Source organism: Dactylosporangium sp. NPDC048998, from assembly GCF_043197855.1.
Classification (GTDB): Bacteria; Actinomycetota; Actinomycetes; order Mycobacteriales; family Micromonosporaceae; genus Dactylosporangium.
This window is the reverse complement of sequence record NZ_JBICTV010000028.1, coordinates 1-55,726: the sequence shown is the minus strand read 5'-3', so window position 1 is coordinate 55,726 and position 55,726 is coordinate 1. Positions and strand designations below refer to the sequence as shown.

Sequence of the window (55,726 nt, the reverse complement as noted above, 5' to 3'; positions counted from 1 at the left end):
CCGCGGATCAGGTGCGAGAGGCTGCCGATCATTCCGGCGGTGCGGTCGTGCAGGTAGCGGTCCAACTCGGGCAGACTGCCGGGGCGGTGCCGGCGTAGCCGTAGCGCGGCTTCCAGCGACGCGACGAGCCCTTGCCACTCGTCGGCGTAGGGGAACGCGGTGGTGCGGATCAGCGAGAACCGGCCGGCGATCTGCCGGCCGCGGGTCCCGGTAAACAGTCCTTGCCGTTCGACGTCGATGCCCGCGTAGATGAAGGTGGCTGAGATCCGTTCGGAGAAGTATTTGAGGGTGTCGGAGACTTCGGCGCCGTTGCGGGTGGCCAGTTGCAGGTTATGTATTTCGTCGATGCATACCACGCTGACGTGGGTGTCCAGGGCAACACCGCAGACGGCCTCGATGACGTCGGTGATGTTCGCCCGGGTGGTCAAGGGCAGGCCGAGGAACCGGGCGAACTCGACGGCGACCATCCGCGGAGTGGCGGCCGGTGGAACGGTGACGTAGATGACCGGGATCCGGTCGTGCAGTCCGGGGTGGCGGCGGCGGTCGATCGCTTCGTGGGCCTTGCCGAACTGGGTGATCGCGGTGGTCTTGCCGGTGCCGGCCGGGCCGGACAGGATCAGGCCGCGGCGGGCGCTGATCGCGTGCCGGTTGAGCAGGGTCAGCCGGCGGCCGGCGTGGATCACCTGTTGCAGGGCGGATGTGGCAACCACGGCCATGCGGGTGTGGTAGTCGAGGCGGTCCTCGTCGTGGCGGGCCTGGTCCGCCTCGGACAGGGCCGACCACCGCTGTTGGCTGATCGCCGGAGGCAGGGCGACCGGTGCGGTAGTGAACTGCCGCCAGCCCTGCAGAGTGGTCAGGTGATGTGGCCCGCCCCGAGCGTGAGGACCGTGCTCGGCGGTGGCCGCCGCTGGGGTCACCACGGCTTATCGGCCTCGGCGAACGGGTCGAACAGCGGCAGCGGGATCACCTTCGCCAGGCGTGTCTCCTGCCGTGCTGTCGCGGTCTGCTGGTCCTCGCCGGGTTCGTCGGCGGGAACGGACGCGGCCGGCATCGCCGCGGCGGCGGCCCGGGTGCGGGCGGCGACCCGTTTGTCGCGCCGGGCGGTCTTCTTGGCGGTAGCCGCATGTGCCGCCGGTCCCTGGTGCGCGCGCTGCAACAAGGCTTTGACCGCGTCGGCGATTTCGGCCTCGGTGGCCTCCGGGAGGCCCTTGCGGACGTGATCCCAGGCCAGTTCCCCGAACGGGGTCGGCACCCGGTCCAGGTGTTTCCAGAGCGCACGGATCCAGCCGCCGGCCGGATCCCGGACCCAGACCCGGGACACGTCGTATGGGTCGTAGTGGATCTGCCATCGTTCCTTCTTCGCGGTCACCCCGGACGGTTGCCCGCGCAGCGGGTTGAGGGCTTCGGCGTCGTAGGTGCGGTGGTTGATCCGGATGCCGTAGGCGTTGATCGCCTGCCAGCGGGCCGGTAGCAGTTCGATGTAGTCGGTGCCGGACAACGCGACCGGCACGTAGCCGGCCGCCTCGATCAGCGCGGCGTACTTCTCGTTCGGGGTGAACGCCCGGCCTGGGCTGGCCGGATCCCGCAGCCCGTCATGCGGGCGGTTCTGCCACTTCGCGACGATCCACTCATCGAGTAACTCCTGCAGCTCAAGCATCGACCACAACGGACCATCCTGCACCTTGCGGCCCCGGCGTTCGGTGTTCGCGCCCGTGTAGCCGGCGACGAACTGCGCGAACCCGGTGGCGACCGATCCCAGCATCCGCTCGATGTGCGGTTTGTCGGTGGGGGTTGCCTCATGTCCTGGTTGGAAGTTGATCCCCAGGAACCGGCAGGACGCCCGGAAGTTGTGCGACACGAATACCTTGCCGTGGTCACACACGATCGTCTCGGGGACGATCACGGGCCGGGCCGCCGCGTGCTCAAGGCGCTCATCGATGCTCAACAGCCGCTGGTGCGGCAACACCGAGCGCGACATCCGCAGCGCGTCCACCCAGCCCGGGCGCATCGGTTCCGGGGTCACTGTGCGGGCCAACAACACCGACGCGTCGACCGCCTTGGTCGTCGGCCGTAGCACCGCGGCGGTGACAGTGCGGGTCGCGACGTCGATCATCCCGGTCAGCTCCAGCCGGCCGACCACCCCGTCATCCAGCAGGACCAGCACGTCCAGCGGCGTCGAGTCGATCTGCATCAGCTCACCCGGCGCGGACGCCGTCACTTGCCCGAACGGTCCGTCCGGCCGGTTGGCCAACGACCGGCGGGTCGTTGCCGATCCAGTCACGTGTTTGCCCGCCGCGAGCTTGTCGAACAGCCGGTAGAGCGTGCGCTGCGACGGCACGGGCACCGCATCACCCCGGGCCGCCAGCAACTGCTCGGTGCGCCACAACACGAACCCGGCCGTGCGCGAAGACGCGTCCGTGGTCTCGGCGATCGCCGCGCGCATCGCTTCGACCACCGCCTCGTCCACCCTGCCGAACCTCGGCGTGCGGCGCGCCACCCGCTGGTCGACCAGACCGAACAACCCCTGTTCCTGATAGCGCAGCCGATGCCGACGGACCGTGCTGAGCGTCACCGCGACACCGGCCGCGTTCAGCTCGGCAACCTTCGACCGCTCCCGACCGGCCAGCGACCGCTCTGCCGGGTCATACTCCGGCCGCGACTGCCCGCCCTCGTCGTCACAACGACGGCCGTGCAGCACCTCCAGGATGTGCTGCTCCCACCAGCGCGCCTGCTCGACCGCAGCGGCCGGGACACCCTCCAACGTTCCGGTCGCCGGCACCGCCAACGGTGCTCCCGCACCGATCACCGTGAAACCCGGCGATGCCTGCAGCACCGCCAGCGGCACCGTGCTCACCGTGCCATCGACATCAGCCAGCCGGACCGCCGGCCCCGCGACCCCGACCACCGTCAACAGCGTGCCGTCGACCCGGACCCGATCACCAGGGCCCAGCCGCCCCCGCCCACTCACCGCCAAGCCCCGGCAGGGCCAACACTGACCAGGCTGCCCGCGTGCAACAACTCGCCGGCCAACTCGACCTGCAGCATCTGCCGCCACAACAGGTGGAACAACACCGGCAACACCGCCAGCCGGTCACCCACCTGCGCAGCCGCCTCGAACAGTGGCCGCGGACGCTGACACACCTGACCCAGCCGCTGCGCCACATCGACGTCCTGACCGCACCGCGGATGCCGATAACGCGACAACCAGCGCACGTTGCTCGCCAACACCACCGGTGGAACCCCGAGCCGCCGAAACTCCCACTCCACCTGCGCGCACGCCCTGGCAGTCGCAGCAAACGCCTGCTCGTCGGCCTCCTCGATCCGCTCATCCGGCCGCACGTCGATCACCACGCCGGTCCCGTCCACCTGCCGCACGAAATAGTCCGGCGCATGCCGGCGCGCCCGCGTCCCGTCTGACCAGTGCAGCCAGAACGGCTGCGACGCCATCCCTACCACCCGCCGGTCGAAGTCCAGCAGCATCACATTGTCGCGCTCAAGCCAGGACTCGTACCCCACATGCCGGCCAGTTGTAGCCGACCACCACCACCCAGCGAACTCCCGTCGCCCTTTCGACCAGCGGAAACGCCGTACCGGCTCGACATCCTCGAATGCCATCGCCTGGCAGCCCCGTAACGGCTCACGCCGTCGGCCAGCATCCCCGGCGAACTCCACCACCAACTCCTGGCGGCCAGGTTCCGCCGCCACAGGCCGGGCCAACGCCACCGTCCACTCCAGACTCGATCATCAGGGCGGACCAACTGTAGTGGCAGAAACCTCATCCGAACCAGATGTAGTGGCAAAGAGTTCAACTTCGCTGGCAACGGACACTTGTCGTTGGCGCCGCCGATGCTTCCATCACGTGGGGTGGGTCCGAAACTCGCGAACATCGAAACACCCGATCGAGGTGGGACCCGACCTCGCAAACAAAGCCCAGGCCAGCGCCCGCCACAAGGCCCGAATGATGTCTGTGTCGACAAGGCAGCGGGGAACCTCGCGGCAGCGCACCGAGCGGAAAGCATGGAAGGATGCCGCGATGACGCTGAAGATCGCCACCACTCAACCCGCCGGAACGGCCGACGCTTGCGAGAACGGCCGCATCGTCCGCGAGTTGATGCGTGAAGCCGCCGCAGCGGACGTCCGACTCATCCAGTTCCCCGAGGGATTCCTGTCCGGGTATGCCAAGGAACAGATCGCCAACTGGGACGACGTCGACTGGGACGCCGTCCGCGACGAACTCAACGCCGTAACAGACCTGGCCGCCGAACTCAGGATGTGGGTCGTGCTGGGTTCGGCGCATCCGCTCACGCTGCCGAATCGCCCGCACAACAGCCTCTATGTGATCTCCGACCAGGGCGAGGTCGTCACCCGCTACGACAAGCGCTTCTGCTCCAACACCGAGATCACCCGCTTCTACAGCCCCGGCTTCGAGCCGATCGTCTTCGACGTCGACGGCTACCGATTCGGCTTGGCCATCTGCATCGAGGTCAACTTCCCGCAACTGTTCGCCGAGTACGACCGCCTCGGCGTGGACTGTCTGCTGCTGTCCGCTTGGCCGGTCGACAAGATCTTTTTCCGTAAAGCCCAGGCGCACGCCGCGATCCAGAACTACTGGCTCAGTCTGTCGGTTCCTGCGCAAAGCGCCGATCTGATGCCTTCGGCGATCATCGGTCCCGACGGAAGCGAGTTGACCGCCGTCGCCGCCCCGGCGCATCTGGCCACCGTCGTCCTCGATCGCGATGCGCCCGAGTTCCACATCGCGCTCGACCTTGCCCGCCCATGGCGTGCCGAGGCCAACCGGGGCGAGATCTACCGCAACCGCCGGGTCGAAGACCCACGCAGCAGCGACCGAACACTCGTTTAAACAGCATCGGCCAACTTCGCCGAGCAGACAGGCGCCGTCGTCCGTCGTGGGCGCCATGGCGCCCACGAGATGGTCACTGGAAGAGCCCGTTGCCCGGAAAGCAGGCACGGCGGGTTCGGGCCGGGGGCCCGCTGGAAAAGGACCTGATCACAGGCACCTCGTCAGCGGCCTGCCGGTGCCGCACCTGGTCTCTCGGCGAGCGGCGGGCGGATGCCTGTCTGCCCACGCGCGTCCGTCAGATCACGGAGCCGGAGGCGAGCAGGGCGGCGGTGGGCAGTGCGAGGTCGCCGTCGGGGTCGCGGTAGGCGGTGCTGTGCTGTTCGTACTGATACCGGATGCGCTCAATTGTGCTCGGATCCTGACGTTGTAGGAGCGCTCCCGTTGTGCCGATGCCGTTGGCCGGTCCGTTCCACCATGCCTCGGGGTCGGTCCGGTGGATCCAGGTGATCGTGTCACAGCGCACGTCGTCGAGCCCGGTGCGATGCAGCAGTTCGGACAGTCCGTCGCGGGTTCTGGAGAAGTCCTTGGCGGGTGCGAGCCTGGGCAAATCGGGTGGGCGCTCGACGCCGGCGGCGTCGAAGATCCGGCCCCAGAGCTGCTGGGCCGGTGGTGGCGGGTACGGCCAGATCGTCACGGCGATGCGGCCGCCGGGGCGCACGACGCGCTGCAGTTCGACAAGGGTGGCTGCGGGATCGCCGACGTGGTTGATGACGAAGTTGGCCACGGCTGCGTCGAAGGAGTCGTTGGTGAAGGGCAGGTCGGGCAGGATCGCGTGGCGGACGTCGGCGTCAGGAGCGTGTCGGCGTGCCAGCGCGAGCATGCTGGGCTCGGCGTCGATGGCCGTGACCTGTGCGGCGCGCGAGCATGCCAGGGCAGCGACGGTGCCGGTGCCGGTGCCGGCGTCGAGCAGCCGGGTGCATGCCTTGACGTCGGCGGCGTCCAACAGGACCTCGGCGGGTTGGGCGCACAAGGAAGCCAAGCTGTCCTGGTATGCCGCCGCCCGGCCCGCCCACTGCGACCGCTCATGATCGTCGAAAGCTGTCGTCGTCACCGGATCGGGCTCCTTTGATGGGCGGTCTTGATCGACAAGGTGGCTGAATCGGCGTGTGCGAGCGGTGACGCCGGGCGGCCGCACACCTGCGCCCGCACGGGGGCATAGCGTTCAGCTGATCAAGTGCTCCTGGTGCCTGGAAGTATGCACGTCGCGGAGGAAAGCCGGAGGGCGATGGCAGGCGCAATCCGAGGGAAATCCACTGAGCGCGAATACTACCGGGCGTGCGTGATGTGCTCAGCTCTGCTACCTGGACCGAGTAGACCGGCCGGTCGAAGACGTTGTGCCCATCGTCAAGGCGCTCAGCGTCTCGGCACCTAGCCGGCGGCACGAGCGCGCACCCGATCCAGCGGTGCTGCGGACCGGACCTCGACGAGTCGGGCAGTCAGGCCGGCCGCCTGGCCGACGTGATCGTGGCGGCACTGACGTACTGAGGACATCCCGTCCGGTCGGACGAGGGCTGCGACGGCACGGACAGGTCGCGGGCCAGCGGCCCGCCGTTGCCCTTAACCGTCCAGGTCGGTCGGGCCGCCTGTGATCACGCCCTCCAGCGGGGCGTCCGTCGCCTCCGCCGACTCGCGCTGGGTACGGACGTCGGCCAGCCGGGCGGTCAGGGCGTTTTCGATGGCCTGGTAGGCGTCGCTGCCCAGGACCAAGCGGCGGGGTGCCGGGTCCTGGTCGACGCTGGCGATCATCGCGGTGGCCATCAGGGCCGGGTCGCCTATGCCTTCGGTCGTGCGTTCGGTGAGGATGCGGCGGATTCCTGCGGCGGGTGTGCCGTCGTAGGCCTTGATGCGGTCGGCCAGCACTGAACCGCCGTAGCGGAAGTTGGTACGGGCGCCGCCCGGTTCGACGATGGTGACGCCGATGCCGAACGGGGCCACCTCGCCCGCCAACGCATCCGCGAAACCTTCCACGCCCCACTTCGTGGCGTGGTAGAGGGACCCGCCCGGCCATGCCGCCTGGCCGCCGACCGAGGAGAGTTGCAGGATCCGGCCGCCGCCCTGCCGGCGCAGGTGCGGCAGCGCGGCCCGGATCAGCCGAATCGAGCCGGTCAGGTTGGTCGCGACCTGGTGCACTACCTGCTCGTCGGTCAACTCCTCGGCCGCGCCCATCAGGCCGTACCCGGCATTGCTGACCACGACGTCGATCCGGCCCAGGGCGGCCCAGGCCTCGTCGACCACCGCGGTGATCTCGGCCGGGTCGGTGACGTCGAGGTGGGCCGCGCGGAAGGCGTCCAGCCAGCGGGCCGACAGATCGTCGACGCTGCCGAGAGCGCGGAAGGTGCCGACGACTCGGTCGCCGCGGGACAGGATCTGCTCGCTGAGGTGCCGGCCGAAACCGCTATTGGCGCCGGTGATAAGCCAAGTCCGTGAAGTCATGCCGGTAGCGTGCGCCGAATCCTGGCAAATCAACCATTCCCCTGGTGAGACGGGTGCTGCCAGGGCTACCCAGAGGGGACCCGAACCGGCTTATGGTCGGGAGCGTGAACCTGATCGGGGAGTACCTGCGGGCCCGGCGCGAGCTGATCCGGCCCGAGGATGTCGGGCTGCTCGACAACGGCCATCGGCGGGTGCCGGGGCTGCGACGGGACGAACTGGCCATGCTCGCCGGGATCAGCACCGAGTACTACACGCGGCTCGAGCAAGGCCGCGACCGGCGTCCCTCACCTCAGGTGCTCGATGCGATCGCCCGCGCGCTCAGCCTCGACGAGGACGCCACCGCGCACCTGCACGCGCTCGGCGCTGCGGAGGCGCCTCGGCGGCGGCGCCCCGAGCGGATCCGACCAGGCGTGCAACCTCTGCTCGACGCCTGGCACAACACCCCGGCTTACGTGCAGGGTCCGCTCCAGGACGTCCTGGCGGCCAACCGTCTCGCCGTGGCGTTGTCGCCAATCTTCACCCCGGGTAGCAACATTCTTCGCTCGGTGCTGCTCGACCCTGCCGTGCAGGAGTTTCTGCCCGGCTGGCAGAACCGGGTCAGCAGTCTGGTCGCCGCCTTGCGGGTGATGGTCGGCCCGGACGTCGACGACCCGCGCCTGACCGACCTGGTCGGCGAACTGTCGGTGAAGAGCGACCTGTTTCGCCGACTCTGGTCGCGCCACGACGCCAAGCCGCATCCGGGCGGCGGCCTACACCGCATGCGCCACCCGATCGTCGGCGACCTCGAACTGCACTATGAGAAGTTCGCCGTCACCGGCGCCACCGGGCAACTGCTCGTCGTCTACCACGCCGAACCGGGCTCGCCGAGCGCCGATGCCCTCACACTGCTGGGCTCGCTGCCGGAGGAATCCGCTCCTCGCCCTCCCGGCACGGCGGATCGAACCGCGCCTCGAACTCACGCCGGTCCCGCTCGCTGACCGTCAGGCGCGTCGGTGTGCGTTCCGTGGTCTGTGTCGGGTTTGACCTGTGGTTTCGGGCTGGGTCCGATCGGACCGGTGGTGGCCGGAGTCGGGCGGTGGCTTCGGCGGCTTTGTGCTGGGTGGCGGTGACCGCGGGCCTTCGATCACCCGCCTGCCTGTGCCGCCACGGCGTCGGCCATCGTGGTCCACGCGTGTTCGGGCAAGAGGTGCCCGACGCGGGGGTAGACGACCGCCCGCGCGCCGGGGATGCGGCGGGCCAGTGCGGTTCCCGCGGACGGTCGGATGAGCGGGTCGTCGGCGCCGTTGATGATCAGGGTCGGTGCGGTGATCTCGCCCAGTCGGCGGGCCACGTCGCCGAGGTTGTGTCCGGCGGCGGTCTGCCGCTGGGTCGTGCCGGGGTCCCGTGGGGATCGTGCGTGGCTGATCTCGGCCGCGGATCGGGCCCACTGCTCGTCGAACGGATGGTTCGGCGATGACAGCAGGCGGATCATGTCGACCAGGGTGCGGATCGCCCCCTCGTCGGTGTCGGGGTGCTTGATCCGGGCGAAGCGGGGGAACACGCCGAACTGCACGTAGCGCAGCACGTTGATCTTCCCCAGGGGTCCGCCCGCGAACGTGGTCACCGTGCGCACCCGCTGCGGGTGCAGGACCGCGGCGGCAAGTGCGAGTCCGCTGCCCATCGAGGCGCCGCACAGGTGGGCGTTGTCCCAGCCGAGGGCATCCATGACGGCCAGGCCGTCGTCGACCATGTCAGATCCGGTGTACACCGGCCGGGCACTGCCGCGAAACAGCACCCTGAACGGGTTCTCCTGCTTGGGCGAGGAGAAGTGCGTGGACAACCCGGCATCCCGGTTGTCGAAGCGGGCGACGTGGAAGCCCCGTTCGGCCAGCGCCTGGCAGAATCCGTCCGGCCAGTACACCATCTGGAAGTCCAGGCCCATGATGAGCAGCAGCGGTTCACCGGCGGGTGGGCCGAAGGTCTCGTACGCGATCTGGACCTCGCCGTTGTGCGTCATCTGCACGGTCACCGTGGCCTCCCGCGATATGTTTGTAATGCAAGTGCATTGTAAACGGTGAAGGATGGTTCTACCCATGCCCCGCAAGGTCGACCACGACCAGCGCCGCCGGCACATCGTCGAGGCGCTGCTGCGTATCGCCGGCACACAAGGCCTCGATGCCGTCTCCCTGCGCGAAGTAGCGCACGAGGCCGGCGTGTCGATGGGCGCCGTTCAGCACTACTTCGCCACCAAGGACGAGATGCTGCTGTTCGCGCTGGAGCACTGGCTGAGCCTGGGCGTGCACGAACGCTTCACCGAACGGGTCCGTAGGCGGCTCGCCTGCGAGGCCACCGGTGAGCCCGCGGCGGTACTGCGGGCCGTGGCCGCCGAGTACCTCCCCCACGACGAACCCAGCCGATCCGACGTCCTGGTGGCGATCGCCTTCCTATCCCGGGCGGCCGTCGAACCCGCACTCGCCGCCGCCCTCAAGCCCGCCTTCGACGGCTTCGTTGACACGCTGTGCACATTGCTCCGGAACGTCGAGGGGTCAACCGACGCACCAGCCGAAGCAAGGCGGCTCGCCGCACTGCTCGACGGATTGCGACTGCCGGTGCTGATCGGTGCGCTGTCACACGAGGACGCGCTTGCCGTTGTGGAGCGCCACCTTAGCCAGCTTCCGACCGGTCACCCTCAGGCTTGACCGGCGATGCGGATGCGCGCTCATCTCGGCAAGCCGCGCACCCGCTGACGTGCTCGAGAAACCGAGCCACGTTGCGCGTCGCACCCGCATTTCTGGATCTTGATATTTGCCGTAGATGCTCTAGCCTACTTCCCGGTGCGTCCGCCGCGCTGCGGGTACCGGCCCTGAGGAGTGCCGCATGACCAGTCCCTTCCCGGCGCAGGCGTTGGATCAGCCGCTCCCCGGGCACCCGGCGTACCCGGGCAATCCAGGATGGCCCGGATCCCCGGCCGCCTTCCCGCCACCACCCCCGAGGCGGCGGACCGCGCTGATCATCGCCGTCGTCGGGGCGGCGCTCGGCCTGGTGGTTCTGGCCGGTGCGGCGACGGCGGTGTACTTCGCCACCCGCGGCGGTACGGCCCCGGCGGCCGCCGAGCGGGCCACGCCGACTGCAACGGCCGACGGCGGGCCGAAGCACCTACGGTTCACCGCATCGGACACCGTCGGCGGCTGGCGCAAGGCGGACGACGCCGGCCAGACCGACATGCTGGCCAAAGGTCTGTCCGACAAGGGCCTCAAGGAGACGTTCGGCGCCATCTACCGCGACCAGGCCGGGCACACCGCCCTCCTCGCGGGCGGCAGCAGTACCGAGTACGGCAATGGCCGGGAGTACTCCCAAGCCGCCAGCCTGGCCATGGGCCTGGCCATGCAACTGGCCAACACCACCACCACGCCCACACAGAAGCCAGCCGACCCGGGCATCATCGGCGGCGTCGCCGCCTGCTCCCCGGTCGGGGACCCCGCCGCCCCGACGACCGCGTGCGTCTGGAACGCCGACGACCTCGTCCTCGCGCTCGTGTTCGACGATCTCGGCCTCGACGACGCCAGCGGCCAGATCCACACGATGCTGCCCGACCTCGTCGTCTACGCCTGACGACACGGCAGGGTTGACATCCTCCCCTCCCTAGAGGGAGGGGATTGCCTGGGTCGCCCCAGGGGTTTCCTGCTTCACCGCCGGTCGCCGCGTCCGGGAGGACTCCCGTTGAGGTCTTACACCAGCTCCACAGGCCGACACCGCCAGCCCGGCGGCCAAAATGTTGCGCGCCGCGTTCACATCCCGATCGTGGACGGTGCCACACCGGCACATCCACGACCGCACGTGCAGCGGCAGCTGCTCGGCCAGCGCGCCGCAGGCCGAGCACAGTTTGGAGGACGGGAACCAGCGGTCGACCGCGATCACCTCACGGCCGTACCAGATGGCCTTGTACTCCAGCATGGTCCGGAACTGCCGCCACGCCGCGTCCGAGATGGCACGGGCCAGGGTGTGGTTGCGGACCATGTTGCGGACGGTCAGGTCCTCGATCACGATCGTTTGATTTTCACGAACGAGCCGAGTGCTCAGCTTGTGCAGATGGTCGCGACGCCGGTCGGCGATCCGGGCATGGACGCGGGCGACCTTGACCCGGGCCTTCGCCCGATTCGCGGAACCCTTCTCCTTGCGGGCCAGGTTCCGCTGCGCGCGGGCCAGCCGTGCCCGGTCGGCGCGCTCGTGCCGCAGGTTGGGGATCTTCTCCCCGGTGGAGAGGGTGAGCAGGCTGTCCAGCCCGGCATCGACCCCGACCGCAGCAGCCGCTGCCGGGGCGTCGGGGATCACGTCCTGGCAGAGCAGGGACACGAACCAGCGCCCGGCCGCGTCCTGCGACACGGTCACCGTCGACGGCGCCGCCCCCTCCGGCAGCGGCCGGGACCACACGATGTCCAGCGGCCCGGCCATCTTCGCCAACGTGAGCCTGCCGTCACGGAACCGGAACGCGCTGGTCGTGTACTCCGCCGACCGCCGAGACTTCTTCTTCGACTTGAAGCTCGGGTACCGGGCGCGGCCGGCGAAAAAGTTCGCAAACCCAGCCTGCAGGTGCCGCAACGCCTGCTGCAACGGCACGGACGAGACGTCGTTGAGGAACGCCAGCTCCTCGGTCTGCTTCCACGCGGTCAGCATCGCCGAGGTCGCGTTGTAGCCGACCCGCTCCCGCCGCAGCGTCCACGCCTCGGTGCGCGCCGCGAGGGCCAGGTTGTAGACCTTCCGGACACACCCGAACGTCCGCGCCAGCTCAGCGGCCTGCGCGCCGGTCGGGTAGCAGCGGTACTTGAACGCCCGCTTCACCGTCCTGGACATGCCACACATCTTGGCCGTTCTATTTGTGAGCCTTGCGGTGACACGCCGGTGGACGCCGATCCGCCCTGGCGGCGAATCGGCTATCTCTGCCCTGCTCCGCAGGGGTTCCGTTTCCTCCCCGACCTGAAGGCCGGGGTATCCACGGAAGGAATCCGATGAACACCCGCCGTTGCTCATCACGCGAGATGCGGCGCTGAGCCCCGACGCTGTCACCACGTGACCGGGAACTCCTCCATCCCGGCGTTGAACCGCTCGTTGCGCCACGCGATGTCCGTGACCGGTACTGCGGGCGCCAGCTCGGGGAATCTGCGCAGCAGGCTCCCGATCGCCACCTCGATCTGCATCCGCCCGAGCGCTCCGCCGAGGCAGAAGTGCGCGCCGTGTCCCTGTGACAGGTGCGGGTTGGGCGTGCGGCCGATGTCGAACACGTCGGGATCGGCGAAATGGCGCGGATCCCGGTTCGCCGCCGCGGGCAGCGCCATCACGGAGTCCCCGGCGCTGATCCGGACACCGGCCAGCTCGACGTCCTCGATCGCCGTCTGCACCCGGAACATGTTGCTGTGCACCGAGTAGCGCAGCATCTCCTCGACCGCGGTCGGCAGCCGCGTCGGGTCCGCGCGAAGTGCTGCCAGCTGGTCAGGGTGCTCGAACAGGGTGCGGAGCCCGGCGGCGATCGAGTTGATCTCCCTTCCGCCGCGCAGCACCGTGACGGCGAGGTCGGCGATCTCCGGGTCGGTGAGCCCGGTCTCGGCCTGGGTCGCGAGCCACGTCGAGACGAGGTCACCGCCGGGGGCGGCGCGTCTCGCGCTCACCAGATCGGCGAAGTACCCGTCCAGTGCCGCCTGTGCGTCCCGGCCGGCACGGGAGTCGAACGCCGTCACGGACAGGATCGCCGACGCCCATGCGGCGAAGCGGGTCTCGTCCGCGGCGGGCACGCCGAGCATCTCGCAGATCACCAGCACGGGCAGGGGCTTCACCAGCGCCGTCATCAGGTCGGCCGCCCTCCCCTGCGCGGCCATCGTGTCGAGCAGCCGGTCGGTGATCTCCTGCACCCGCGGGCGGTGGCCCTCCACGGCCCGTGGACCGAACGCGCGCGAGGCCGCCCTGCGCAGCGACGCGTGGTCCGGTCCGTCGCTGCGCAGCGTGCGTGGTCCACGATCGCCGTGTGGGCATGCGGCGGCGGTCCCGGACGGTCCGTTGCCGTAGCGGGCGAACCGCGGGTCGGCCAGCACCGTGCACACCGGCTCGTAGCCGAGCACCAGCCAGCAGGGCCTGCCGTCGGGGAGCCGCACGCGGCTGACCGGCTCGGTCACCACCATGCGGAGCACCTCGTCCGGCAGCCTCCCCCGGAACGGCTCAAAGGGATAGTCCCGAAGGCGCTCGTCGGCCGTCACCGTGCTCCTCCTCCCCCGCCACCCACCGGGGGCGCCGCGCCGACCCGGTCACGCCGGGCGGCGCGGCGTCCGGAGCGCAGGACCCTCGCCACCATCGCCGGGGCGGTCAGCGCGGCCGGGTCCATGATCAGGTGCTGGACCGAGGTGAACACCCGCCGGACGTCCGGGTTCACCATGGATGCGAGCTGTACCCGCCGGGCGTAGGCGTTGAGCAGTGCGACCCCGCGTGGCCGGGCGCCCTCGGTCTGCGGGTAGGCGAAGTCGCCACCGGAGGCGAACCGCCACGGCGTCGCCACGATCCGAGCCGCCCGCCGGTGGTACTCGAGACTCAGCGCCGCCGTCACCGCGGAGTGGCGCTCCAGCAGGCCGCCCAGCTCGACCGCCTCGACGGCCGCGCAGGTCATCCCCTGGCCGTAGATCGGGTTGAAGCTGCACACGGCGTCACCGAGCGCGAGATAACCCGCCGGGACTCCGCGCAGCTCCTCGAAATGGCGGCGCCTGCTGACGGGGAGCGTGCACAGGGTGAGGTCGCTGAGGACCTCGCCGTCCGCCACGATGCCCGCGAGGCCCGGATGCGGCAGGGATGCGGCGTGCGCGGCGAACGCCGCCTCGTCGCGCGGGAAGGCGTTGTGCCAGCCGCCCAGCGACACGACCCACCGATCGCCCTCGATGGGCAGGGCCAGCCCGGCGCGCAGCTCGGTGGGCGGATCAGGCAGGGCGAACGCGGCCTGCGCGTCGCCGAGGTCGGTGGGCTTGCGACGGTACAGCCGGGTCGCATAGCCGACGCCGATCTTCATCTCGGTGACGCGTGGCTCCGGGTGGCCCAGATCCCGCAGCCACTGCTGGGATCGGCCGCCGCGGCCGCTGCAGTCGACCACCACGTCGGCGTCCAGCACCGTGTCGTCGTCGAGCCGGACGCCGGTGATCCGCTCACCGTCGCCGACGAGGGCGGACACGGCGACCCCAGTGCGTACCTCGACGCCGGCGAGCGCCTGCACCCGGCGCCGGACGGCGCGTTCGAGCATGGGCCTGCTCGCCGTCACGAGCCGCAGCTCGGTATGGACCCGCGGCCAGATCGCGCCGAAGCGGGAGAAGGACAGGCCCATGCCGGGATCGAACTCGACCGCGCCCCCCGCGACCAGCTCGGCCATGAGGCCGGGGAACAGCGCGTCCAGGGCCCGCTGCCCGGCGACCAGCAGCACGTGCCCGTGTCCGCCCTGGGGCACGCCCCGGCGGGGTTCAGTGTCGTCGACGAGCTCGTCGCGCTCGATGACGACGACGCTGCCGAAGTGGTCGGCGAGTGCGCGCGCCGCGGCCATGCCCGCCAGGCTGCCACCGATGACGACGGCCCTCCCGCCCATCATGACGCGCCAGTTCCTGCCGTGACCGCGTCGGCGTCGACCTTCCGGATCAGGTCCTCGGCGAAATCGCGGAGCAGTCGGTCGCGGTCCGTGGGGTAGCTGAACCCGAGCGCCGCGGCCACGTCACCCGCGGCGCGGGCGAAGACCTCGACCGAGGCCTGGTACGCGTGCAGGGCGTCGGCTGCGTCGAACCGGCCGAACACGCCGTGAACGGCGTGCCACAGGTCCGCAGGCAGCCAGCCCGGCATGCCGCGCCCCAGTCCGTGGCCGTCGACGCGATGCCCGCCGAGCACGATCGCGTGCCATTCCAGCATGCGCAGCAGTCGGGTCTTCGCCGTCCAGTCCCGGGACTTCACCGCCCAAAGTTCGCCGCGGGCGATGTACTTCGGCACCCGCAGCACCTCGACCCAGAACCCGTCGACCAGCCTGCGGAATTCGTCGTGGGTGAGCCGCCCCGGTTCGGGCATCGCGCCGCTGGGCGCGGGCAGCCCGCGGGTGCTGCCGTCGCGGTCCAGCAGCACCCGGTAGCCGCGCTCCCACACCCGGCTCAGCTTCCCGGCGGACACCATGCCGGCGATCCGGCTGGGATCGACCACGCTGAGGTCGACGGTGAGCCCGCCCTCGTAGACGAGGCTCCACACCGGCAGCGGGTCGAGTGAGTACGCGGTCCACACCACGCCGAAGTCCCGCCACCACGACCCGGCGAGTAGCTCGGGCGTCACGACGGCAAAGGTGAGCTCGATGTCGACGTCGGACATGTCGTCCACGCGCGCATCCGGCTGGGCGAGCGAGCCGAACAGCACGACCGCACGTACGTCGTCGCGCGCCCGGCTCCAGTTGAGGATGCGCCGGATCAGCTCCTCCCGCGGGGTCACCATGTGAGCGGCAGCGCCTGGACCTGGCGCACCACCAGGCCCTCGACGAGTTTGACCTCCGACTCGGGGATCGCCATCCGGACCTCGGGCATCCAGCGCACGATCCCGGCCAGCGACTCTTGCAGCTCCATCCTGGCCAGGTGTACGCCAATGCAGTGATGTATGCCGATGCCGAAGCCCAGGTGCGGGTTGGTCGCCCGGTCCACGTCCATCCGGTGCGGGTCGGTGAACACCTCGGGGTCGCGGTTGGCCACCATGAAGGCCAGCAGCACTACGCCGCCCGCCGGGATCGTCACCCCGCTGAGCTTCACGTCCTGCTTGGCGACCCGGGGCAGCATCACCCCCGTGACGCCGATCTGCATGTAGCGGGAGAGCTCCTCCACCGTCTTCGGGATGTCCTGCGGGTTCGCGACGACCCTGTCCCAGAGGTCGCGGAAATGCATCAGCGCCATGAGGAACAGGTTGATCTGATTGGTCGTCGTCTCGTGGCCGCCGATGAGCAGGCCGATGCACACCATGAGCATCTCGCGCTCGGTGAGGTGTCCGTGTACCTCCTGGGCGACGATCAGCTCGCTGATCAGGTCGTCACCCGGTTTCGAGCGACGCGAGTCGATCAGGCCGGCGAACCCGTCGACCGCGGCCTTCGTCCGTGCGGGGTCGCGGTTCCAGTCGCCGACCATGATGTCGGACCACTCTTTACACTTGCCGCGGTCCTCCACGGCGATCCCCAGCAGCTCGCTGATCACCCAGATCGGGATCGGCGTCGAGAAGTTCTCGACGAGATCCACCGGACGCGGCATCGTCATCATGCGGGAGAGCAGCTCATCGACCATCGCCCGGACCGCGGGGCGGATCCGCTCCACCCGGCGGGGGGTGAACGCGTGCGCGACGAGGCGGCGCATCCTTGTGTGCTTCGGGGGGTCCATGCCCATCAGGGACTCGGTCTCCAGGCCGCCCAGCTCCGCGACGGGAGTCTGCGAGGCCTGGTTGATCTCCCGGCTGAACCGCCGGTAGTCGGTGAGCACCGTGTGTACGTCGGCGTAGCGCGACACGAGCCACGCCGGCGTGCCGTCGGCCATCCGCATCTCCACGACCGGCCGGTCGCGCTGCAGCTCGACGAGCTGCGGGAGCGGCTGGTAGAGCGAGGGCGGTTCGGGCAGCGGGAACGGAATTGGTTCAATCATGGGCCCTCTCCAGTCGTCGTACCGGTGCTGTGCCGGCGAGGCGCGTCAGGTGCCCGACGACCTCGGCCGGCGCGGGACGGGCGTCGTTGCGTTGCCGCAGCTGCGTGGCCGCCGCCTGCCAGCGAGCGTCGCCGATCAGCCCGATCACCGCGTCCCTGATCGCGTCGGGCCGGGCCCGCTCGGCCTGGAGCGCCGCGCCCGCCCCGGCGACGACGACCCGCTCCGCGTTGAAGTGCTGATCGCCCACGCGCGGCAGGACGAGCTGCGGCACCCCGCACGCGACGGCCGTCATCGTGGTACCGGCACCGCCCTGGTGCACGACCGCCGCGCAGGTCGGCAGGAGCAGGTGGTGGGCGAGTCCCGGCGCCGGACGCACGTTCGACGGCAACACCTGGCCCGGTTCCGGCTCGACGGTCAGCACGAACTCGGCGTCCACGTCGGCGAGCGCGGCAACGGTGGCGCGCACGTCGAACGCGCCGAACCCGAGCCGCGGCATCAGCGTCCCCTGGGAGAGGGCGACCCGCGGCCGGCCGGCGGGCCCGCGCAGCCATCGGGGCAGCACCGCGACGCCGTTGTAGGGCACGAACCGGACCGGCCGGTGCGGCCCGGTGAGCGGCACCTGCATCGGCGGCGGGCACGGGTCCAGGGTGAGCGTGCCGGTCAGCGGGACCTCCGACGGCGCGACGCCGTAGGGCTCGGCGAGCGGACCGAGTACGGCGTCGCGGTCCATCGGCAGGGCGAAGTCCGGACCCCACAGCACGCGCACGGAGGGCGCGCCCAGCGCGGCGGCGGCCACCGCGGCACCGAGGTTGTTCTGCTCGTGCAGCACGAGGTCGGGCCGGAACCAACGGCCGAACGCGACGAGGTCGGGCAGCATGGTCGCGGCGTAGGTGTGGGCGACACCGCCGACGGTGACCGAGCGGGGCAGCGAGTCGCCCGCCGGTCCGCGCTCCGGCCCGCCGCTGTCGCCGGGTTCGTCGCGGATGCGGGCGATCTGGCCGGTGGCCACCGTCGCGAAGTCGAGCCGCTCCCCGACCGGCACGGCCGACAGCCCGACCCCGGTGACGGCCTCGGTGAGGTCGGCGGGGCAGGCGACCCGCACGTCGTGGCCCGCCGCGCGCAGCGCCCAGGCGTGCGGAACGAGGTGGTTGAGGTGCGAGCGCCAGCCCCAGGTGACGACGAGGACCCTCATCTGGCCCCCGCCACGGCGAGCAGCCGGTCGTTGCTCTCCTCGTCGCCGACCGTGACCCGCACGCCGACCTCGGGGAACGCCCGGACGAGAATCCCGGCAGCCTCGCAGCTGCGCGCGAAGCGGGCGCTGTCGGCGCCGAGCGGGAGCCAGAGGAAGTTGGTCTCGCTCGGTGCGACCGGGAGGCCGGCCGCGACGAGCTTGGCGGCCAGCTGGTCGCGGACGCCGACAAGTTCCGCGCAACGGCGGGCGTACTGGTCGATCGCCTCGGGCTCGAGACAGGCGAGCGCCGCGACCTGCGCGAGCCCGCCGGGGTAGAACAGCACGCCCGCCATCCGGGCCGGCCCGGCGATCCGGGCCGGGACCACGGCGTACCCCACCCGCAACGCGGCCAACCCGTAGGCCTTGGAGAAGGTGCGCACGACGCAGACGTTCTCGTGCGTACGGTGCAGGGCCAGGCCGTCGGCGTAATCCTCGGCGGTTACGTACTCCCGGTAGGCCTCGTCGATGATCACGACGACCTCGGCGGGGATCCTGGCCAGGAAGTCGGTGATCTCGGCATGGGTGAGCGCGGCGCCGGTCGGGTTGTTCGGGTTGCACAGCAGCACGCATCGGGTCCGCTCCGTGACCGCCGCGGCCATCGCGTCCAGGTCGTGGGCGAGACCGTCCAGCGGTACCGGTACCGACCGGTTGCGCAGGTTGGCCGCCATCAGCGGGTAGCCCTCGAACGACAGCGCCGGGTGCACGATCTCCGTGCGACCGGGATCGAGCGCCTGGATCACCAGCTGCGTGAGCCCGGCGGACCCGGGCCCGAGGACCAGCTGCCCGTCCGGCACGTCGAGATGCTTCGCCAGCGCCGCGACGAGCTCGGCCGACCGGAAGTCGGGATAGCGCTGCAGCCGGGACGCGGCGGACCGCACCGCGGCGAGCACGGCAGGAATCGGCGGGAACGGGGACTCGTTCATCGAAAGGTCCACGGCCGGCACGTCCCCGGTCACATCCACAGGTCTCCCCTTCCGCAATGCGCGAAACTGCGCACAGAATGCTCCTCCTTGCGGCCGGGGCAGCGTGCAAGGTATTGATGTTGACCAACCCGACCCACGCCACAACCGAGGACGGAACGCGCGCCATGCATGCTTCTGCCGCCCCGAAGATCGTCGTCGAACCCAGCGCCGGCGCCCTCGGCGCCACGGTCGGCGGAGTCGACCTCGAGCATCTCACCGACGAGGTGTTCCACGAGATCAAGCAGGCGCTGCTCGATCATCTCGTGATCTTCATCTCCGGCCAGGAACACATCTCCCCGGAGGCACACATCGCCTTCGGTGATCGCCTCGGCCGCGTCGAGCCGCACTCCCATCTGCAACGGCTCGACGGGCACCCGAAGATCGTCGTCATCGACTCCGAGCACGGCGGCAAGGTCGACGTCTGGCACACCGACATCACCTACAACCAGCATCCGCCGCTGGCCTCGGTGCTCCGTCTCGTCCGCGTGCCCAGCCGGGGCGGCGACACCATGTGGAGCAACCAGTACCTGGCCTACGAGCAGCTGTCCGCGCCGATCCGCGAACTGCTCGACGGGCTGAGCGCGGTCCACAGCCAACCCGGCAACGAAACCACCAGGCGGGCCGAGCACCCGGTGGTCCGCATCCACCCGGAGACCGGACGCAAGGCATTGTATGTCAACAGATTGTTCACCTCGCATATCCCGCAACTGAGCCGCGGCGAGAGCGACGCACTGCTCGAATACCTCTTCGCCTTCGCCGAGCGTCCGGAACTGACGTGCCGCCACCAATGGCGTATCGGCGATATCGCGGTCTGGGACAATCGCGTCACCCAGCACTATGCGCTCAACGACTACCACGAACGCAGGGTCGGCCAGCGGGTCACGGTCTTCGAGGACGAGCCGCAGGGCGATCCCGCCCGTTGGCCCACCTACCGTCCGGCACCCGGCCAGCGGTACTGGCCGTCGCGGGTCAACGCACGCGAGCAGTACTGAGGTCACGCCTGGCCCCCTGCCGCCGCGGCGAGGGCGCGCAACGCAAGACCGCGGGTGATCGCGCCGTTCGGGTAGTACATGTGATGGCGGATGTAGGCGCAGACACGGCTCGCCGGCCAGTCGCCGTTCGGACGCTGGGCGTCCAGCAGCCAGTCGACGCCCCGCCGGATCGGGGTGGATTCGGCGGGGACGCCGGCGGCGAGCAGGGCCGGCAGCGTCCACGCGGTCTCCTCCACGGTGCCCGCCGAACCATCGCCCGCACCCCAGGAGCCGTCCGCGCACTGGGTGGACAACAGCCAGCGGACGGCGGCCGCCGCCACGCGGCCGCCGCCGCGACCGGCCATGGCGAACGCCCCGAGCACCATCGCCGTACCCGAGGTGTGGTCGCGGTACCACAGATTCTCGAACGTGCCGTCGGGCGCCTGCCGGGTCTCCAGCCAGTCAAGCGCCGCCCGCACCGGAGCGTCGTCGGCCGCCCGGCCGGACTCGAGCAGCGCGACGATGCCCTGGCTGGTGATGGCCGGGCAGGGACCGTCGTTGGACAGCTTGGTGTCACGGACCCACAGGCTCCACGAGCCCCGGGTGTCCTGGCGACCGATCAGCCACTCGAGCCCGCTGCGCAGCACCGCGTCGCGGTCACGGTCCGGGAAGCCGGCCAGCGCGGTCAGGATCTCCGCGGACTCCAGCGTGACCGGCCAGCCGTGCGCGTCGGAGAAGCTCCACCCGCCGGCGGGACAGTCCAGGACCGTGAAGGCGTCCTGCTGCCGGGTGCGGTGGAAGAAGTCACGGGTGCGGGCCAGCCGCGGGTCAGCGCCGTATCCGGCGGCGATCAGCCCGGTCGACGCGAACGCCGAACGGGTCAGGTCCAGGTTGGACACGGCGTCCCAGGATCCGTCCTCCCGCACCGACCGGCGCAGGAAACCGACGATCGCCGTGACGATGTCCGGGGCCAGCCCGGCGTGCGCGAGGCCGAGACACACCAGCGCGGCCGGCCATGGGTCCTCGCTGAACGCGCCGCTGCGGCGCTCGTGGTCGTGCACCGCGGCGAGCAGGCGCAGCGCGGCGGGCACGGCCGCCCGGTTGGTCAGCCTGCGCACCGGGCCGGGCGGGTCGATCGTGGCCTGCATCAGGGCCAGCCCGACGAACGGTGCGGTCCGGAAGGAGATCCGCCGCCGGCGCACCGAATCGGCCAGTACCACCTCGAGCGGAAGGCGGCGCAGGCCTCCCGCCGGTGCGAACCCGGCGAGCACCTGGAACTGCGCGCACAGGTGCGCGACCGCCGGGTCGGTCACCGCCTCGACCCCGCCGAGCGCGGCCAGAGCGGCTCGTCCGGCCTCGATCGCGGCGGCGCTCGTGTCCGGCGCGACGATCTGCAGAGCGGCCACCGCGACCGAGGTCGCCACCGCCTCGCTGCCGGCACCGACGACGCCACCCCAGCCGCCGTCGTCGTGCTGGACACCGCGCAGCCACGCCGCACCGGTCGCGACCAGCTCGGCCGAGCCGGACGGGTCCGCGGCCCGCAGTGCGGTGATCGCGCCCGCGGTGCCCAGTACCGAGGCGGGCGGGTCGTCACCGAACGCCCCGTCGGCTCGCTGCCGGCGGAACAGCTCCTCGGCGCCAGCGGCGATGGCGCTCCGAACGCGTTCGAGGCGCTGTCCGGGGTGGTCCTCGCGCACCGGCTCGAACCGCACGTCAGGCATCGGCCATCCTCTCCGCGGGCCTTTCGGCCGGGCCCAGCTCGTACCACGTCCGCATCCGGCGCTGGGTCCACCAGGTCAGCGCGGCCATCGGGACGAGCAGCGCCACGGCGGTAGCCACCCCGAGACCGAGCCCGACGACGGTGGCGGCCAGCCCCAGCCGTTCCAGGACCAGCACCTCGTGGGCGCGCAGGGCGACCCGCACCGGGAGGGCTCTGCGCCTGGGCACCAGCGGTGCGAGTGCGACCACGCCGACGACCGCGACGGCGGCCAGCGGCACCAGATGTCCCGGCCCTGCACCGCCACCGAAGGCGACCGCACCGATGACGGCCGCGACGATGGCCGCGGCGTAGAACGCGACCGCGGTCCACACCGCGGTCGGGGTCCCGTGCCGCACCGGGAGCGTCCGATATCCGCCGGCGGCGTCACCCGCTACGTCGCGCAGGGTGCCGACCAGGTTCGACGCGCAGTCGTGCAGCCAGAACGCGAGCGCGAACACCAGGACCCGCCGGTCGAACATCGGGACGACGGCGGCGCCGAAGAGCAGCGTGAGCGCCCCGAGCAGGCCGCGGACGAGGTTGCCCCCCAGCCCGACCGCCTTGAGGAAGAGCCCGTAGGCGACGACGGCGACGACCGCGCACGCGGCCACGACCGCGGTCGGCCATCCGCTGATGACGGCCAGCACCGCGACGGCGAGCATCGCTGTGGTACCCCACCCGAGCGCCGTTCGCGCGGCGAGGCGGCCGGACGGGATCGGTCGGTGCGGCTTGCTGACGGCGTCGAGGTCCCGGTCGAACCAGTCGCTGAGATAGTGCCCGCCGAGCCAGCCCAACGTGGGTATGGCCCACGCGACGACCAGCCAGAGCAGCCGGCGCTCGCCGGCGAGACCCGCGCCGGCCAGCCCGAGCAGCCCGACGTACCACACGGTGTACGGGCGCCAGGTCTGAACGTGGGCGAGCACGGCGGTCCGGAGCCGCCCGCCGACCGTGACCGTCACTGGCCGACACCCGCCGCCCACGTGGCGGCCGACGCCAGCAGGTCCCGGCTCGCCGACGCCTCGAGCGTGCTCAACCGTGCGAGCGCCTGCTCCCCGTAACCGGTGGCGCGCGCCCGGGCCAGGTCCAGCCCGCCGGTGGCGACGAGCATCGCACGGAACTCCGCGAGCTCGCCCGGACCGGCCGAACGCCGGGCCAGCGCGGCCGCGAGCCGGCGGCGGGTGGCCCGATCGCCGGCCTCGTAGGCGAGCAGCACCGGCAGGGTCGGCCGGCCGTTCGCCAAGTCGCTGGTCGAGGGCTTGCCCGTGGCCTCGGGGCCGAGCGTGCACGCGAGCACGTCGTCGCGGATCTGGAAGGCGATACCGAGCAGCTCGCCGTACTCCCCGAGCCGCTCGGCCTGCTCGGCGTCCGCTCCGCCGAGCAGCGCCCCGATCCGGCAGGCCGCACGGAACAGCGCGCCGGTCTTCAGCGTGGCCACCGTCAGGTACGCCTCGACGCCGGCCGCCGGATCCCCGACCAGGCGAGCCTCCAGCACCTGACCCCGGCACAGGTCCGATCCCGCGGTGGCCAGCGCCATGACGGCGGCCGTCCCGGCCTCGGCCGTCACCCCAGCCGGCCGGCACTCGCCGATCGCCGCGAACGCGGCGAAGATCAGGTGGTCACCGGTGACGATGGCATCGGGCACGCCGTGCGCGACGTGCAGCGCCGGGCGCGATCGCCGGACATCGTCGGCGTCGATGATGTCATCGTGCACCAGCGTCGCGACGTGCAGGTACTCCAGGGCGAGCGCCGCCGGCACGACGTCGTCAGGTGCACCGCCCACGGCCTCGGCGCAGGCGAGGGTCAGCAGTGGGCGCAGCAGCTTCCCCGGCGGCAGCAACGCGTAGCGCCCCAGAGCGCTCAGCTCGTCGGCACCGGCCGGCCAGCGCCGCTCCATCTCATCCCGGAGCTTGCGCTCGAATCGGGGCTCCTCCGGACGGCGGGAGTCGCCGTGCGGGTCCGCGTGGGCGAGCATGGTCATGGTGGGCACCTCCGCTTCGTCGGACGGGGCGGGCCGATCGGCGCCGCGCCGAGGGACCGCAGATCGGGCGGGCCCGGCCGGGGCGGCCGGGCCCGGCGGGGGTCCGCAGGTGGATGGGCCGACCGGCCGGACCCGGTCATTCCGCCGCGCACTCGAACAGCACCAGCCCACCCTCGCCGTGCAGCGTCCGGGCGACCGCGAGACCGACCGGGCGGGCGAGCCGCTCGACGTCGGTGACACCCCGTTCCCGACCGCCGACGGTGACGAGCATGTTCAGGTCGTAGTGCGGATGCTGTTCGCGCACCTCCGGTCCGGTCCGGAGCACCTCGACGACGAGCACCCGTCCGGTGGGTCCCGCTGCCGCGGCGCAGTGGCCGAGGATGGCGCGGGCCGGCTCGTCGGCCCAGTCGGACAGCACACGGGAGACCACCACGACGTCCGCGGTGCACGGCAGCGGTTCGAAGAAGCTCGCGGCCCTGAAGCTCGCCCGCTCGCTCACCCCCATCTCGGCGAATGTCGCCGCGGCCGCCGGCGCCGACGCGGGCCGATCGAGCAGTACCCCGCGCAGGTGGCCGTGCTTGGCGAGCACCTCGGCGAGCAGCCCACCGTTGCCCCCGCCGACATCCATGACGTCGGTGACCCCCGACCAGTCGTACAGGCGGGCGACCTCGGGCGCGGTACGTCGCTGCTCGGCGCGCATCAGCTCGTCGAAGTAGCGGCGGTGGGCCGGGTTCGCGTCCGTCTCCTCCCACAGGGTGCGCCCGTGCACGGCGGCGTAGCCGGGCTCGCCGGTGCGCACGGCGTGCAGCAACCCGGCGTAGGCCATGTCCATGCGGAATCCGAGCCCGTCGAGGTCGAGCCACTGCCGTCGTCCAAGCGGACCGCTGTCGCAGAGAAGCCGGCCAATGTCGGTCAGCTCGAAGTGGTCCGGCGCCGACTGCGTGAACACGCCCCTGCGGACGAGGTACCGGAGGAGTTGACCGAGTGCATCGGCGTTGGTTTCCGTCGCCGACGCCAGTTCGGCGAGCGTGTGCTGGCCGCCCGCGATCCGGTCCGGCAGCCGCAGTGTGGCGGCGACGCGGACGGCGAACGGGGCACCGAGGTCCACCAGGTCCCGCAGCCGCTCGACCGGACTGTCGGCCGTCATGTTGCCCCCATCCCAAGAGGACGCCGGGTTCCGGCGCAGGAGAACGCTCGACTCACCACGCGATCGGGAATGCGGACAGCCCGCAGTTGATCCGCTCGTGCCGCCACGGGAGCTCGTCGATCGGAACACCCGGCCGCAGGTTCGGGAAGCGCCGCAGCAGCGTTCCGATCGCCGTCTCGATCTCGACCCGCCCCAGCGCGGCCCCCAGGCAGAAGTGCGGACCGACCCCGAAGGTGATGTGCGGGTTCGGGGACCGGTCGATGTTCAGGTCGCCCGGTTGCGCGAACCTCGCGGGGTCGCGGTTCGCCGCCCACGGCAACGGCATCACCACGTCGCCCGCCTGGAGCGCGACGCCCCCGAGCTCGACGGGCGCCACGACCGTCTGCTCGAGGAAGGTCGGGCTGAGCGAGGTGTACCGCAGCAGCTCGTCGACCGCGGCGGGCAGGAGAGCGGGCTCGGCCCGCAGCCGATCCATCACGTCGGGATGCTGGAACAGCGCCCGCATCCCCGCACTGATCGAGCCGATCTCCCGGCCGCCGACGAGCACGGTGACGGCCAGCCCGATGATCTCCTCGTCGGTCAGGGAGGCATCGTCGGCCTGAGCCTCGGCCCACGCCGACAGCAGGTCCGGACCGGGCACCGCCCGCTTCTCGGCGAGCCGTTCCCGAAGGTAGGCGCGCATCGCGATGGTGGCCTCCGCGGTCTCGGTCGCGGCGTGGGTGTCCACGGCCATGAGCGCCCCGTCCCACTCGGCGAATCGCTCGCGATCGGCGGCCGGCACCCCCAGCAGCTCGCAGATGACGATCGCGGGCAACGGCACCACGAGGTTGGCCACGAGGTCTCCGGGGCTGCCCCGCCGCTCCATCTCGTCCAGCAACTCGTCGGTGATCGCCTGGATGCGCGGCCGGTAGGAGTCGATCCGCCGAGCGGTGAACGCGCGTGCGGCCAGACGTCGCAGGTCGGTGTGGGCCGTGCCGTCCATGCTCAGATCGCGCACCGGGCAACCGGCCTCGGCATCGGATCCGGTGTCGTAGGCACCGCCGCTGCGCCGGAACCGGACATCGGTCATCACGGTGCTCACCTCGTCGTAGCCGAGCACCAGCCAGACCAGCCTGCCGTCGGGCAGCCGAACCCGGCTCACCTTCTCGTGCTCGACCATGCGCAGCAGTTCGTCGGGCAGGTCGCCGCGAAAGACCTCGAACGGATACTCACGCACCTCGGGCTGCACTATCGCACTGTCGCTCATCGCGTCCTCGCACTGGAATGTCGGCTGCGGCCATCTCGAACAAAGCCCATGGCATACGGCGCGATCCTCGACGCGCTGCGCGAATACTCTCGGTATCGGCCGTTGTCAACGTCAATAGGCGTCGTCGACGTCGCCGGAACCCTGTCCAAAGGGTAGATGGAGAGATCGAGGTTCGTAAAGATCTCTCGCCGGTATCGGGGATTCGGTAGGGAATGTCCAGAGGAGCGGATGGCGATGAAGCGCAGGTTTCCACGTAATGCGCACGGAACGTTCTGATGCGATCGTGGGCGGCACGCAACGCGAAGAGGCGCGCCAGCCCGTCGTCCAGCGACGGAGTTTCTCGGGGTTGCGTCCCACCCATCCGGTTACCCGCGACCGCGAACACCCGCGCTGAACCGTGCCAGACTGGCGCGGTGGACGAGGATCCGACCTGCGAGCAGCTGGAGGACCGGCGCCGCTCGGCCGCGATCAGGGCGTTCATCTGGCTAGGCCTGGAGGGCCCGCCCGACCCCGGCCTGATCGTGAAGCGCCTGGGTAACGCCCGGTTCGCAGTGCGCAGCTTGCGCGGCCGGCCTGACGACGCCCTCCAAGTATGGCTGCGCGAGGAGACTCACAGCGGCGCCCTGCGCGAAAACGCCGCGTGCCTCGCTGTCATCGAGGAACGTGAGTCCCTACGCGCCTGGGCGACCGCCGAGTACCTGCGCCGCCACCCGTCCCGCGCGCTTCAGCTCGCCGACCTCGCCGCCGTCCTGGCGGCATGACACGCGTCGTCACCGGACGTCGATGTTGCTCGCACAACGGTCATGACGAACGGCGCGGCCGGCGTCGGGTTCGGCAGGGGAGCGTCGCGGAAGGTACGCCTGCTCGCGGCTGTCATCGTCGTCGCAGCCGCACCGCTGATGATCGCCTACGACGACGCCTCTCAGTACCGGTGGCGCAAGGCCACCTACGCGTCGGCGCCGCGGGTGCTGCCGGTGATTCCGGGCTACGCCGTGGTCGCTGCGCGGGGTGACGGGCCGGTTCTTGAGGTCGACATGCGGGGACCGACAGACCTGTGGGTGTCGGTATGGCGATGCCGGGACTGCACCGTCCGCCAAGAACACGCCGTCAACACCCTGACCGTCGTGGACGGGAGCTTTGAGCTCGAGATACTGGCGGTGGGGAGCCCGGCGGGGCAATGGTCGGCCCCGGATGGCATCGGCGTGCGTTTGGCCGGCATTGTTGACATCCTCCCCTCCCTAAAGGGAGCGGATTCCCTGGGTCGCCCCAGGGGTTTCCTGCTTCACCGCCGATTGCCCCGTCCGGGAGGACTCCCGTTGAGGTCTTACACCAGCTCCACAGGCAGACACCGCCAGCCCGGCGGCCAAAATGTTGCGTGCCGCGTTCACATCCCGGTCGTGGACGGTGCCACACCGGCACGTCCACTTCCGCACGTGCAGCGGCATGTGCTCGGCCATTGCGCCGCAGGCCGAGCAGAGTTTGGAGGACGGGTACCAGCGGTCGACCGCGATCACCTCACGGCCGTACCAGATGGCCTTGTACTCCAGCATGGTCCGGAACTGCCGCCACGCCGCATCCGAGATGGCACGGGCCAGGGTGTGGTTGCGGACCATGTTGCGGACGGTCAGGTCCTCGATCACGATCGTTTGATTTTCACGAACGAGCCGAGTGCTCAGCTTGTGCAGATGGTCGCGACGCCGGTCGGCGATCCGGGCATGGACGCGGGCGACCCTGACCCGAGCCTTCACCCGGTTGCTGGAGCCCTTCTCCTTGCGGGCCAGGTTCCGCTGCGCGCGGGCCAGCCGTGCCCGGTCGCGGCGCTCGTGCCGCAGGTTGGGGATCTTCTCCCCGGTGGAGAGGGTGAGCAGGCTGTCCAGCCCGGCATCGACCCCGACCGCAGCAGCCGCTGCCGGGGCGTCGGGGATCACGTCCTGGCAGAGCAGGGACACGAACCAGCGCCCGGCCGCGTCCTGCGACACGGTCACCGTCGACGGCGACGCCCCCTCCGGCAGCGGCCGGGACCACACGATGTCCAGCGGCCCGGCCATCTTCGCCAGGGTCAGCCTGCCGTCACGGAACCGGAACACGCTGGTGGTGTACTCCGCCGACCGCCGAGACTTCTTCTTCGACTTGAACCTCGGGTACCGGGCCCGGCCGGCGAAAAAGTTCACGAACCCAGCCTGCAGATGCCGCAACGCCTGCTGCAACGGCACGGACGAGACGTCGTTGAGGAACGCCAGCTCCTCGGTCTGCTTCCACGCGGTCAGCATCGCCGAGGTCGCGTTGTAGCCGACCCGCTCCCGCCGCAACGTCCACGCCTCGGTGCGGGCGGCCAGGGCCAGGTTGTAGACCTTCCGGACACACCCGAACGTCCGCGCCAGCTCAGCGGCCTGCGCGCCGGTCGGGTAGCAGCGGTACTTGAACGCCCGCTTCACCGTCCTGGACATGCCACACATCTTGGCCGTTCTATTTGTGAACCTTGCGGTGACACGCCGGTGGACGCCGATCCGCCCTGGCGGCGAATCGGCTATCTCTGCCCTGCTCCGCAGGGGTTCCGTTTCCTCCCCGACCTGAAGGCCGGGGTATCCACGGAAGGGATCTGATGAATTGGCGTCTTTGCCGCTGGCCGCCTCCCGCGACGCTGATTAGCGAGGCAGCCCGATCCGCCCTCTACGCGACGAAGACCTGTTCTCCAAAGAGAAACGCCGGCCCGGACGGGCCGGCGTTTCGTGACGCGGAGCGCGGCGCGCTACACGGTCAGCCGTGGGTCGAGCGCGATCGACACCAGCTGGTCGAAGGGCAGTACCGGGTCGGGCTGCTTGCCTGGGGCGGTGTCGGTCTGGCCGCCCTGGTTCGCGGCGACGATCATGATGGTGATGCCGTCCGGGCGGTCCACGATCACGTAGTTGTCCGAGATGCCGTTTTCGTGGATGACCCGGCGCAGCACGTGCGTCCCGTCCGCCTCGGTCGTGTCCGTGCATTCGCCGGTTTCCGCGGCGGTGCACGGGTTCATCGGGTTGTATTGCGTGTTCCGGCGGCCCACGTTGATCGCCACGTTGCCGTCGCCGGTCGGGCCGTGCAGGTTTGCCGAGCCGTAGTAGCTGTCGTTGCCCGGGTAGTACAGATATTTCATCTTGAATGCCGGGCCGTCCGCGCCCGCCGACAGCGTGTACCCGGGCGCTTTCTGCCGGACCACATCTTTGACGACTTGGGACAGCCGGTTCTCGGTGTCCCGGGCAACGCTTGCCGGCGTCGACCCGGTGCTGGTGGGCAAGGGCGTGCCGGCCGCCGACGCCGATGCGGCCACCGTCGGGGCCATGGTCGGCTTGTCCGCGACGACTGAGGCGCCACCCCCGCCGGGGGAACCGCCGAAGGCGACGGCCACGCCGACGGCCACGGCCGCAGCCCCGCCGCCCGCACCCGCCACGGCCAGCCGCCGGACCACCGCGCGGCGGCGCCCCCGGACGATCAGCCGGTCCACGTCGATCGGCGAAGGCGGCACGACGCCGATCGCATCATCGAACTCTGTCTTCATCATTGCACCCCTGACACGTTGGAGATGGCCGCTCGCAACGTCTCCAGCCCACGCGCGGTCTGGCTCTTGACGGTGCCGGTGGAGATGCCGAGCATCTCCGCGGTCTCCTCGACCGAGTGGTCGAGGTAGAAACGCAGGACGAGCACGGCGCGCCGCTTCTTCGGCAGCGTACGAACCAGCGCCAGCAGTTCCCCGTCTTCGCCCGGTGACGGTGGCGCGACCTCGGCCACATCGGGCAGCCGATCCGTCGACACCTCACGCCGCCATGGTCGCCGTCGTTCGTCCAGATAGACGTTGACCAGCATCGCCCGTACGTAGGCGTCGACGTTGTCGGCCTGCTGGGCCCGCCGCCACTTGTCGTAGAGCTTCGCCAGCGTCGTGGCCACCAGGTCGTCCGCGGTGTGCCAGTCATGGCACAGCAGGTACGCCGTCCGCCGCAGGACATCCATCCTCAGCGTGACGTACTCGCGGTACGCCGCCTCATCGTTTCGCTGCACGCCGTTCCCTCCGTTGCCTCTAACCGCGGGACGGAACGAGACCTCGAACGGGTTGCTTCGGTCACGGACACCCTGCTGGCCAGGATGGTCGGCCAGCCACGCCTCGACGGCTACGCTGTGCCGAGCGGCCGCCTCCACGCCCGTGGGCGCACCGACCAGCCCGAACCGCCCTCTTTCATCGCCGGACATCTACGCAACAGCCCGCGCTGCCGTACGAGAGTCTTGGAGCGGCGAAAGGGTCCTCACGTCGTACAAACGAGTCAAGGACGCCCTGACCATGGTCATGACCGCGCCCGGTGGAAGCGCGCAACCCGCTCCGGTGGAGGATTTCCTGGCCTTCTTCGCGGCATCGGATGATCAGAAGGCGGCCGCCGTCGTCGACTTCGGCCCCGCCGACACCCTGGACCAGATTCGCTGCGAAATCTTCGACGTCATATACGCGATGGTGGACTGGGAGAGCGCCTTCACCGGTCGCGACGTCCGAGAGTTGCTGCATTCTGGTGAGCCGCGCGTCGTCGCCGATCCCTGCAATGGAGGTCCCGTAGTCTTCGTGGCGTCGACAGCGCTGCACCACGGCCTTGCCATCGCCAATCAGGCTGAGATCGCTGATGTCGCTGACCACTGGGTCCAAACGTTTGCAGCTCGAGACGACATCCTCGACATGACGACGGCAACCCAGATCCTGCACAACCTGACCCGCCTCGCCCGGATCGCCGCAGCACACAATGATCGTCTGTACTGTTGGCTGCCCTGACCTACACCCCGAGAGCCCAACCCGACCCAGTCATCGTCGACCATCTATATTCGGGCGACTCCACCTTGATTTCGGAATTAGCTGCGGCAACCTTGGCGCGCCACGCCCGTGCCCCTGCCAGGAGTTCCGTTTCGTGGTCGTCGCACAGCTTCTGCGGCGATCTTGTGTTCGGCCGCCGACCCGACGGCGCGGAACGGGGCCTTTACGCACCGATGTCGGGTATAACCACCACGTTGCTCATAACGGTGTACGTGTCCAACAGCACCCACGGTGTTTCCCGTGCCGACCACACCTCGTACATCACGACGGCCTGGGCCGTGTTTCCACTGAGCCGCGACCTAGGTTCGGCGAAGCGAGTGGAGTTCTGGACGTACGGCGCGGGCGAGCAAGCGCACCCACGGCTGTCGCCGAGATAGCCGTTGACGTAGATCTCTGATATCGCGATTCGGACCAGCACCTCGCGAGCGGGGACCCGATGCTTGTTGACGACCCTGTACGCGCTCGCCTCGCCTTCTCCGACGATGTAGGTGTAGTCCTGAACCGAACCGACAGCGGCACAACCTTCGGTGTAGAGGCCATGGCGGAGCTTCATCGCCGCACAGTGGAGGCCCGCGCCGTCGAGTTCCGAGGCACGACTGCTGGCGCCTCCGCCCAGCATGCCGGTCACCGCTCCCGCGACTAGCGCAAGGACAAGAAGCAGGCGGGACTTGACCATTTGAAGCCTCCTTGTTCCGCTTCAACGGATTAATGGCGAGTATTACGCTACGCCGAAGGTTCTGTCAACCTAACGGTGTAATCGAATTTGTTGATGTCTACTTGCGGCTGCGGACAGGCGTCCGTCGAAGGCCTGCTGCCCTTTATTTCAGGATTAGGTGCTTGACCTCACGGAAGAGCCGCTCGAAGCCGTGCTGATCATCATCCATGGTCGCAGAATTGCCAGCCTGAAGCGCGGTCGCGTTTGGGCGATCAATATGCGGGGAAGATCGGCTTCGTTCTGTTCACGATGGCCACGCCGCCGGCCGGGGCCGGGGCGCCCGGCAGCCCGTAAGGGCTACTGCAACAGTGCCCGGGCGAAGAAGTCCTCGCCTGGGCGCACGCCCGGCAGGGCGAAGAAGTAGCCGCCGCCGAACGGCTGGACGTAGTCGTTGAGCGGGTCGTTCTCCAGCCGGCGCTGGACCGCTTCGAACTGGCGCGGAATGTCCTGCTGGTAGCAGCAGAAGATGAGACCGGCGTCGAGGTTGCCGTTGGGTAGCAGGCCGCCATCGTAGTTGTAGCCGCGGCGCAGAATGCGGCTGGGTGCGCTCTCGGCGGTGCGCGGGTTGGCCAGCCGGATGTGCGCGTCGAGCGGGATGAGCACGCCGGCCGGGTCGCGTTCGTAGTCCGGGATGTCGGTCTCGGCGACGCCGTCGAGCGGGGCGCCGCTGTCGCGCCGCCGTCCGAAGATGGCCTCCTGTTCGGCGAGGGTGATGCGGTCCCAGAACTCGGTGAGCATCCGGATAAGGCGCACCACCTGGTACGTACCGCCGGCGGCCCAGTCGGGCTCGCCCTGGCCCGGCCCCACCCAGACCAGTTCGGCGCCGTCGGCCTCGGTCGGGTTGGCGGTCCCGTCCTTGAAGCCCATCAGGTTGCGCGGCACGCCCGAGGGGCGCGGGGGGCTGATGAACCCGGACTGGCGGTAGCGCGGCTGCAGGGCGCCGCGGGTGTGGCGGGTGATGTCGCGCAGGGCATGGTGGACGGTGTCCGGGTTGTCGGCGCAGATCTGCAGCATGAGGTCGCCGTGGCAGCGGCCCGGCTCCAGGGCGTCGTTCGGGAACACGGGCATGGTGGCCAGCCGGGCGGGTCTGCGGGCGGCCAGGCCGAAGCGGTCGTCGAACAGCGAGGCGCCGACCGACACGGTGATGGTGAGGCCGTCCGTGGGCGGCTCGGGACCGAGGACGTCGCTGTCGGCCGGCGGGGCGCCGGGCTCGCCGTCGGCCGGGCGCCCGCCGGTGGTGAGGACGGCCGCGCGCGCGGTGAGGGCCCGCAGCGCTTCCCGCAGTACACCCACGGATCCGGCTGTCACGTCGAATGCGGCGAACACCGCGGAGCGTTGCGCCGGGGTGAAGATGCCGGCCTGGTGCGGTCCGTAGAAGGCGGGCGGACCATCGGCGGCGGCGCCGGTCCGCGCGGGCGCTTGCCGCTCGGCGCCGCTCAGCCCGGCGACCATGGCCGCGCCGACCGCGCCGGCGGTCAGCCGCTTGATGGCCTCGCGCCGGTTGACGTTCCAGTGGTGTGTCATGAACCGACGACCTCCAGTAGGCCAGGCACCCGGGCCAGGGTTTCCAGCGCGCCGCCGAGCGCGGCGTCGATGCGGCGGCGGCCGGCCGGCGCGAGCGTGTCCGGCGCGGGCCAGGCGTCGCCGCTGCGGGCCGCCTGCAGCGCCTGCCGCACCGCGTCCAGGCCGGCGCGGATGGCCGGCAGCAGATCCGGCCGCCGGGCGTCGAGCAAGGGAGCGAGCAGGTCGAGCAGGGCCTCGGTGGCGTCCACACCGGCCCACGTCGCCGCCAGGCCGGCGCCGCCGCCGAAGTCGGTCAGCCCGGTGAGGTCGTCGCGGAGGGCGTCCTCGAGGATCTCGTGCGCGCGCAGCGGAAGGTCGGCCGGGGCGGGCAGGACCTCGTGGAGCGTGTCGCGCAGCCGGCTCACGTCGGCGGCCAGGCGGTCGACGACGTCGAGCAGGCGCGCCGGGTCTTCGCCGTGCCACAGGCCGTACTCGATGCGGTGCAGCCCGGTGAAGTCCGGGTCGCCGGTGCCGCCGGGCAGCCCCTGCGGCAGGCCGCCGATGGCGTCGGCGAGGTCGGCGAAGGTGCCGTAGGCGGCGCCGACGCGGGCCCATCGCAGCCGGGCGGTCAGCCATGCGGTGCGGGCCTTGACGATGTCCCCGCCACTGACGGCGGCGCGCAGCGCGGTCACGTCGCTGGCGAGCTCGGCGAGGCGCGCGGCCGCGTACTCCTCGTAGCCGCCGAGCGCGGTGGCCAGGTCCTGTGCCAGCACGGGCGGCACCGGCGGCGCGGCCAGTTTCAGGCATGGCGAGGAGATGGCGACCCGGATGTACCGCGTGGCGCGCTGGCTCACGCCGAGGCGGAACCCGTCGGCTGGGTTCTCCACGAGCAGCTGCCCGTTCGTCGCGGCGGCGTCGTTGAGCACCCGGTAGCCCTGCCGCTTCCAGTGTTCTCGCAGCGCGGTGAAGGCGACGGTCGGGCCCGAATCGGGTCGCAGGTCGAACCGCGACGAGAGCTCGTAGCGGCCGGGCTGCTCGGGACATGCGACATAGCCGCGCACCGCCCCGGCGTAGCTGAGCCTCGCGGGTATCCGGGCGACCGTGTCGCGCCGGTACTCCTCGGTCAGCTCCTGCGCCCGGTCGGTGTCCATGGGCTGTCTCGGCTGGCCGCCGGCGTGGCCCGGCAGCAGGTGCACGGCGAGCGCCGCCGCGACGGCCAGGACGGCGGTCGCGGCGGCGATCAGGATTCGACGGTTGCGCACAGGTTCGGCAGGTGTCAGTAGGTGAAGGCGTACCCCGCGGAGGAGACGCCGCACGCGGACACGTACAGGGTGTACTTGCCGTGGGGGATGCTGGCCGGCACGGCGAAGTCCGTGCTCTGCGCCTCGCCGGGCTTGCTGGTGATCATCGAGCTGAAGTTCGACGTCCTCGTGTAGTACACGTGGCCGGCGCTGTCCTTGAGGTACACGATGGGGTAGTTCTGGGGGTTCTGGTAGTCGTCCTCGCCGAGGCTGACCAACCCGGACAGCTGCGTGCCGTTGAGGTGGAAGGTCGTACCGCTGCCGGACACCGAGGTGACCGTCGGGCGCCAAGCGTCCTTCGGGGCGCCGATCGGGGTGTACACCCAGTTGCGGCTTCCCGCGGCGGCCAGCACCTGACCGTTGGGCAGGTTGATGAAGTTGACCGGGGCGCCGGCCGGGTCGTTCGGCTGGCTGATCGTGGTCATTGTGTTGGTGGCCGGGTCGAACTCGTTGACCAGCGCGCCCGACGCGGAGCCGCACTCGTTGGTGAGCCATGAGCAGCGGACCGAGTCGAAGATGACCTTGCCGTTGCCTTCGGGCGTGGCGTACACGTCGTCCACGAACGATCCCTGGGGGATCGCCGGTCCCTGCGCCCAGCTGCCCGGGTCGGACGGCTTGGCGCCGGGAGTGTAGATGACCGATGTGTTGTGCCCCATGGCGAGGATCCGGCCGTCGTACATCAGCGTGACCGTCGACGTGTCGACGGTGCCGTTGGCGTACGAGGCGGGTGGCCGGGCCCCGGTGTACCAGACGTTGCCGGCCGGGTCGTAGCGGTAGGTGCCGCCGTTGCTGATCGACACGATCGACCCGTCGGGCAGCGGCACCCAACCGTCCTCCGCCGCCGGTGCCGGCCGGTTCGCGGCCGCGGTCCAGCTGCTGGTGGCCGGGTTGAAGATCTGCGTGCGGGCGCTGCGCTGGTCGCTGGCGACGATCCGCCCGTCCTTGAGGTGGGCGGTGCCGGTGTCCCAGAGGTTGCCGTAGAGCCCGGACTGGCCCAGCGTCCACGTGTTGGTGACGGGATCGTACAGCTGGACGCCGTTGTGGTCGTTCGAGGAACTGCCCGACGGCCACTGATACACGTACTCACCGCCGGCCTGGTAGAACCGACCGTCCGGCAGGATCTGCTCCTGCGCGGCGCCCACGCCGTAGGGCGAGGTGGCCAGCTGGACCCAGGTGCCCTTGGTGTAGTCGCCGAACTGGTCGGGCACCAGCTTCACCCACTGGTGCAGGTCGGCGCCGTTGGACAGGATGCTGCCGTCGGTCAGCAGCCACATGAACGTGCCCGCGCCGTGGTTGAACGGGTTGACCGGCACCGCGGCCCAGGCACCCGGGGTCCCCGGGACCGTCGGCGGCGGGCTGGTCGTGCCCCCGCCGGGACTCGTGCTCGCGCTCGGGCTTGTGCTCGGGCTTGTGCTCGGGCGCGGGCTCGCCGAGGCGCTGGGGCTCGTGCTCCGCGACGGCGAGATCGCCGGCGAACTGGGCGTGCTCACGCCGCCGGTACAGGTCACCCCGTTGAGGGTGAAGGTGGCGGGCGGCGGGTTGGCGGACCCGGTCCAGGACCCGTTGAACCCGAAGCTGACACTGCCGTTGGTCGCGATCGAGGCGTTGTAGCCGGCGTCGACGGCGCTCACCGCGGTGCCGCTCTGCGTCACCGACGCGTTCCAAGCCTGGGTCACCGCCTGCCCGGCGGTGTACGACCAGCGCAGGGTCCAGCCGTTGATCGGGTCGCCCAGGTTGGTGATGCTGACGTCGGCAGTGAACCCGGTGTTCCATTGTGAGCTGACGGTGTACGACACCCGGCAACCCGCCGCCGCGGCGTGCGCGGTCACGGTGACCCAGGCGGTCGTGAGGACGGTGGCCGTGACGGCGGCCGTGGCCAGGAGCTGGCGTCGTCGGCTGGACATGGTTCTCCTCGGGGTGCTGAGTGGCCGATCGAACTGGTCAGGGGTCAGGGTTCGCGCCACCGTGGCTGCGGATCGGCGGTGCCCGGCGCGCACTGCAGCAGCCTCGCCTGCGCGCTGAAGCCCACCGCGCCGGCCGGCGAGCACGCCGCCCCGGCGGTCACGTCGCGGGCGTACCCGTCGCCACGGGTGCCGGGCACCGGCGCGGCGGAGCCCGAGGCGGCGGTGGCCGGCTCCCACGAGGCGGCCGCCGCCGGTTCCCGGCCCGTGCCGGCACCGCTCGGTCGCGGTTCACCCGTCGGCGTGGCCGGGCCTGTGGCGGTGACGGGGCCGGTCGCCAGGGCGGCGGCGAGCGCGCCGGCGGCGGCCAGTACGGCCGCCGCCGACGCGATGACCCATGGTCGCCTCATGGCTCGCCGCCCTTCCCGTGCTGGCCACGTCACCGATGGTCCGAAAAACTCCGAAAACTATGAAAGCGTTTTCGGTACGACCGAATCATCTACGCCAGTCGATGTCAAGAGCGGGCTTCCCTTGCCAACCGGCGGAAACGCCGGCGTGCGTGACAACACCGGGACCGGCGCCACCGTGGCGTGAAAGTTCCATGTTTCGGGCGTCCGCGCCCGCTCGCGTCGCCGCCCCGGCCGGCCTGACCGAGTTATGGAAAGCTCGCGAACTCTTGCCCGATCGTACTGATTTCGACGCGGCCGGTTTCCCGCAAGCGCGCCGTTGAGTCGGATGACAGATGTAACCCCAACGCGTGGCATCGAGAGTCGAAGTGCGACCGGCCGGGCGGCAGTCGGCGCCGAGCGGCACCGCACACATCGACCTACGGTGGTGAGAGGAAACGGGATGATCGACGACACCGGCGGCGAGATCGCGCTGCACGTCAACGACGTGACCCATCGATTTGCGGTGGACAATCGCCGGACGCTGCTCGACGCGCTGCGCGAGGACATCGGCTGTACGGGACCGAAGAAGGGTTGCGACCACGGGCAGTGCGGGGCCTGCACGGTCCTGCTCGACGGGCGCCGGGTGGTGTCCTGCCTGACGCTCGCGGTCGCCGCACAGGGCGCCTCGATCACGACGATCGAGGGCCTGGCCCCCGAGGGTGAGCTGGCCCCGATCCAGGAGGCGTTCGTCCGGCTCGACGGCTTTCAGTGCGGGTTCTGCACGCCGGGGCAGATCTGCTCGGCCGTCGGCATGCTGGCCGAGCACGAGGCCGGGTGGCCCAGCGCGGCCACCGCCGACGTGTCCCCGGACCGCCCGGCACCGCGCCTGGACCCGCCCGAGGTGCGCGAGCGGATGAGCGGCAACCTGTGCCGGTGCGGGGCGTACCCGAACATCGTGCGCGCGGTGCTGGAAACGGCGGCGGCGCGATGAGGGAGTTCGCCTACCACCGCGCGACCGAGGTGCGCGACGCGCTCACCCTGGTCGCCGAGGAGTCCGGCGCGCGTTTCCTGGGCGGCGGCACCAACCTCGTCGACCTCATGAAGAATGAGGTCGAGACGCCGACCCGGCTCGTGGACGTGCGGCAGTTACCGCTCGACGGCGTACGTGAGACCGACGACGGCGGTCTCGTCATCGGCGCGACCACGACCAACAGCGACGCCGCCGCCCATCCCGAGGTGCGCCGCCGCTATCCGGCGCTGACGCAGGCCATCCTGGCCGGGGCGTCGGGCCAGCTGCGCAACATGGCCACGGCCGGCGGCAACCTGCTGCAGCGCACCCGGTGTTCCTACTTCGCCGACGTGACCGAGCCGTGCAACAAGCGGGTGCCCGGCATCGGGTGCGGCGCGATCGACGGCGTGCACCACAACCACGCCATCCTCGCCTGGAGCGAGCACTGCGTGGCCACGCACGCGTCGGACATGGCGGTGCCGCTGGCCGCGTTCGACGCGGTGGTGCAGTACGTGACGCTCGACGGCACCGGCGAGATCCCGCTCTCGGAGTTCTATCTGCCGGTGGGCGACCGGCCGGATCGGGAGACGGCGCTGCCCCGGGGCGCGCTGATCACCGGGATCGCGCTGCCGCCGGCCGCCGTCGCCCGGCACTCGCGATACCGCAAGGTGCGCGAGCGGGCGTCGTACGCCTTCGCCACCGTGTCGATCGCGGCGGCGCTGGAGGTCCGCGACGGCCTAATACAGGACGTGCGGATCGCGCTCGGCGCGGTTGCGCCCCGGCCGTGGCGCGCCCGGACCGCCGAGGCGGCCCTGGTGCACGGCCCGGCCACCGCGGAGCGGTTCCGGGCCGCCGCCGAGGCCGAGCTCGCCGCGGCGCAGCCGCTGCAGCACAACGGATACAAGGTCGCCCTGGCGCGCAACCTCATCGAGGCCGTGCTGACCGAGCTTGCCGAAGGGAGGCAGTACTGATGATGCGAGCGGTGGGGACTGCGCGGCCCCGTGTCGAGGGCCCGCTGAAGGTGACCGGCGCCGCCCGCTATGCGGCGGACGAGCGGCGGCCCGGCATGGTCTGGGGCTGGATCGTGGCCGCGGCCATCTCCAAGGGCCACATCGCCGAGATCGACGCCAAGGAGACGCTGGGCATGCCCGGCGTCCTGGGCGTGCTCGACCACAACAACGCCCCGCGGCTCAACCCGGACGCCGGCAACTACTTCGGGCCGGACGGCAGCCTGCAGTACCTGCAGAGCGACGCGATCCCGTACGCGGGCCGGCCGATCGCGCTCGTGGTGGCCGAAACCATGGAGCAGGCGCGCGCCGCCGCCGCGGCGCTGAAGGTGACCTACCACGAGCAGCCCCACGACACCACGTTCTCCGTGGACCACCCGGCCAAACGGCCGGCGTCCCAGGCGTTCGGCCCCGAGGCGGACACCGGTGACCTGGAGGCCGAGCTGGCGGCGTCCGCGGTGGTGGTCGACGAGGTGTACCGCACGCCGGAGGAGAGCCACAGCGCCATGGAGCCGCACGCGGCGACCGCCTGGTGGGAGGACGGCGACATCTACGCCATCGACTCCAACCAGGGGCCGTTCAGCGTGTCGCAGGTGGTGTCCTCGCTGTTCCAGATCGACCGCGAACGGGTCCACATCCGGGCCGAGCATGTGGGCGGCGGCTTCGGCGCCAAGACCGGGTGCGGTCCGCAGCTCGTCTTCGCGATCATGGCGAGCCTCACCTTCGACCGTCCGGTGCGCGTCGTGCTCACCCGCGAGCAGGTGTTCCTGTCGACATCGGCGCGGCCGAGCACGCAGCAGCGGATGCGTATCGGCGCGGACGCCGACGGGCACCTGCGGGCGCTGTACCACGATGCGGTCTACTCGGTGTCGCCGCTGGCCGAGTACATCGAGTGGTGCATCGATCAGTCCCACGTCCAGTACGCGTCGTCGGCGATCCGTACACACCTGAGCGTGGTGCCGCTCGACCTGCTGCCGCCGGAGACGATGCGCGGCCCCGGCGCGACGCCCGGGTCGTTCGCCCTCGAGTCGGCGATGGACGAGGTGGCGGAGCGGCTCGGCATGGACCCCGTCGAGTTCCGGCTGCGCAACCAGCCCGACGCCAATCCCGTGACCGGGCACCCGTTCAGCAGCCGCCGGTCGGTCGAGTGCCTGCGCGAGGGGGCCCGGCGGTTCGGCTGGGGAGGCCGCGACCACCGGCCCCGAATGCGGCGCGAGGAAAGCCTGCTCGTCGGCTCCGGCGTGGCCACCGCCTCGTTCAGCGCCGGGACGTTCCCGTCCAGCGCGACGATCACCGCGGAGGCGGACGGGACGTTCACGGTCGGCATCGGCGCCACCGACATCGGCACGGGGGCGCGGACCGCGCTGATCGCGCTCGCCGCCGACGCGCTCGGCGTCGGCGTGGACCTGATCCGGATCAAGATGGCGGACAGCGATCTGGGCATGGCCTGGGGTGCCGGCGGATCCCGGGGCACGACGTCCTGGTCGTTCGCCATCCTGGAGGCCGCGCGCCGGCTGCGCGAGAAGCTGGCCGACCCGGCCCGGCCGGTGAGCGCGACCGTCGACACCACCACGCTCATCAACTACCAGCCGCTCCGGGAGCGGCAGACCTTCAGCGCCGTGTTCGCGGAGGTCACCGTCGACCCGGCCACGGGCGAGGTGCGGGTGCGCCGCCTGCTCGGCATGTTCGCCGTGGGGCGGGTGGTCAACCCGCTGCTGGCCCGCAGCCAGCTGAGCGGTGCCATGATCATGGGCCTGTCCATGGCCCTGCACGAGGAGAACGTCCGGGATCCGCGCAGCGCCCGGGACGTCAACAGCGACTTCGCGGGGTACCACATCGCCGCGCACGCGGACGTGCCCGACGTCGAGGCCGACTTCGTGCCCGACTACGACCCCGAGGACCCGGTCGGCATCAACGGCCTCGGCGAGATCGGCACGGCCGCCACGGCGGCCGCGATCGCCAACGCCGTCTGGCACGCCACCGGCAAACGCCACCGGACCCTGCCGATCCGCCTCGACCGGGTGCTGGAGCCTCCGTCTCGTGTTGCGTGAGGTGTGGCCGTACGTCGACGCCCAGCGCCGGGCCGGTCACCGGGTCGTGCTCGCCCGCCTGATCGGGCGGGACGGCCCAGGGTCCCGGCCGCTGGGCGCCACCATGGCGGTTTGCGCCGACGGCACCTGGCGCGGCTCGGTGTCCGGAGGGTGCGTGGAGGCCATCGTGGTCGAGGCCGCCCGGGAAGTGCTCGGCGGGGCGGCGGCGCACGTGCTCTGCGTGTCGCCGGGCGAGCAGCTGCTGCCGTGGGAGGACGCGCCGGCCTGCGCAGCCACGCTCGAGGTCCTCATCGCCGGCGCGCCGCCCGAGCCGGTGCACGGCGCCATCCTGGCGGCGCTGCGGGAGGACCGGCCGCTCGCCGTCCGGGTCGAGTCGCACCCGCCGTACCGCTGGTCGGTGGCCGCCACCACCGACCGGCTCGGCGGGGAGGACGGAGCGTTCGTGGAGTGGTTGCCGCCCCGGCGCCGCCTGATCCTCGCGGGGGCCACGGACCTCGCCGCCACCGTGGCCCGGCTGGCGCACCTGCTGGACTGGGCGGTGGTGGTGCTGGACCCGCGCCCCGACCACGTGCGATCGGGCGCCGTGCCTCCCACGGCCGTCGTGGAGCAGGCGTGGCCGGACGCCTGGCTCGCGGTCCACCGGCCGCGGCCCGAGGACGCGGTGGTGGCGCTCACCCACGATCCGCGCATCGACGACGCCGCCATCCGGGCGGCGCTGGCCGGCGGCGCGGGCTACGTGGCGGCGCTGGGCAGCCGGGCCACCCACGCCCAGCGACTGCGGCGGCTGGAGGGCACGCCTCGGCTGGACCGGCTCGTCGGCCCGGCCGGGCTGGACCTCGGCGGCGCCTCGCTCGCCGAGACCGCCCTGTCGATCATGGCGGAGGTCGTCGCGGCGGCGAACGGCCGCGGCGGCACCCGGCTGCGCGACGGCGACCAGCCAATCCGTGTCCTGGAGGTGATGTCGGTGAATTGGATCGAATCATCGTGACGGGTCTGCTAGACACGTTCGGTGTCTGACCGCCGACGACTGTTCCCGCTCGGCTGTGCCCTCGCCGTCGACATGCTCGGCAGCGGCGTCTTTCTGCCCGTCTCCATCCTCTACTTCACCAACGTCACCGGGCTGCGGCTGAGCATGGTCGGCCCGCTGCTGAGCGCCGCCGCGATTGCCTCCCTGCCGGTGCCGCTGATCGTCGGGCACTTCGCAGAGCGCTACCGGCCGCTCGACCGCGTCATAATCGCCCAGCTGATGCAGGGTGCGGCGTTCGCGGCGTTCGGGTGGGTGCACGATCCCGTCTCGGTCCTGGTCGTGGCCATGGTCGCGGCGGTCGGTCAGCGGCTGTTCTGGTCCTCGTTCTTCTCCGTGGTGGCCGGCCTCGCTTCGCCCGGCGAGGACAGCCGGCACGCCGACCGGCGATACGCGGCCGCGGGCATGATCCAGATGGCGGCGATCGGCGGCGGCGCGCTCCTCGGCGGTCTCGCGGTGACGTACGGCTGGTACCGGCCAATCGTCTACCTCAACGCGGCGACGTTCCTGGTCTCGGCGCTGTTGCTGCTGCTCGTGCCGCGCGACGCGCCGACGCCGGCCGCAGAGCCGGTTTCGGGCGGCTACCGCGCGCTGCTGCGCGACCGGCCCTATCTGCTGCTCATCGGTGTCAACACGGTGTTCGCCCTGTGCAGCATCTTCGTCGGCGTGGCCGTGCCGGTCTACCTGGTCGACGCGCTGCCCGCGCCGCATTGGCTGGTCGGGCCGCTCCTGACCGCCAACACGGTCCTGCTCGCGTCCGGGCAGCGCCTAGCGGTGCGGCTGGTCCGGCCCCTGTCCCGTCCGCAGGGTCTGGCCCTTGCCGGAGCGTTCTGGGTGTTGTGGGCACTGGCCTACGCGGCGGCGATTCGCGTGCCCGGGGTGGCCCTGGTGCCCTACCTGCTGCTTGGGATGGTGTTCTTCGCGGCGGCTGACCTGATTCACGCGCCGCTGTCCAACGCGCTGTCGGCCGCGGCCGCCCCGCCCGCACAGCGGGGTCGCTATCTCGCCGTGTACCAATACTGCTTCGCCTTCGCCAACATCCTGGCGCCGACGTTTTTCACCGCGCTCTACGCCCGCGGCCCGGCCATACCTTGGCTGGTCCTCGCCGCGCTGGCGACCGGCGCCACCGTGACCATGTTCAGCCTGCAGGGACCGCTTGCCGCCCGGGAGAAGGCGCCGGACTCTCCCACAGTGCCATCCACGGCATAGCCGGCGCCGGCCAACGGACCGGTCGCGCTATGGGCGTGACCGGTCCGTCGATGACCGTGCTCGTCCGCGTCAGCAGGTCAGATTGCCGCCCGCGGGCACACCCAGAATGCCGACGAACTGGTTGTAGAGATTCACCCGGCTCTGCATCTGTGCGGTGTTCCCGCCGTTGCACTCGATGCTGTTGATCGCCCGGATCGTGGTGCCGAAGCCCTGCCCGTTCACCATCGCGTTGTGCGACGTCGTGCCCGCGCCGCCGGTGCCGGTCATCCAGTACCACAGCCCGGTCTGCCACGAGATCGACGCGTTCGTCGCGACGAGGTTCGGGTTGTTCAACAGGTCGACGCCGAGCGCGTCGCCCGCCGCCTTGTAGTTGAAGTTCCAGCTCAGCTGGATCGGGCCGCGGCCGTAGTACGCGGCCTGGCCGGCGGGGCACCCGTAGGGCTGGCTCCAGTCGCAGTAGTGCGGGTAGTTCGCGGTGTTGATTTCGTTGATGTACACCAGACCGCCGGTTTCGTGGCTGACGTTGGCCAGGAACGCCGCGGCCTCCTGCCGCTTGACCGTGTCGCTGCCGGTCGTGGCGAACGCGGGGTACTTCTTCATCGCGTCGGTCAGCCCGGCGTAGGTGTAGAACGAGTTCCGGCTCGGGAACATCTGGTTGAACTGGGCCTCGCTGACCACGAAGCTCGACCCGCCGCCACCACTGCCGCCGCTCGGGACCGTCCACTTCTGGTTGGCGCCACCGCCGCAGGACCAGATCTGTAGCGGCGTTCCGTCGGCCGAGCTGGGGCCGGTGGCGTCGAGGCACTTGTTGGCCTGGGGGTTGACGATGTCGCGGGCAGCGTTGGCGACCCACTGCTGGGCGCCGGTGCCGTTGCAGTCCCACAGCTGGACCTTGGCCCCGTCGGCCGTCGATCCGCCGGAGACGTCAAGGCACTTGCCGAGGGCCCGGATCGTGCCGTCGGTGCCCACGGTCCAGCTCTGCGCGTTGGTGCCGTTGCACGTCCACAGCTGGACCTTGGTGCCGTTCGCGGTGTTGGCGCCGGCGACATCGACACACTTGCCGCCGTAGCCGGTGATCGCGCCGGTGCCCGCGGCGACCGCGGTCCCCGGGATGAGGATGAAGGTGCCGAGGACGGCAGCGGCTGCCGCGACGAGCACTCGGCGCAGGCGCGCCGATCGTGATCTGTCCATGGTGATGCTCCAGGGTGAGGGAGTGGGCGGGACATCGACCCTGATCTCTTGGGGGCTTTTTTCATATCGCAAATTCAGCCCACTGTAAAGAGTCTTTCCTTTTATCCGGATGCGTCGCGGCAGGATCCGGAGCCGCGTGGCGCGCGGCGCGGAGTGGGTGACCGAAGGTTGACTTTCCCGTGAGCCGGGCGACCGCAGTGGCTAGGTTTTGCGCTGCGGCACAGCGGTCGGCTGATGCGTCGGTCGCCCAACGGTCAGCGACACCGACTGGCCGTGACGGCCACCAACAGAGAAGAGAGCCAGTGTCAGAGGGAAAGAGCTACGCGCTTCACGACCGCACGATGTCCTCTTCGCCCAGGACGTCACTCCTGCGCAGGGCCGGCCAGGTCGCGCTCGCGCTCGCGAGTGGGACCGCCCTCGTCGCGCTCCTACCCGCAGCCCCGGCCCAGGCCATGACCTCGGGCGGGATCATCAACGGCGGGCGCTGGTGCGCGGCGGGCCAGCAGGTGACTGGCGGTGGTGCCTCGGTGGTCGGTGAGGGCACCGGCGACTTCAACACGCGCATTGAGGGGTCCGAGGTAAGGGCGCACTTCGACTACACCACGAACTCGGCGGCTGGCTTGTGGGCGACCACTATCCGCAACGCCGACGGTGTCTCCCACCAGATCGGCCTGTTCAGCGTCTGTGTCAATAGCGTCGCCGGCTACCAGGTCGCCTCCAAGGACGTCACCGTGGCCGCGGGCGGGTTTCTGCGTGACACCGCAACCTGCCCGGCGGGAACGGTGGCGCTCGGCGGTGGTGCCGCCGACACTCCCTACAGCTCCAACCAACCGGCCTCCGTCGATCGCATCGTCCAGGAGTCCTCACCGGGCACAAGCGGCAGCCAGTCCCTGTGGCTGACCGCACTGCGCAACAACGACACCGTCTCCCATGTGATCAGGCTGTTCGCCGTCTGCGCCAACGCCCCGGCCGGCTATCAGGTCATGCACAAGGATGTCACCCTGGCCCCCGGCGGGTTCGTCCGCGACACCGCGCGGTGTCCGGTGGGCTCGGTGGTGCTCAGTGGAGGTGCGGCAGTCGTCGGCTCGGGCAGTGCCGACTTCAAGACCCGCATCCAGGAGTCTGCGCCCGGCGTCGCCGACAGCCAGTCCCTGTGGATGACCGCCCTGCGCAACAGCGACAGCGTCTACCGCACCATCAGCCTGTACGCCGTCTGCGCCAACCCACTCACCGGTTACCAGGTCGTGCGCTCGGATGTGTAGAGCCGACGTGTAATACGGGGTAGGCGGAAACAGCGTCCGGACAAAGGTTCGGACGCTGTTTGGCTTCCTCTGAAGGCTCGGGGGCCAAGCTCTGATCCACCACTCACCTAGGGTTAGATCATGGACTACACCCGATTGGGCAGCTCCGGCCTGAAGGTCAGCCGGATCGCGCTCGGTTGCATGAGCTTCGGTGAGCCGGACCGCGGCACCAACCAGTGGACGCTCGACGGCGACGCCGCCGGGCCGGTCTTCCGGCAGGCCGTTGAGCTCGGCGTCACGTTCTGGGACACGGCCAACGCGTACAGCGACGGCAGCTCGGAGGAGATCGTCGGCCGGGCGATCCGCGAGTACGCCGGCCGCGAGTCCATCGTGCTGGCGACGAAGGTGTTCTTCCCGATGCACGACGGGCCGGGCGGATCGGGGCTGTCGCGCAAGGCCATCCTCGAGCAGCTCGACGCGTCGCTGACCCGGCTCGGCACCGACTACGTGGATCTGTACCAGATCCACCGCTTCGACCCGCACACGCCGGTCGAGGAGACGATGGAGGCGTTGCACGACGTGATCCGGGCCGGCAAGGTCCGCTACATCGGGGCGTCCTCGATGTGGGCGTGGCAGTTCGCGAAGCTGCAGCACGCGGCCGATCTCGGCGGCTGGACCCGGTTCGTGTCGATGCAGAACCAGTACAGCCTGCTGCAGCGGGAGGAGGAGCGGGAGATGTTCGGCCTGCTCGCCGACCAGGGCGTCGGGTCGCTGCCGTGGAGTCCGCTGGCCAAGGGCCGTCTGGCCCGGCCGTGGCAGGAGCAGACCACCCGCCGGGCCGAGATCGATCCGCTCCATGCCCGCTACGAGGGCGACGAGAACCGCCCGATCGTCGACGCCGTCGGGCGCGTCGCCGAGGCCCGCGGCGTGCCGATGGCCCAGGTCGCACTCGCCTGGGTGCTGCGCAACCCCGAGGTGGACGCCCCGATCATCGGCCCGACCAAGCCGCACCACCTGAACGACGCGGCGGCTGCCCTCGAGCTGGAGCTCACCGGCGAGGAGGTCGCCGCCCTGGAGGAGCACTACACGCCGCGCCTTCCGTCCGGCTACTGAGCCGTTCCCCGGCCGGTACAGCGAGCGGCCGGCACCACGTGCCGGCCGCCAGCTTCGGACGAGTTACTTGAGGTGCGGCTTGACCTGCGAGGTGTAGATGCCCTCGAGGGTCGACTTGAGCTTGGTCATCTCGGCCTGGACGTCACCGTTCTTGGTGAGGATGTTGGCGCAGGCGTTCGCCATCTCCTGGTCGGCGCCCGGCAGGAACACGCGGGCCCAGTCCTGGTTGCGGGTCACGGCGAGCTGGTCGATCGCGACCTTGGCCTGCGGCGTCTTCGCGATGATCGAGGACGCGTCGGCCGACTTGCGAACCGGCATGTACCCGGTCGCCTGCGAGAACTTCAGCGTGTTCTCGGGCGAGGTCAGGAACTTGATGAAGGTGGCCGCCGCGACCTGGTTCTCGGGCTTGATCTTCTTCGGGATGCCGACGCCCGCACCGCCCGTGGGGCACACCGGCGAGGTCTCCTTCGGGCCGCCGGGCAGGAAGCCCGCCCCGACGTCGAACTTGGCGACCTTGAGGATGCCGACCAGGCTGCCCGTCGAGCCGACGGTCGCGCTGACCGCGCCGGCGGAGAGGTCCTGGGTGGAGTCCTTGCCGGCCACGCCCGACCACTTGTCCTTGTACACCGCGTCGGCGAGGAACTGCAGACCCGCGACCGCCGCGGGCTTGTCGCAGGTGACGTCGAAGCTCTCCTTGGCCGACCACCCGCCGCCGGCGCCCCACAGGTTGTTCTGGAAGCTCCAGCCGGCGTACCCGGCCAGCGCTGGCAGCTGGAACGCGTGCTGCAGGCCGGGGTTGGCCGACTGCAACTTCGGCGCCCACTCGGCGAACTCGTCCCAGGTCTTCGGCGCCCGGTCGGGCAGGCCGGCGGCCGCCCAGTGCGCCTTGTTCCAGTAGAACAGCGGCGTGGAGCGGGCCCACGGCACGGCCCAGATCGAGCCGTCGTACTTGTAGTCGGTCAGCAGCTGCTCGCGGTAGTCGCTGGTGTCCCAGTTCAGCGCCTTGAACAGCGAGTCGAGCGGGATGATCGAGTCCTGCAGGAAGTAGCGGAACCACCACACGTCGGAGAGCACGACCAGGTCGGGCAGCGTGCCGCCGGCCTGCGCGGCCTGGAACTTCTGCGCGATTTCCTCGTACGTCGAGCCGGCGGTCACCAGCTGGACCTTGATGTCGGACTGGCTCTTGTGGAACGCGTCGATGATCTCCTGCGTCACCTGCTGCGACGACCCGGGGTTCGACGACCAGAAGGTGATGTCGCTCGCCGGCTTGACGCCGGTGAAGTCGAGCTGGTCGGGTTTGGTGGACGGTGCGTCCGACGACGTCGACGGACCCCCGCCGCACGCGGCCAGGGCCGCCGCGGACAGGCCGCCGGCCGCGAGGCCGAGGAACCGCCGCCGGTTGAACTCGGCAGGCTGGGAGAAGGACACGCTGTACCTCCTGGTTGATCGATTGATCACCCCTTGACACCGCCGTGTGTCAAGCCGGTGACGATGTGCCGCTGGAGCGCGGCGAACACGACAAGCACGGGAAGCAGGACCATGACGGTGCCGGCCATGACGATGCCGTAGGAGGCGGCCGAGCTCTCGCTGTTCTGCAGCAGCGTCAGGCCGACCGGCAGCGTCATCATGTGGGGGTCCGAGACGATCACGAGTGGCCACAGATAGTCGTTCCACTCGAAGACGATGTTGACCAGCGCGACGGTGGCAATGCTGGGGGCCGCCATCGGTACCACCATGTGCCACAGCCGCCGCCAGTGCCCGGCGCCGTCGACCTCCGCCGCATCCAGGACGTCGGTGGGCAGGGTGAGGAAGCTCTGCCGCAGCAGGAACGTGCCGAAGCCGCTGCCGAGCCCCGGCAGGATGATGCCCCAGTACGTGTCCTGCCCGCCCAAGCTGCTGATGAAGGTGAAGTTGGGCACCACGCTCACCTGCGGCGGCACCATCAGCGTCGCGAGCACCGCCCAGAACACCAAGCGCCGGCCCGGGAACCGGACGAACACCAGCGCGTACGCGGTGAAGATGGCCAGCAGCACCTTGATGCCGGCCCCGACGACGGTGACGATCGCCGAGTTGAGGAACAGCCGCGGGAACGGCACGACCCGCGCGGCGTCGCTGTAGTTCTCCGGGTGCAGCGGGTTCGGCAGTACCACAAGCTTCTGCGTGATGACGTCGGCCGGGCCCTTGAGGGAGGACAACAGCAGGTACCCGAGCGGAAGGATCACGACGAGCACCGACAGGAGGATCGGCAGATACCCGGTGGCGAGCGTGGCGACCAGGTTCCGGCGCGAGAGCGCCCGCGGCCGCGCAGGGGTGGCAACGGTCATCGGTAGTGCACCCGCCGCTCGAGGACGACCAGCTGGACCAGGGTCAGCGCGACCAGCAGCACGAACAGGACCGTGGAGAGCATCGCCGAGTAGCCGGCCTGGTTGTACCCGCCGAACGCGCGCAGGTAGGCGTCGTAGATCAGCGTCGTGGTGCCGCGGCCGAGCGGCGTCATCACCCGGATCAGGTCGAACGCCTGCAGTGAGTTCAGGATGCTCGTCACCATCAGGAAGAACGTGGTCGGCGACAGCAGCGGCCACACGACGGAGAAGAACTTCCGGCCGGCGCCGGCCCCGTCGATCGCGGCCGCCTCGAGGATGTCGGAGGAGATCGACTGCAGCCCGGCCAGGTAGATCACCGCGGCGTAGCCGAGGTTCTTCCACACGTAGACGAGGACCACCATGACCAGGCTGAGCGAGTCGTCGTTGAACCACTGCGGGCTCTGCAGGCCGATGCCGCGCAGGATCGCGCCGAGCGCCCCGACCGTCGGGTCGAAGATGTACTGCCACGCCAGCCCGACGCCCACCCCGGACAGCACGAACGGCGAGAACACCGTCGCCTGGGCGAGCCCGGCGCCGCGCACCTTCCGGTTGAGCCCGAGCGCCACCAGCAGCCCCAGCCCCATCGACAGCGCGACGGTGGCAACGGTGAACACGGCCGTGGTGAGGAAGACCTGCCCCGCCTGCGACGAGCTGAAGAACTGGACGTAGTTGCCGAACCCGACCGCCCGCGCCGTCGGCGCCCCCAGCGTCCAGTCCAATGTGGAGTAATAGACGTTGAGGAACAACGGCCGGTAGGTGAACATCACGATGAGCGCGATGTTGGGCACGGCCAGCGCCACGAACACGGCGGCTTCCCGCCACGCCCGCCGCCGGCGCGCCCGCGAAGCCGGGCCGGGCGGCCCCGGGGCAACGGCTTCAGGCGGCGACGGCTCGGCCGTGGTCCGCCCGAGCCCTGCAGTCATGATCGACAGCTAACCCACACGACCTGTACGCGCAGCGACCGGTCAGTGAACGAACCGCATCGACACCTGAAAGTCCCTCCGCTCGGCCCGGTAGGCTGTGCCGCCGTGGACCGCTGTCACTACCGTGCGGGTCGAGCACCGGGCCGGAACCGCTGTCGATGCAGCGGGCGCCGGACGGGTTGGTCGTCGTCGCCGACCTGACCACCGCCCTCCAGCGTGGTCTCGACACCGAGATCGCGCGCCTGTGCAACGCCGTACTTTGACAACACTCGACACGAGGAGGATGACCATGGGTCTGGCGGAACGGCGAGCGGCACAGACGTATCGCACCGACGAGTTCCCGGAGTGGAAGCGCAAGATCGATCAGGCCGCCTGCTTCGAGGTGCCGGTCGAGGTCGCGTGGGACGAGCTGGCGGTCGACGGTTACGCCGGCGACTACTCCGCGTTCTTCACCAAGGTGTATTTCCGGCCGCTGGCCGAGGCGCTGGGCGCGATCACCATCGACGACCTCGGCAAGGATGCCCTGAAGGCCGGGCTCGAGAAGATCGTCGTCAAGAACTCGGGGCAGTACTACAGCAACAGCGGCTTCACGTTCGCCGGCGGCGTGCTGACCGTCGACCACCGTGCCGAGTCCAACGTCGAGTACTACGACGAGCGCGCGAAGCAACTCCAGCAACTCCTGGAGTCCGGCCTCTGAAACTCCGGAGACCGTACGCAACCGCGGCGGCCCGCCGGAGGTCAGCGTGGTATGCGGATCGTCCTGCTCGCTGCCTGCGCCCTCCTGCTCACCGGCTGCGCCGGGGATAGCGCGTCCACCCCCGCCGACGCATCGAAGGGCGCGCCGGTCGTGGCGGCGCCCAGCCCGACGAACGGTTGGTGCGCCGATCCTGAGCTCAACGACAAACAGGTGACGTTCGCAAGCCAGGGCGGGTACCTCGCCGGGTACCTGCTCGGCGACGCCCGCGCCAAGGTCGCCCTCGTCCTCGCGCCGCAGTCCGGCGCCGATGCGTGCTCGTGGCTCGGGTGGGCGAAACAGCAGGCGGCTGCCGGCTACCGGGTGCTCGCGTTCGACTTCAATGGCGAGGGCCGCTCGGTCCGCGGCATCACCGGCACCTTCACGCCCTCCGGCGATGTCGAGGCGGCCGCGGCCTACGCTCGCGAACAGGGCGCTGTCGGCGTGGTCCTGATCGGCGCGTCGCGTGGCGGCACCGCAGTGCTGGTCGCAGCTGCCCGCCTCATGCCGCCCGCCGCCGGTGTGGTCAGCGTGTCGGGTGTCGCCGAGTACATGCACGAGAACGCCGTGCAGGCCGCGCCACGACTGACGGTGCCCGTGCTGTATCTGGTGGCGAAGGACGACAGCAGGGCCGCCGATGACGCACGGGCGATGTACGACGCCACCCCGGGTGAGCGCCGCACGCTGAGCGTAATTCCGGGGCGGGGGCACGGCAGGGGGCTCGTGACGGAGGGCTCCGACGGCTCCGCCGAGGCGTCCGCGGCCATCGCCGCCTTCCTAACCGCCAACGCCAAGCCCGCCTGACACAGAGCGAGCCGAGGCGCCGAGGAGACCGGCTCGCCGCTGAGCCCCACGACGGCCGCTGCCCGACGGACCATGGCGGGTCCACCGGGCAGCGGCGGGAATCAGTTGACGACGAAGAGCAGCCGGTTCGGCGAGCCGGAGCCGGGGCTGCCCACCACGCCGCTGGTGGATGTACGCCCGCACTGTCGATGCCGTGTTCGGGTAGGTGTAGCTACCGTTCAGCGGTAGGTTGCGCTGGTCGATCCGGTCCAACCCCCAGGTCGCGCCGGTCTGGGTGCCCTGAATGGTCACCACCTGGTCCTGCTCGACGTAGGCGACTGCCGGGTCGGCGGCGAGCCGGGCGGCCTGGCCGGCGCTCATCTTCGCACTGAAGCCGGTCAGCGCCGCGGTCCAGACGAGGCGTGCTGCCTGGCCCAGCAGATCCCGGGCGCCGCGCACTTCGACACGATGGAGGAGTTGCCGCAGAACGCCCTGGTCGGCCCGCCGACCGTCGTGCGATAGCACCCGCTGCGGTCCAACGGCCGGGCTCCTGCGAGGTGAGCGGCACCGCAATGCCGGTGCCGCCCACGTATCCGCACTTACGATGCGCCGTCCCGCGACTTTGCGGGCAGCAGGTGGCGCCTGGTCACCCGTTCGACGTGTTGATGACGTTGAACGTGAGACCGGTCTTGGTCTGTGCGTTGCTGAGCACCTGTTCAACCGACGCGTACACGCTGTACTCGTTGGCGACGCAGGAGCCGTTCCCGGCCGGGCCGCCGGAAAGAATGCCGTACGCCTTGCCCTGCAGCTGGCTGAACAACGGGCCGCCGCTATCGCCCTTGCGGCTGCAGATGTTGACCTTGATGCCACGACCGCCGCCGTCGCCGACGTAGTTCAGCATGAACACGCTGGCGATCTCGCCGCAGCGGGTGCCGTACTGGTACCCCACGTTCTCGGAGTAGACGGTGCCCGTTCCTGTACCGGTGGCACACACGATCGTTCCTGCCGACATGTCCCACCAGCTCTGGGTCGCCAGAATGGCGTACGGGTTGCCGCTGTAGCAGGGACTGGGCGATGTGGTGCAGCTGGAGGCCACGAGGTTGTGCTGACCCCTGAGCCAGTAGCCGCTCCAGTTGATGCCGTCGGTCTGATATGGCAGCAGCGCCCAGTCGTAGAAGTTCCCGGACGGCGCGTTGGAGTAGTACCTGGTGTCCGCCGGGGCGTTCGCGTTGTGTTCGTCCTGGCCGTCTGCGGCCTTCTCCCAGGTGAACGGCAGTCCGTTGTGGTACGTGTACTGACGCCTCGTGGTATCCGCCACGCAGTGCCCGGCCGTCAGGACGTAGGCCCAGCCGTTGCTGCCACGCACGTTGTAGCCGACCGTGCAGCTGCCGAAGTCACCGCCGTCGCGCCGGACGTGCATCCGGATGCCACCCCGCGCCGGAGGGTCACACGACAGCAGGTAGCACGCCTTCTGTTCACCTGCCGGTGCCGGCCCGGAGGTATCGACGTTGACTTGGACCGCTTCGCCGGCGACGTTACCCGCGAGTGTGCGGACCTCGACCGCGACCTGGGCGTTGGTCCCCGAATACTTGACGTTGATCGTCTCCGTGCGTTTGTCGGCGAACACGGTGACGTCGGCCTTGCCGGCCAGCTTCTTCTCCGTCGCCAGCCGGGCTGCTTCCAGCTGCTTCGCGGTGTGCTTACTCTGCACGAATCTGGCCTCAGCCGCGTCGGTCGACACTGAGGCCAGTGCCTTGGCGCCCGCATCCGGCTTGCTCGTGAGGAACACCAGCTTGCCGCCGTTTGCCTGGTCGATGTGGAAGTCGAGCAGTTCGTCGCCGACCTGGTCACGGACCTTCTTGATGATCTCCGGCGATCGTTCCTGCAGCCGGAGGCGCCGCATTGCCTCGTCCTGCGTGACCCCGTACTTGTTCATGAGGTAGTCGAGGGACTCCCTCGCCCGGTCGACGTCGTTGACCAACGGCGTGTTCGACGTGGGAGTACTCGTCGGGTCCGGGCTGGGCTCGGCCATTGCTGGCGTCCCGAAGAGCACCGCGGCGGAGGCGATCGTGAATACGGTGGCGGTTTTGGCAATTCGTCCGGTTCGCATCAGCAGTACGCTCCGAATCGGTGGCTCGAGACGTGGTCGCGCCAGCCGCGGCCGGGCTCGTTGGTCCAAGTCGGCAGCGTACTGTTGGACGGCAGGCTCGGTATCCCGGTCTGCTTGCACACCACGAACCAGTCGCCGCCGTATCCGTAGTCGCGATAGAACGTGATGTCGGACGTCTGCCCGTTGTTGTAGAACGACCAGGAGTTGTCCTGGATGTTGTTGAACGGGGCGGGCAGCGTGCTGTAGTCGGTTTCGCTGTTGTAGAACGCGTAGCCCGTCCCTGTGTAGTTGTCCAGCGTCCACAGGCAGACGTAGCCCAACGGGCAGCTTCCGGAGCCGTTCCCGATCGTCATGCGTGTGGTGACCGCCAAAGCCGGTGCGGCGGCGTGCACCACGCCGAATCCGGTCGCCAAGGCGACCACCACGGCCAACGCGGCCCTACGCCAGAGGCGCCCCGCCTGATTTGCCTGCCTCACGCGTCCGCGCGTCGTTGGTGGCGGTAGCATCGATCCTGTACCCACGAGTCCTCCCAACCCTTGGAGCCAACTGGGTGCAAGGGCTGCGGTGTTGGCGCACCGCAGCCCTACCCTTGAAACTTGCCGTGTGACAGCTTTCGCCTCGGCCGACTGCCGGGCGAGAACGAGGAATGGGCCGGAGGAGCCCGCGCCAACGATGGCGACAGGCTCCTCCGAACCGAGCATTTAGTGCCGAGCACACCGGCCCGGACGCCGCCTCAGGGCCTGCGCCCGTGAGTCGTAGCGTCCATTGTGGTCATGCTGAATGGCAGGCAGTCACTGTCCTGCGGCTCAAAGGCCCTCCCCGTGTCAGTGATCGAAGAGTAGCTACGCGTTGTCGGCACCGCAAGATACATGTCGGCAGATTCGCTGCGTGGAACCCAAACGCTCGCGGGCTCTAGACAAGCAGATCATTTTCGATAACCTGTGCCGATGTTGAAGAGGCTGGTCGTTGCTGTGCTGGCGGTGTTCGCGCTGCTGGCCGTCACCGGTATCGCACCGGGCGACTCGACGGAGGCCACCGTCGATCACTGCTACGACACCTACGACGACCACACAACGATGCAGCGGTACAGCCGGTGCACCGGACACTGGACCCGACTGGGCATCCGGTTCACCGGCGAGGTCTACGGCGTCGACGTCCCGTCGACCTGGCAGGTGATCCCGCCGTACCCGCTGCCTGACGGTTCGCACGAGGTGACGATCGCCGACTCCGCGAAGCACCAGGCGGCCGTGGCGATCCCGGGCGCAGCGACGGTGACGCCGTGGCTGGTCTGGACCATCCGCATCGCGCTGGCCGCTCTGGCCGTGCTCGCAGTCATCGCGCTCGTCAGGCGCGTGCGGTCGTGGCGCAAAGCGCGGGAGTCCGTATAGCGCCGCAGCGACCCGGGGCTCCGGCTCCGTGCGGCCGGCGGCAACCATGTGGCGCCGTGGCCGCACCCTGAACGTCGTGCCCGCCAGGCCGTTGCGGGCCGTGGCTGTCGGGGCGGCACGTCACCATGGCGATGGCCAGGAACGCGCTCGTCGGCAGATCCGTGTGCCAGCTGTGCGGATCGATGCCGCACGCCACGCAGCGATATTTCCTCCGCGGAACCGTGTCGGTGTGCTCGGGCGCTCGCAGGCGGCCTGTGTGCAACCGCCATCGGCCACGACTTGCCGCAAGGCAAGTCCGGACTCGGCAAGATCATCCGCAATGGTTACTTCGACCTGAAACGGTAGATCGACGGCAGTCGGCGTGTCCGGCGTGGCCGGACACGCCTGGGCGCCACGATGGCGGTGACAGGAAGTCGTTGGCGCGCAAGGGACTGCGGTCATGTTGCGGACGCGGAACGTGCAGTTCGTGACGCACTTCAGGTCGAGCTAACTAACCACACATTCACGGTGCGCGGCCGATCTTCGACATGGACAGTTCCACGCCGATGGCCGGGTGGTCGACGGTGCCGGCCGGATCGCTGGTCACCGTGATGCAGAGGTCTGCCGCGGTCAGTTGGGCGAACCGGCGCACCGGCCGGCATGACTCGGGTCCGTCCCACCGTCCATCCCACGCTTTGGCCTCTTGCAGATGCCGCCGCAGGCGCTCGGTGAGGACGGT

The 55,726-nt window shown here is 70.3% G+C and carries 50 protein-coding genes and 1 pseudogene (1 of these 51 cut by a window edge); 17 read left to right on the top strand and 34 right to left on the bottom strand.

Features of this window, described 5'->3' with window-relative positions; all coding sequences use genetic code 11:
• The 3 genes in view from ACGFI8_RS37870 to ACGFI8_RS37860 are tightly spaced (at most 59 nt apart) and all read right to left on the bottom strand, a layout consistent with a single transcriptional unit that may run on beyond the window.
• Positions 1-917, bottom strand: partial view of a TniB family NTP-binding protein gene (locus ACGFI8_RS37870; protein ID WP_392812063.1) — the 5' portion only. Its footprint begins 118 nt before the window's first position; only the first 917 of its 1,035 coding nucleotides appear in the window; it begins with the start codon at positions 915-917; its stop codon lies beyond the left edge, outside the window.
• Positions 914-2,905, bottom strand: a complete 1,992-nt coding sequence (locus tag ACGFI8_RS37865) for a Mu transposase C-terminal domain-containing protein (RefSeq protein ID WP_344613917.1) — start codon at positions 2,903-2,905, stop codon at positions 914-916. The genes ACGFI8_RS37870 and ACGFI8_RS37865 overlap by 4 nt, the downstream gene beginning before the upstream one ends.
• 59 nt (positions 2,906-2,964) lie before the next feature.
• On the bottom strand, positions 2,965-3,615 hold the full coding sequence (locus ACGFI8_RS37860) for a TnsA-like heteromeric transposase endonuclease subunit (RefSeq protein ID WP_344613918.1): 651 nt from the start codon (positions 3,613-3,615) through the stop codon (positions 2,965-2,967).
• A gap of 418 nt (positions 3,616-4,033) precedes the next feature.
• On the opposite strand from ACGFI8_RS37860, the gene ACGFI8_RS37855 reads away from it, so the two are divergent.
• Positions 4,034-4,861, top strand: coding sequence for a carbon-nitrogen hydrolase family protein (locus ACGFI8_RS37855; RefSeq protein WP_392812061.1), 828 nt, complete (start codon positions 4,034-4,036; stop codon positions 4,859-4,861).
• Positions 4,862-5,096: 235 nt separating this feature from the next.
• Here ACGFI8_RS37855 and ACGFI8_RS37850 read toward each other — a convergent pair whose 3' ends face one another.
• Both ACGFI8_RS37850 and ACGFI8_RS37845 read right to left on the bottom strand, forming a co-directional pair.
• A complete protein-coding gene (locus ACGFI8_RS37850; RefSeq protein WP_392812060.1) occupies positions 5,097-5,912 on the bottom strand; it encodes a class I SAM-dependent methyltransferase in 816 nt (271 codons plus the stop codon).
• Between the two features lie 506 nt (positions 5,913-6,418).
• The gene (locus tag ACGFI8_RS37845) at positions 6,419-7,294 is read right to left on the bottom strand and encodes an SDR family oxidoreductase (RefSeq protein WP_392812058.1); all 876 of its coding nucleotides are present in this window, start codon (positions 7,292-7,294) and stop codon (positions 6,419-6,421) included.
• A gap of 104 nt (positions 7,295-7,398) precedes the next feature.
• On the opposite strand from ACGFI8_RS37845, the gene ACGFI8_RS37840 reads away from it, so the two are divergent.
• The gene (locus tag ACGFI8_RS37840; RefSeq protein WP_392812057.1) at positions 7,399-8,271 is read left to right on the top strand and encodes a helix-turn-helix domain-containing protein; all 873 of its coding nucleotides are present in this window, start codon (positions 7,399-7,401) and stop codon (positions 8,269-8,271) included.
• Between the two features lie 146 nt (positions 8,272-8,417).
• Here the strand turns inward: ACGFI8_RS37840 and ACGFI8_RS37835 are convergent, their stop codons facing one another.
• The gene (locus ACGFI8_RS37835; RefSeq protein WP_392812055.1) at positions 8,418-9,302 is read right to left on the bottom strand and encodes an alpha/beta fold hydrolase; all 885 of its coding nucleotides are present in this window, start codon (positions 9,300-9,302) and stop codon (positions 8,418-8,420) included.
• 64 nt (positions 9,303-9,366) lie between these two features.
• Between ACGFI8_RS37835 and ACGFI8_RS37830 the strand changes: the two genes are divergently transcribed.
• Complete coding sequence (locus tag ACGFI8_RS37830) at positions 9,367-9,972, top strand: TetR/AcrR family transcriptional regulator (RefSeq protein ID WP_392812053.1); 606 nt, start codon at positions 9,367-9,369, stop codon at positions 9,970-9,972.
• A 178-nt stretch (positions 9,973-10,150) separates the two neighbouring features.
• Positions 10,151-10,885: a hypothetical protein gene (locus ACGFI8_RS37825; protein ID WP_392812052.1), complete on the top strand. Its 735-nt coding sequence runs from the start codon at positions 10,151-10,153 to the stop codon at positions 10,883-10,885.
• Positions 10,886-10,915: 30 nt separating this feature from the next.
• Here ACGFI8_RS37825 and ACGFI8_RS37820 read toward each other — a convergent pair whose 3' ends face one another.
• The 7 genes from ACGFI8_RS37820 to ACGFI8_RS37790 all read right to left on the bottom strand — a co-directional run bounded on the left by ACGFI8_RS37820 (position 10,916) and on the right by ACGFI8_RS37790 (position 19,131).
• On the bottom strand, positions 10,916-12,124 hold the full coding sequence (locus ACGFI8_RS37820) for an RNA-guided endonuclease InsQ/TnpB family protein (protein WP_392812051.1): 1,209 nt from the start codon (positions 12,122-12,124) through the stop codon (positions 10,916-10,918).
• A 209-nt stretch (positions 12,125-12,333) separates the two neighbouring features.
• On the bottom strand, positions 12,334-13,518 hold the full coding sequence (locus ACGFI8_RS37815; RefSeq protein ID WP_392812049.1) for a cytochrome P450: 1,185 nt from the start codon (positions 13,516-13,518) through the stop codon (positions 12,334-12,336).
• On the bottom strand, positions 13,515-14,882 hold the full coding sequence (locus tag ACGFI8_RS37810; protein WP_392812047.1) for an FAD-dependent oxidoreductase: 1,368 nt from the start codon (positions 14,880-14,882) through the stop codon (positions 13,515-13,517). Before ACGFI8_RS37810 ends, ACGFI8_RS37815 begins: the two co-directional genes overlap by 4 nt.
• A complete protein-coding gene (locus tag ACGFI8_RS37805) occupies positions 14,879-15,757 on the bottom strand; it encodes an aminoglycoside 6-adenylyltransferase (protein WP_392812046.1) in 879 nt (292 codons plus the stop codon). Before ACGFI8_RS37805 ends, ACGFI8_RS37810 begins: the two co-directional genes overlap by 4 nt.
• Complete coding sequence (locus ACGFI8_RS37800; RefSeq protein ID WP_392812045.1) at positions 15,751-16,938, bottom strand: cytochrome P450; 1,188 nt, start codon at positions 16,936-16,938, stop codon at positions 15,751-15,753. Before ACGFI8_RS37800 ends, ACGFI8_RS37805 begins: the two co-directional genes overlap by 7 nt.
• A complete protein-coding gene (locus tag ACGFI8_RS37795) occupies positions 16,931-18,130 on the bottom strand; it encodes a nucleotide disphospho-sugar-binding domain-containing protein (protein WP_392812044.1) in 1,200 nt (399 codons plus the stop codon). Before ACGFI8_RS37795 ends, ACGFI8_RS37800 begins: the two co-directional genes overlap by 8 nt.
• Entirely contained in the window at positions 18,127-19,131 is a 1,005-nt protein-coding gene (locus tag ACGFI8_RS37790) for an aminotransferase class I/II-fold pyridoxal phosphate-dependent enzyme (protein WP_392812042.1), read from the bottom strand. Before ACGFI8_RS37790 ends, ACGFI8_RS37795 begins: the two co-directional genes overlap by 4 nt.
• A gap of 125 nt (positions 19,132-19,256) precedes the next feature.
• Here ACGFI8_RS37790 and ACGFI8_RS37785 point away from each other — a divergent pair, with 125 nt between their 5' ends.
• On the top strand, positions 19,257-20,123 hold the full coding sequence (locus ACGFI8_RS37785) for a TauD/TfdA dioxygenase family protein (protein ID WP_392812040.1): 867 nt from the start codon (positions 19,257-19,259) through the stop codon (positions 20,121-20,123).
• 2 nt (positions 20,124-20,125) lie between these two features.
• On the opposite strand, the gene ACGFI8_RS37780 is transcribed toward ACGFI8_RS37785, so the two are convergent.
• The 5 genes from ACGFI8_RS37780 to ACGFI8_RS37760 form a co-directional block, all read right to left on the bottom strand.
• On the bottom strand, positions 20,126-21,823 hold the full coding sequence (locus ACGFI8_RS37780) for a prenyltransferase/squalene oxidase repeat-containing protein (protein ID WP_392812039.1): 1,698 nt from the start codon (positions 21,821-21,823) through the stop codon (positions 20,126-20,128).
• Entirely contained in the window at positions 21,816-22,817 is a 1,002-nt protein-coding gene (locus tag ACGFI8_RS37775) for a UbiA family prenyltransferase (protein ID WP_392812038.1), read from the bottom strand. The genes ACGFI8_RS37780 and ACGFI8_RS37775 overlap by 8 nt, the downstream gene beginning before the upstream one ends.
• A complete protein-coding gene (locus ACGFI8_RS37770) occupies positions 22,814-23,836 on the bottom strand; it encodes a polyprenyl synthetase family protein (protein ID WP_392812036.1) in 1,023 nt (340 codons plus the stop codon). Before ACGFI8_RS37770 ends, ACGFI8_RS37775 begins: the two co-directional genes overlap by 4 nt.
• Before the next feature lie 136 nt (positions 23,837-23,972).
• Positions 23,973-24,983: a methyltransferase gene (locus tag ACGFI8_RS37765; protein ID WP_392812035.1), complete on the bottom strand. Its 1,011-nt coding sequence runs from the start codon at positions 24,981-24,983 to the stop codon at positions 23,973-23,975.
• A gap of 52 nt (positions 24,984-25,035) precedes the next feature.
• On the bottom strand, positions 25,036-26,229 hold the full coding sequence (locus ACGFI8_RS37760; protein ID WP_392812034.1) for a cytochrome P450: 1,194 nt from the start codon (positions 26,227-26,229) through the stop codon (positions 25,036-25,038).
• A 413-nt stretch (positions 26,230-26,642) separates the two neighbouring features.
• Here ACGFI8_RS37760 and ACGFI8_RS37755 point away from each other — a divergent pair, with 413 nt between their 5' ends.
• Positions 26,643-26,990 (top strand): hypothetical protein, encoded by a 348-nt coding sequence (locus tag ACGFI8_RS37755; protein ID WP_392812033.1) that lies wholly within the window; start codon positions 26,643-26,645, stop codon positions 26,988-26,990.
• A gap of 477 nt (positions 26,991-27,467) precedes the next feature.
• On the opposite strand, the gene ACGFI8_RS37750 is transcribed toward ACGFI8_RS37755, so the two are convergent.
• From ACGFI8_RS37750 to ACGFI8_RS37740, 3 genes are all read right to left on the bottom strand, one after another.
• Positions 27,468-28,676, bottom strand: a complete 1,209-nt coding sequence (locus tag ACGFI8_RS37750; protein WP_392812031.1) for an RNA-guided endonuclease InsQ/TnpB family protein — start codon at positions 28,674-28,676, stop codon at positions 27,468-27,470.
• Between the two features lie 302 nt (positions 28,677-28,978).
• The gene (locus ACGFI8_RS37745) at positions 28,979-29,764 is read right to left on the bottom strand and encodes a hypothetical protein (RefSeq protein ID WP_392812030.1); all 786 of its coding nucleotides are present in this window, start codon (positions 29,762-29,764) and stop codon (positions 28,979-28,981) included.
• A complete protein-coding gene (locus ACGFI8_RS37740; RefSeq protein WP_392812029.1) occupies positions 29,764-30,261 on the bottom strand; it encodes a SigE family RNA polymerase sigma factor in 498 nt (165 codons plus the stop codon). Before ACGFI8_RS37740 ends, ACGFI8_RS37745 begins: the two co-directional genes overlap by 1 nt.
• A 277-nt stretch (positions 30,262-30,538) precedes the next feature.
• Here ACGFI8_RS37740 and ACGFI8_RS37735 point away from each other — a divergent pair, with 277 nt between their 5' ends.
• On the top strand, positions 30,539-31,015 hold the full coding sequence (locus ACGFI8_RS37735) for a hypothetical protein (RefSeq protein ID WP_392812027.1): 477 nt from the start codon (positions 30,539-30,541) through the stop codon (positions 31,013-31,015).
• 202 nt (positions 31,016-31,217) lie between these two features.
• Here ACGFI8_RS37735 and ACGFI8_RS37730 read toward each other — a convergent pair whose 3' ends face one another.
• The 5 genes from ACGFI8_RS37730 to ACGFI8_RS37710 all read right to left on the bottom strand — a co-directional run bounded on the left by ACGFI8_RS37730 (position 31,218) and on the right by ACGFI8_RS37710 (position 36,884).
• Positions 31,218-31,730 (bottom strand): hypothetical protein, encoded by a 513-nt coding sequence (locus tag ACGFI8_RS37730; protein ID WP_392812025.1) that lies wholly within the window; start codon positions 31,728-31,730, stop codon positions 31,218-31,220.
• Between the two features lie 336 nt (positions 31,731-32,066).
• Positions 32,067-33,293: an iron uptake transporter deferrochelatase/peroxidase subunit gene (efeB, locus tag ACGFI8_RS37725; protein ID WP_392812024.1), complete on the bottom strand. Its 1,227-nt coding sequence runs from the start codon at positions 33,291-33,293 to the stop codon at positions 32,067-32,069.
• A complete protein-coding gene (locus tag ACGFI8_RS37720; RefSeq protein ID WP_392812022.1) occupies positions 33,290-34,534 on the bottom strand; it encodes an EfeM/EfeO family lipoprotein in 1,245 nt (414 codons plus the stop codon). Before ACGFI8_RS37720 ends, efeB begins: the two co-directional genes overlap by 4 nt.
• Positions 34,535-34,548: 14 nt before the next feature.
• Positions 34,549-36,477, bottom strand: a complete 1,929-nt coding sequence (locus ACGFI8_RS37715; RefSeq protein WP_392812020.1) for a cellulose binding domain-containing protein — start codon at positions 36,475-36,477, stop codon at positions 34,549-34,551.
• A 44-nt stretch (positions 36,478-36,521) separates the two neighbouring features.
• Entirely contained in the window at positions 36,522-36,884 is a 363-nt protein-coding gene (locus ACGFI8_RS37710) for a hypothetical protein (protein WP_392812019.1), read from the bottom strand.
• A gap of 439 nt (positions 36,885-37,323) precedes the next feature.
• Between ACGFI8_RS37710 and ACGFI8_RS37705 the strand changes: the two genes are divergently transcribed.
• The 5 genes from ACGFI8_RS37705 to ACGFI8_RS37685 are packed head-to-tail and all read left to right on the top strand — an operon-like array spanning position 37,324 to position 43,163.
• Complete coding sequence (locus ACGFI8_RS37705) at positions 37,324-37,854, top strand: (2Fe-2S)-binding protein (protein WP_392812017.1); 531 nt, start codon at positions 37,324-37,326, stop codon at positions 37,852-37,854.
• On the top strand, positions 37,851-38,843 hold the full coding sequence (locus ACGFI8_RS37700; RefSeq protein WP_392812015.1) for an FAD binding domain-containing protein: 993 nt from the start codon (positions 37,851-37,853) through the stop codon (positions 38,841-38,843). The genes ACGFI8_RS37705 and ACGFI8_RS37700 overlap by 4 nt, the downstream gene beginning before the upstream one ends.
• Positions 38,844-38,845: 2 nt before the next feature.
• Entirely contained in the window at positions 38,846-40,930 is a 2,085-nt protein-coding gene (locus tag ACGFI8_RS37695; RefSeq protein WP_392812139.1) for a xanthine dehydrogenase family protein molybdopterin-binding subunit, read from the top strand.
• Positions 40,920-41,918 (top strand): XdhC family protein, encoded by a 999-nt coding sequence (locus ACGFI8_RS37690; RefSeq protein WP_392812014.1) that lies wholly within the window; start codon positions 40,920-40,922, stop codon positions 41,916-41,918. Before ACGFI8_RS37695 ends, ACGFI8_RS37690 begins: the two co-directional genes overlap by 11 nt.
• 21 nt (positions 41,919-41,939) lie before the next feature.
• Positions 41,940-43,163, top strand: a complete 1,224-nt coding sequence (locus ACGFI8_RS37685) for an MFS transporter (protein ID WP_392812012.1) — start codon at positions 41,940-41,942, stop codon at positions 43,161-43,163.
• Between the two features lie 69 nt (positions 43,164-43,232).
• Here ACGFI8_RS37685 and ACGFI8_RS37680 read toward each other — a convergent pair whose 3' ends face one another.
• Positions 43,233-44,354: a glycoside hydrolase family 19 protein gene (locus ACGFI8_RS37680; RefSeq protein WP_392812010.1), complete on the bottom strand. Its 1,122-nt coding sequence runs from the start codon at positions 44,352-44,354 to the stop codon at positions 43,233-43,235.
• 341 nt (positions 44,355-44,695) lie between these two features.
• Between ACGFI8_RS37680 and ACGFI8_RS37675 the strand changes: the two genes are divergently transcribed.
• Both ACGFI8_RS37675 and ACGFI8_RS37670 read left to right on the top strand, forming a co-directional pair.
• Positions 44,696-45,616, top strand: coding sequence for a hypothetical protein (locus ACGFI8_RS37675; protein WP_392812009.1), 921 nt, complete (start codon positions 44,696-44,698; stop codon positions 45,614-45,616).
• 120 nt (positions 45,617-45,736) lie between these two features.
• Positions 45,737-46,708 (top strand): aldo/keto reductase, encoded by a 972-nt coding sequence (locus tag ACGFI8_RS37670; RefSeq protein ID WP_392812007.1) that lies wholly within the window; start codon positions 45,737-45,739, stop codon positions 46,706-46,708.
• A gap of 63 nt (positions 46,709-46,771) precedes the next feature.
• Here the strand turns inward: ACGFI8_RS37670 and ACGFI8_RS37665 are convergent, their stop codons facing one another.
• Genes ACGFI8_RS37665 through ACGFI8_RS37655 form a run of 3 tightly spaced genes read right to left on the bottom strand, consistent with a single transcriptional unit; the run spans position 46,772 to position 49,994 of the window.
• Positions 46,772-48,136 carry an ABC transporter substrate-binding protein gene (locus ACGFI8_RS37665; RefSeq protein WP_392812006.1) on the bottom strand — a complete coding sequence of 455 codons (1,365 nt, stop codon included), beginning with the start codon at positions 48,134-48,136 and terminating at the stop codon, positions 46,772-46,774.
• A 26-nt stretch (positions 48,137-48,162) separates the two neighbouring features.
• Positions 48,163-49,032 (bottom strand): carbohydrate ABC transporter permease, encoded by an 870-nt coding sequence (locus ACGFI8_RS37660; protein WP_392812005.1) that lies wholly within the window; start codon positions 49,030-49,032, stop codon positions 48,163-48,165.
• Positions 49,029-49,994, bottom strand: a complete 966-nt coding sequence (locus ACGFI8_RS37655) for a carbohydrate ABC transporter permease (RefSeq protein ID WP_392812003.1) — start codon at positions 49,992-49,994, stop codon at positions 49,029-49,031. Before ACGFI8_RS37655 ends, ACGFI8_RS37660 begins: the two co-directional genes overlap by 4 nt.
• 289 nt (positions 49,995-50,283) lie before the next feature.
• On the opposite strand from ACGFI8_RS37655, the gene ACGFI8_RS37650 reads away from it, so the two are divergent.
• Both ACGFI8_RS37650 and ACGFI8_RS37645 read left to right on the top strand, forming a co-directional pair.
• A complete protein-coding gene (locus ACGFI8_RS37650; RefSeq protein WP_392812001.1) occupies positions 50,284-50,691 on the top strand; it encodes a hypothetical protein in 408 nt (135 codons plus the stop codon).
• A 51-nt stretch (positions 50,692-50,742) separates the two neighbouring features.
• Positions 50,743-51,531 carry an alpha/beta hydrolase family protein gene (locus ACGFI8_RS37645; RefSeq protein WP_392812000.1) on the top strand — a complete coding sequence of 263 codons (789 nt, stop codon included), beginning with the start codon at positions 50,743-50,745 and terminating at the stop codon, positions 51,529-51,531.
• 168 nt (positions 51,532-51,699) lie between these two features.
• Here ACGFI8_RS37645 and ACGFI8_RS37640 read toward each other — a convergent pair.
• The 3 genes and pseudogenes from ACGFI8_RS37640 to ACGFI8_RS37630 all read right to left on the bottom strand — a co-directional run.
• Positions 51,700-51,927 (bottom strand): annotated as a pseudogene (locus ACGFI8_RS37640) (protease inhibitor I9 family protein); the annotation flags it as partial.
• A 229-nt stretch (positions 51,928-52,156) separates the two neighbouring features.
• Positions 52,157-53,620, bottom strand: a complete 1,464-nt coding sequence (locus tag ACGFI8_RS37635; protein ID WP_392811998.1) for a trypsin-like serine protease — start codon at positions 53,618-53,620, stop codon at positions 52,157-52,159.
• Positions 53,620-54,033 (bottom strand): peptidase inhibitor family I36 protein, encoded by a 414-nt coding sequence (locus ACGFI8_RS37630; RefSeq protein ID WP_392811996.1) that lies wholly within the window; start codon positions 54,031-54,033, stop codon positions 53,620-53,622. The genes ACGFI8_RS37635 and ACGFI8_RS37630 overlap by 1 nt, the downstream gene beginning before the upstream one ends.
• Before the next feature lie 534 nt (positions 54,034-54,567).
• Between ACGFI8_RS37630 and ACGFI8_RS37625 the strand changes: the two genes are divergently transcribed.
• Entirely contained in the window at positions 54,568-55,008 is a 441-nt protein-coding gene (locus ACGFI8_RS37625; protein WP_392811995.1) for a hypothetical protein, read from the top strand.
• A 502-nt stretch (positions 55,009-55,510) separates the two neighbouring features.
• Here ACGFI8_RS37625 and ACGFI8_RS37620 read toward each other — a convergent pair.
• On the bottom strand, positions 55,511-55,726 hold a 216-nt coding region (locus tag ACGFI8_RS37620), incomplete at its 5' end, for a hypothetical protein (RefSeq protein WP_392811993.1).

What these genes read in the sequence shown, in the direction of transcription:
- ACGFI8_RS37860 (WP_344613918.1), bottom strand. Translation starts at nt 3,615, where the DNA reads ATGGCATTCGAGGATGTCGAGCCGGTACGGCGTTTCCGCTGGTCGAAA.
- ACGFI8_RS37855 (WP_392812061.1), top strand. Translation starts at nt 4,034, where the DNA reads ATGACGCTGAAGATCGCCACCACTCAACCCGCCGGAACGGCCGACGCT.
- ACGFI8_RS37845 (WP_392812058.1), bottom strand. Translation starts at nt 7,294, where the DNA reads ATGACTTCACGGACTTGGCTTATCACCGGCGCCAATAGCGGTTTCGGC.
- ACGFI8_RS37830 (WP_392812053.1), top strand. Translation starts at nt 9,367, where the DNA reads ATGCCCCGCAAGGTCGACCACGACCAGCGCCGCCGGCACATCGTCGAG.
- ACGFI8_RS37825 (WP_392812052.1), top strand. Translation starts at nt 10,151, where the DNA reads ATGACCAGTCCCTTCCCGGCGCAGGCGTTGGATCAGCCGCTCCCCGGG.
- ACGFI8_RS37820 (WP_392812051.1), bottom strand. Translation starts at nt 12,124, where the DNA reads ATGTCCAGGACGGTGAAGCGGGCGTTCAAGTACCGCTGCTACCCGACC.
- ACGFI8_RS37810 (WP_392812047.1), bottom strand. Translation starts at nt 14,882, where the DNA reads ATGATGGGCGGGAGGGCCGTCGTCATCGGTGGCAGCCTGGCGGGCATG.
- ACGFI8_RS37805 (WP_392812046.1), bottom strand. Translation starts at nt 15,757, where the DNA reads ATGGTGACCCCGCGGGAGGAGCTGATCCGGCGCATCCTCAACTGGAGC.
- ACGFI8_RS37800 (WP_392812045.1), bottom strand. Translation starts at nt 16,938, where the DNA reads ATGATTGAACCAATTCCGTTCCCGCTGCCCGAACCGCCCTCGCTCTAC.
- ACGFI8_RS37795 (WP_392812044.1), bottom strand. Translation starts at nt 18,130, where the DNA reads ATGAGGGTCCTCGTCGTCACCTGGGGCTGGCGCTCGCACCTCAACCAC.
- ACGFI8_RS37785 (WP_392812040.1), top strand. Translation starts at nt 19,257, where the DNA reads ATGCATGCTTCTGCCGCCCCGAAGATCGTCGTCGAACCCAGCGCCGGC.
- ACGFI8_RS37780 (WP_392812039.1), bottom strand. Translation starts at nt 21,823, where the DNA reads ATGCCTGACGTGCGGTTCGAGCCGGTGCGCGAGGACCACCCCGGACAG.
- ACGFI8_RS37770 (WP_392812036.1), bottom strand. Translation starts at nt 23,836, where the DNA reads ATGACCATGCTCGCCCACGCGGACCCGCACGGCGACTCCCGCCGTCCG.
- ACGFI8_RS37765 (WP_392812035.1), bottom strand. Translation starts at nt 24,983, where the DNA reads ATGACGGCCGACAGTCCGGTCGAGCGGCTGCGGGACCTGGTGGACCTC.
- ACGFI8_RS37760 (WP_392812034.1), bottom strand. Translation starts at nt 26,229, where the DNA reads ATGAGCGACAGTGCGATAGTGCAGCCCGAGGTGCGTGAGTATCCGTTC.
- ACGFI8_RS37750 (WP_392812031.1), bottom strand. Translation starts at nt 28,676, where the DNA reads ATGTCCAGGACGGTGAAGCGGGCGTTCAAGTACCGCTGCTACCCGACC.
- ACGFI8_RS37745 (WP_392812030.1), bottom strand. Translation starts at nt 29,764, where the DNA reads ATGAAGACAGAGTTCGATGATGCGATCGGCGTCGTGCCGCCTTCGCCG.
- ACGFI8_RS37735 (WP_392812027.1), top strand. Translation starts at nt 30,539, where the DNA reads ATGGTCATGACCGCGCCCGGTGGAAGCGCGCAACCCGCTCCGGTGGAG.
- ACGFI8_RS37730 (WP_392812025.1), bottom strand. Translation starts at nt 31,730, where the DNA reads ATGGTCAAGTCCCGCCTGCTTCTTGTCCTTGCGCTAGTCGCGGGAGCG.
- efeB (WP_392812024.1), bottom strand. Translation starts at nt 33,293, where the DNA reads ATGACACACCACTGGAACGTCAACCGGCGCGAGGCCATCAAGCGGCTG.
- ACGFI8_RS37715 (WP_392812020.1), bottom strand. Translation starts at nt 36,477, where the DNA reads ATGTCCAGCCGACGACGCCAGCTCCTGGCCACGGCCGCCGTCACGGCC.
- ACGFI8_RS37710 (WP_392812019.1), bottom strand. Translation starts at nt 36,884, where the DNA reads ATGAGGCGACCATGGGTCATCGCGTCGGCGGCGGCCGTACTGGCCGCC.
- ACGFI8_RS37705 (WP_392812017.1), top strand. Translation starts at nt 37,324, where the DNA reads ATGATCGACGACACCGGCGGCGAGATCGCGCTGCACGTCAACGACGTG.
- ACGFI8_RS37700 (WP_392812015.1), top strand. Translation starts at nt 37,851, where the DNA reads ATGAGGGAGTTCGCCTACCACCGCGCGACCGAGGTGCGCGACGCGCTC.
- ACGFI8_RS37695 (WP_392812139.1), top strand. Translation starts at nt 38,846, where the DNA reads ATGCGAGCGGTGGGGACTGCGCGGCCCCGTGTCGAGGGCCCGCTGAAG.
- ACGFI8_RS37680 (WP_392812010.1), bottom strand. Translation starts at nt 44,354, where the DNA reads ATGGACAGATCACGATCGGCGCGCCTGCGCCGAGTGCTCGTCGCGGCA.
- ACGFI8_RS37675 (WP_392812009.1), top strand. Translation starts at nt 44,696, where the DNA reads ATGTCCTCTTCGCCCAGGACGTCACTCCTGCGCAGGGCCGGCCAGGTC.
- ACGFI8_RS37670 (WP_392812007.1), top strand. Translation starts at nt 45,737, where the DNA reads ATGGACTACACCCGATTGGGCAGCTCCGGCCTGAAGGTCAGCCGGATC.
- ACGFI8_RS37660 (WP_392812005.1), bottom strand. Translation starts at nt 49,032, where the DNA reads ATGACCGTTGCCACCCCTGCGCGGCCGCGGGCGCTCTCGCGCCGGAAC.
- ACGFI8_RS37655 (WP_392812003.1), bottom strand. Translation starts at nt 49,994, where the DNA reads ATGACTGCAGGGCTCGGGCGGACCACGGCCGAGCCGTCGCCGCCTGAA.
- ACGFI8_RS37650 (WP_392812001.1), top strand. Translation starts at nt 50,284, where the DNA reads ATGGGTCTGGCGGAACGGCGAGCGGCACAGACGTATCGCACCGACGAG.
- ACGFI8_RS37645 (WP_392812000.1), top strand. Translation starts at nt 50,743, where the DNA reads ATGCGGATCGTCCTGCTCGCTGCCTGCGCCCTCCTGCTCACCGGCTGC.
- ACGFI8_RS37635 (WP_392811998.1), bottom strand. Translation starts at nt 53,620, where the DNA reads ATGCGAACCGGACGAATTGCCAAAACCGCCACCGTATTCACGATCGCC.
- ACGFI8_RS37625 (WP_392811995.1), top strand. Translation starts at nt 54,568, where the DNA reads ATGTTGAAGAGGCTGGTCGTTGCTGTGCTGGCGGTGTTCGCGCTGCTG.